This window comes from Kitasatospora sp. NPDC053308 (assembly GCF_055585785.1).
This window is the reverse complement of record NZ_JBVJJY010000026.1, coordinates 1-55,307: the sequence shown is the minus strand read 5'-3', so window position 1 is coordinate 55,307 and position 55,307 is coordinate 1. Positions and strand designations below refer to the sequence as shown.

General features: G+C 72.9%; 57 protein-coding genes (1 of these 57 running past the window's edge). 37 read left to right on the top strand and 20 right to left on the bottom strand.

The window, feature by feature from the left end:
* Window positions 1-414: the beginning of an inorganic phosphate transporter gene (locus ACZ6Y7_RS34725; RefSeq protein ID WP_465761934.1), read on the bottom strand. Its footprint begins 582 nt before the window's first position; 414 of the gene's 996 nt are visible here — the first part of the coding sequence; it begins with the start codon at window positions 412-414; the stop codon falls past the left edge of the window.
* A gap of 5 nt (window positions 415-419) precedes the next feature.
* Entirely contained in the window at window positions 420-1,040 is a 621-nt protein-coding gene (locus ACZ6Y7_RS34720; RefSeq protein ID WP_465761933.1) for a DUF47 domain-containing protein, read from the bottom strand.
* A 370-nt stretch (window positions 1,041-1,410) separates the two neighbouring features.
* On the opposite strand from ACZ6Y7_RS34720, the gene ACZ6Y7_RS34715 reads away from it, so the two are divergent.
* A complete protein-coding gene (locus ACZ6Y7_RS34715; RefSeq protein WP_465761932.1) occupies window positions 1,411-1,794 on the top strand; it encodes a metal-sensitive transcriptional regulator in 384 nt (127 codons plus the stop codon).
* A 50-nt stretch (window positions 1,795-1,844) separates the two neighbouring features.
* Here ACZ6Y7_RS34715 and ACZ6Y7_RS34710 read toward each other — a convergent pair whose 3' ends face one another.
* Together ACZ6Y7_RS34710 and ACZ6Y7_RS34705 are read right to left on the bottom strand one after the other, a co-directional pair.
* A complete protein-coding gene (locus ACZ6Y7_RS34710) occupies window positions 1,845-2,033 on the bottom strand; it encodes a hypothetical protein (RefSeq protein ID WP_465761931.1) in 189 nt (62 codons plus the stop codon).
* Window positions 2,034-2,229: 196 nt separating this feature from the next.
* Window positions 2,230-3,129: an SCO4651 family lipoprotein gene (locus ACZ6Y7_RS34705; RefSeq protein WP_465761930.1), complete on the bottom strand. Its 900-nt coding sequence runs from the start codon at window positions 3,127-3,129 to the stop codon at window positions 2,230-2,232.
* Between the two features lie 162 nt (window positions 3,130-3,291).
* On the opposite strand from ACZ6Y7_RS34705, the gene ACZ6Y7_RS34700 reads away from it, so the two are divergent.
* Window positions 3,292-3,483: a hypothetical protein gene (locus tag ACZ6Y7_RS34700; protein WP_465761929.1), complete on the top strand. Its 192-nt coding sequence runs from the start codon at window positions 3,292-3,294 to the stop codon at window positions 3,481-3,483.
* Window positions 3,484-3,566: 83 nt separating this feature from the next.
* On the opposite strand, the gene ACZ6Y7_RS34695 is transcribed toward ACZ6Y7_RS34700, so the two are convergent.
* Both ACZ6Y7_RS34695 and ACZ6Y7_RS34690 read right to left on the bottom strand, forming a co-directional pair.
* Window positions 3,567-4,289: a phosphatase PAP2 family protein gene (locus tag ACZ6Y7_RS34695; RefSeq protein ID WP_465761928.1), complete on the bottom strand. Its 723-nt coding sequence runs from the start codon at window positions 4,287-4,289 to the stop codon at window positions 3,567-3,569.
* 207 nt (window positions 4,290-4,496) lie between these two features.
* On the bottom strand, window positions 4,497-5,663 hold the full coding sequence (locus tag ACZ6Y7_RS34690; protein ID WP_465761927.1) for a C40 family peptidase: 1,167 nt from the start codon (window positions 5,661-5,663) through the stop codon (window positions 4,497-4,499).
* A 248-nt stretch (window positions 5,664-5,911) separates the two neighbouring features.
* On the opposite strand from ACZ6Y7_RS34690, the gene ACZ6Y7_RS34685 reads away from it, so the two are divergent.
* From ACZ6Y7_RS34685 to ACZ6Y7_RS34660, 6 genes are all read left to right on the top strand, one after another.
* Window positions 5,912-6,262 (top strand): hypothetical protein, encoded by a 351-nt coding sequence (locus ACZ6Y7_RS34685; RefSeq protein ID WP_223241718.1) that lies wholly within the window; start codon window positions 5,912-5,914, stop codon window positions 6,260-6,262.
* Between the two features lie 167 nt (window positions 6,263-6,429).
* Window positions 6,430-7,248, top strand: a complete 819-nt coding sequence (locus ACZ6Y7_RS34680) for a DUF8175 domain-containg protein (RefSeq protein ID WP_465761926.1) — start codon at window positions 6,430-6,432, stop codon at window positions 7,246-7,248.
* A 238-nt stretch (window positions 7,249-7,486) separates the two neighbouring features.
* Window positions 7,487-8,539, top strand: coding sequence for a hypothetical protein (locus ACZ6Y7_RS34675; RefSeq protein WP_465761925.1), 1,053 nt, complete (start codon window positions 7,487-7,489; stop codon window positions 8,537-8,539).
* A 7-nt stretch (window positions 8,540-8,546) separates the two neighbouring features.
* Window positions 8,547-10,121 (top strand): SCO6880 family protein, encoded by a 1,575-nt coding sequence (locus ACZ6Y7_RS34670; RefSeq protein WP_465761924.1) that lies wholly within the window; start codon window positions 8,547-8,549, stop codon window positions 10,119-10,121.
* 69 nt (window positions 10,122-10,190) lie between these two features.
* Entirely contained in the window at window positions 10,191-11,540 is a 1,350-nt protein-coding gene (locus tag ACZ6Y7_RS34665) for an ATP-binding protein (RefSeq protein ID WP_465761923.1), read from the top strand.
* 232 nt (window positions 11,541-11,772) lie between these two features.
* Window positions 11,773-13,572: a bifunctional metallophosphatase/5'-nucleotidase gene (locus ACZ6Y7_RS34660; protein WP_465761922.1), complete on the top strand. Its 1,800-nt coding sequence runs from the start codon at window positions 11,773-11,775 to the stop codon at window positions 13,570-13,572.
* Between the two features lie 135 nt (window positions 13,573-13,707).
* Here ACZ6Y7_RS34660 and ACZ6Y7_RS34655 read toward each other — a convergent pair whose 3' ends face one another.
* The 5 genes from ACZ6Y7_RS34655 to ACZ6Y7_RS34635 form a co-directional block, all read right to left on the bottom strand.
* On the bottom strand, window positions 13,708-15,222 hold the full coding sequence (locus tag ACZ6Y7_RS34655) for a HAMP domain-containing sensor histidine kinase (RefSeq protein WP_465761921.1): 1,515 nt from the start codon (window positions 15,220-15,222) through the stop codon (window positions 13,708-13,710).
* The gene (locus tag ACZ6Y7_RS34650; RefSeq protein ID WP_465761920.1) at window positions 15,219-15,989 is read right to left on the bottom strand and encodes a response regulator transcription factor; all 771 of its coding nucleotides are present in this window, start codon (window positions 15,987-15,989) and stop codon (window positions 15,219-15,221) included. The genes ACZ6Y7_RS34655 and ACZ6Y7_RS34650 overlap by 4 nt, the downstream gene beginning before the upstream one ends.
* 91 nt (window positions 15,990-16,080) lie before the next feature.
* Entirely contained in the window at window positions 16,081-17,274 is a 1,194-nt protein-coding gene (locus ACZ6Y7_RS34645; protein WP_465761919.1) for a S1C family serine protease, read from the bottom strand.
* Window positions 17,275-17,412: 138 nt separating this feature from the next.
* Window positions 17,413-18,471 (bottom strand): LacI family DNA-binding transcriptional regulator, encoded by a 1,059-nt coding sequence (locus tag ACZ6Y7_RS34640; protein ID WP_465761918.1) that lies wholly within the window; start codon window positions 18,469-18,471, stop codon window positions 17,413-17,415.
* 123 nt (window positions 18,472-18,594) lie between these two features.
* The gene (locus ACZ6Y7_RS34635) at window positions 18,595-19,326 is read right to left on the bottom strand and encodes a response regulator transcription factor (protein WP_465761917.1); all 732 of its coding nucleotides are present in this window, start codon (window positions 19,324-19,326) and stop codon (window positions 18,595-18,597) included.
* A 696-nt stretch (window positions 19,327-20,022) separates the two neighbouring features.
* On the opposite strand from ACZ6Y7_RS34635, the gene ACZ6Y7_RS34630 reads away from it, so the two are divergent.
* The 7 genes from ACZ6Y7_RS34630 (at window position 20,023) to ACZ6Y7_RS34600 (ending at window position 24,781) form a co-directional block, all read left to right on the top strand.
* Window positions 20,023-20,316 (top strand): MoaD/ThiS family protein, encoded by a 294-nt coding sequence (locus tag ACZ6Y7_RS34630; protein WP_402225390.1) that lies wholly within the window; start codon window positions 20,023-20,025, stop codon window positions 20,314-20,316.
* A 5-nt stretch (window positions 20,317-20,321) separates the two neighbouring features.
* Window positions 20,322-21,722 (top strand): hypothetical protein, encoded by a 1,401-nt coding sequence (locus tag ACZ6Y7_RS34625; protein WP_465761916.1) that lies wholly within the window; start codon window positions 20,322-20,324, stop codon window positions 21,720-21,722.
* Between the two features lie 201 nt (window positions 21,723-21,923).
* A complete protein-coding gene (locus ACZ6Y7_RS34620; protein ID WP_465761915.1) occupies window positions 21,924-22,658 on the top strand; it encodes an LmeA family phospholipid-binding protein in 735 nt (244 codons plus the stop codon).
* 298 nt (window positions 22,659-22,956) lie between these two features.
* On the top strand, window positions 22,957-23,037 hold the full coding sequence (locus tag ACZ6Y7_RS34615; RefSeq protein ID WP_353652343.1) for an Ms5788A family Cys-rich leader peptide: 81 nt from the start codon (window positions 22,957-22,959) through the stop codon (window positions 23,035-23,037).
* A 232-nt stretch (window positions 23,038-23,269) separates the two neighbouring features.
* The gene (locus tag ACZ6Y7_RS34610; protein ID WP_465761914.1) at window positions 23,270-24,106 is read left to right on the top strand and encodes a sulfurtransferase; all 837 of its coding nucleotides are present in this window, start codon (window positions 23,270-23,272) and stop codon (window positions 24,104-24,106) included.
* A gap of 39 nt (window positions 24,107-24,145) precedes the next feature.
* A complete protein-coding gene (locus tag ACZ6Y7_RS34605) occupies window positions 24,146-24,436 on the top strand; it encodes a DUF1416 domain-containing protein (protein ID WP_030288989.1) in 291 nt (96 codons plus the stop codon).
* Window positions 24,437-24,508: 72 nt separating this feature from the next.
* Window positions 24,509-24,781: a DUF3099 domain-containing protein gene (locus tag ACZ6Y7_RS34600; protein WP_402225381.1), complete on the top strand. Its 273-nt coding sequence runs from the start codon at window positions 24,509-24,511 to the stop codon at window positions 24,779-24,781.
* 31 nt (window positions 24,782-24,812) lie between these two features.
* Here ACZ6Y7_RS34600 and ACZ6Y7_RS34595 read toward each other — a convergent pair whose 3' ends face one another.
* A complete protein-coding gene (locus tag ACZ6Y7_RS34595) occupies window positions 24,813-25,175 on the bottom strand; it encodes a DsrE family protein (protein ID WP_402225378.1) in 363 nt (120 codons plus the stop codon).
* Between the two features lie 349 nt (window positions 25,176-25,524).
* On the opposite strand from ACZ6Y7_RS34595, the gene ACZ6Y7_RS34590 reads away from it, so the two are divergent.
* The 3 genes from ACZ6Y7_RS34590 to ygfZ all read left to right on the top strand — a co-directional run bounded on the left by ACZ6Y7_RS34590 (window position 25,525) and on the right by ygfZ (window position 27,654).
* The gene (locus ACZ6Y7_RS34590) at window positions 25,525-26,109 is read left to right on the top strand and encodes a heme-binding beta-barrel domain-containing protein (RefSeq protein WP_465761913.1); all 585 of its coding nucleotides are present in this window, start codon (window positions 25,525-25,527) and stop codon (window positions 26,107-26,109) included.
* Between the two features lie 98 nt (window positions 26,110-26,207).
* On the top strand, window positions 26,208-26,672 hold the full coding sequence (locus tag ACZ6Y7_RS34585) for a Fur family transcriptional regulator (protein WP_465761912.1): 465 nt from the start codon (window positions 26,208-26,210) through the stop codon (window positions 26,670-26,672).
* A gap of 19 nt (window positions 26,673-26,691) precedes the next feature.
* Window positions 26,692-27,654, top strand: coding sequence for a CAF17-like 4Fe-4S cluster assembly/insertion protein YgfZ (ygfZ, locus tag ACZ6Y7_RS34580; protein ID WP_465761942.1), 963 nt, complete (start codon window positions 26,692-26,694; stop codon window positions 27,652-27,654).
* Window positions 27,655-27,723: 69 nt separating this feature from the next.
* Here ygfZ and dtd read toward each other — a convergent pair whose 3' ends face one another.
* Window positions 27,724-28,164: a D-aminoacyl-tRNA deacylase gene (dtd, locus tag ACZ6Y7_RS34575; RefSeq protein WP_465761911.1), complete on the bottom strand. Its 441-nt coding sequence runs from the start codon at window positions 28,162-28,164 to the stop codon at window positions 27,724-27,726.
* A gap of 691 nt (window positions 28,165-28,855) precedes the next feature.
* Between dtd and ACZ6Y7_RS34570 the strand changes: the two genes are divergently transcribed.
* The 3 genes from ACZ6Y7_RS34570 to ACZ6Y7_RS34560 all read left to right on the top strand — a co-directional run bounded on the left by ACZ6Y7_RS34570 (window position 28,856) and on the right by ACZ6Y7_RS34560 (window position 30,821).
* Complete coding sequence (locus ACZ6Y7_RS34570) at window positions 28,856-29,476, top strand: RsiG family protein (RefSeq protein WP_465761910.1); 621 nt, start codon at window positions 28,856-28,858, stop codon at window positions 29,474-29,476.
* A gap of 75 nt (window positions 29,477-29,551) precedes the next feature.
* Window positions 29,552-30,511, top strand: coding sequence for an asparaginase (locus ACZ6Y7_RS34565; protein WP_465761909.1), 960 nt, complete (start codon window positions 29,552-29,554; stop codon window positions 30,509-30,511).
* 100 nt (window positions 30,512-30,611) lie between these two features.
* Window positions 30,612-30,821: a dodecin gene (locus tag ACZ6Y7_RS34560; protein ID WP_402225363.1), complete on the top strand. Its 210-nt coding sequence runs from the start codon at window positions 30,612-30,614 to the stop codon at window positions 30,819-30,821.
* A gap of 301 nt (window positions 30,822-31,122) precedes the next feature.
* Here ACZ6Y7_RS34560 and ACZ6Y7_RS34555 read toward each other — a convergent pair whose 3' ends face one another.
* Entirely contained in the window at window positions 31,123-31,614 is a 492-nt protein-coding gene (locus ACZ6Y7_RS34555; protein WP_030059594.1) for an inorganic diphosphatase, read from the bottom strand.
* A gap of 76 nt (window positions 31,615-31,690) precedes the next feature.
* On the opposite strand from ACZ6Y7_RS34555, the gene dacB reads away from it, so the two are divergent.
* The 6 genes from dacB (at window position 31,691) to folE (ending at window position 40,176) form a co-directional block, all read left to right on the top strand.
* Complete coding sequence (dacB, locus tag ACZ6Y7_RS34550; RefSeq protein WP_465761908.1) at window positions 31,691-33,304, top strand: D-alanyl-D-alanine carboxypeptidase/D-alanyl-D-alanine endopeptidase; 1,614 nt, start codon at window positions 31,691-31,693, stop codon at window positions 33,302-33,304.
* A gap of 671 nt (window positions 33,305-33,975) precedes the next feature.
* Window positions 33,976-35,145 (top strand): zinc-dependent metalloprotease, encoded by a 1,170-nt coding sequence (locus tag ACZ6Y7_RS34545; RefSeq protein WP_465761907.1) that lies wholly within the window; start codon window positions 33,976-33,978, stop codon window positions 35,143-35,145.
* 282 nt (window positions 35,146-35,427) lie between these two features.
* Entirely contained in the window at window positions 35,428-36,555 is a 1,128-nt protein-coding gene (gene tilS, locus ACZ6Y7_RS34540; RefSeq protein ID WP_465761906.1) for a tRNA lysidine(34) synthetase TilS, read from the top strand.
* Between the two features lie 72 nt (window positions 36,556-36,627).
* Window positions 36,628-37,182 carry a hypoxanthine phosphoribosyltransferase gene (gene hpt, locus ACZ6Y7_RS34535; RefSeq protein WP_030059589.1) on the top strand — a complete coding sequence of 185 codons (555 nt, stop codon included), beginning with the start codon at window positions 36,628-36,630 and terminating at the stop codon, window positions 37,180-37,182.
* Window positions 37,183-37,408: 226 nt separating this feature from the next.
* Complete coding sequence (gene ftsH, locus ACZ6Y7_RS34530; protein WP_465761905.1) at window positions 37,409-39,463, top strand: ATP-dependent zinc metalloprotease FtsH; 2,055 nt, start codon at window positions 37,409-37,411, stop codon at window positions 39,461-39,463.
* 107 nt (window positions 39,464-39,570) lie between these two features.
* Window positions 39,571-40,176, top strand: coding sequence for a GTP cyclohydrolase I FolE (folE, locus tag ACZ6Y7_RS34525; protein ID WP_465761904.1), 606 nt, complete (start codon window positions 39,571-39,573; stop codon window positions 40,174-40,176).
* Window positions 40,177-40,185: 9 nt separating this feature from the next.
* Here folE and ACZ6Y7_RS34520 read toward each other — a convergent pair whose 3' ends face one another.
* Together ACZ6Y7_RS34520 and ACZ6Y7_RS34515 are read right to left on the bottom strand one after the other, a co-directional pair.
* Complete coding sequence (locus ACZ6Y7_RS34520) at window positions 40,186-40,974, bottom strand: ferritin-like domain-containing protein (protein ID WP_465761903.1); 789 nt, start codon at window positions 40,972-40,974, stop codon at window positions 40,186-40,188.
* A gap of 118 nt (window positions 40,975-41,092) precedes the next feature.
* Entirely contained in the window at window positions 41,093-42,247 is a 1,155-nt protein-coding gene (locus tag ACZ6Y7_RS34515; protein WP_465761902.1) for an alpha/beta hydrolase, read from the bottom strand.
* A 379-nt stretch (window positions 42,248-42,626) separates the two neighbouring features.
* On the opposite strand from ACZ6Y7_RS34515, the gene ACZ6Y7_RS34510 reads away from it, so the two are divergent.
* From ACZ6Y7_RS34510 to ACZ6Y7_RS34480, 7 genes are all read left to right on the top strand, one after another.
* Entirely contained in the window at window positions 42,627-44,468 is a 1,842-nt protein-coding gene (locus tag ACZ6Y7_RS34510) for a phosphatidylglycerol lysyltransferase domain-containing protein (protein ID WP_465761901.1), read from the top strand.
* 60 nt (window positions 44,469-44,528) lie between these two features.
* Window positions 44,529-45,410, top strand: a complete 882-nt coding sequence (folP, locus tag ACZ6Y7_RS34505; RefSeq protein ID WP_465761900.1) for a dihydropteroate synthase — start codon at window positions 44,529-44,531, stop codon at window positions 45,408-45,410.
* Between the two features lie 28 nt (window positions 45,411-45,438).
* On the top strand, window positions 45,439-45,918 hold the full coding sequence (locus ACZ6Y7_RS34500; RefSeq protein ID WP_465761899.1) for a nuclear transport factor 2 family protein: 480 nt from the start codon (window positions 45,439-45,441) through the stop codon (window positions 45,916-45,918).
* 247 nt (window positions 45,919-46,165) lie between these two features.
* The gene (gene folB / locus ACZ6Y7_RS34495; RefSeq protein ID WP_030059580.1) at window positions 46,166-46,525 is read left to right on the top strand and encodes a dihydroneopterin aldolase; all 360 of its coding nucleotides are present in this window, start codon (window positions 46,166-46,168) and stop codon (window positions 46,523-46,525) included.
* Window positions 46,526-46,565: 40 nt separating this feature from the next.
* The gene (folK, locus tag ACZ6Y7_RS34490) at window positions 46,566-47,165 is read left to right on the top strand and encodes a 2-amino-4-hydroxy-6-hydroxymethyldihydropteridine diphosphokinase (protein ID WP_465761898.1); all 600 of its coding nucleotides are present in this window, start codon (window positions 46,566-46,568) and stop codon (window positions 47,163-47,165) included.
* Between the two features lie 265 nt (window positions 47,166-47,430).
* Window positions 47,431-47,919, top strand: coding sequence for a DUF3180 domain-containing protein (locus ACZ6Y7_RS34485; protein WP_465761897.1), 489 nt, complete (start codon window positions 47,431-47,433; stop codon window positions 47,917-47,919).
* Between the two features lie 122 nt (window positions 47,920-48,041).
* Complete coding sequence (locus ACZ6Y7_RS34480; protein WP_465761896.1) at window positions 48,042-49,208, top strand: hypothetical protein; 1,167 nt, start codon at window positions 48,042-48,044, stop codon at window positions 49,206-49,208.
* 93 nt (window positions 49,209-49,301) lie between these two features.
* Here the strand turns inward: ACZ6Y7_RS34480 and ACZ6Y7_RS34475 are convergent, their stop codons facing one another.
* Together ACZ6Y7_RS34475 and ACZ6Y7_RS34470 are read right to left on the bottom strand one after the other, a co-directional pair.
* Complete coding sequence (locus tag ACZ6Y7_RS34475) at window positions 49,302-49,877, bottom strand: TerD family protein (protein WP_465761895.1); 576 nt, start codon at window positions 49,875-49,877, stop codon at window positions 49,302-49,304.
* Between the two features lie 148 nt (window positions 49,878-50,025).
* Entirely contained in the window at window positions 50,026-50,523 is a 498-nt protein-coding gene (locus ACZ6Y7_RS34470) for a hypothetical protein (RefSeq protein WP_465761894.1), read from the bottom strand.
* A 119-nt stretch (window positions 50,524-50,642) separates the two neighbouring features.
* On the opposite strand from ACZ6Y7_RS34470, the gene arfB reads away from it, so the two are divergent.
* Complete coding sequence (arfB, locus tag ACZ6Y7_RS34465; RefSeq protein ID WP_465761893.1) at window positions 50,643-51,077, top strand: alternative ribosome rescue aminoacyl-tRNA hydrolase ArfB; 435 nt, start codon at window positions 50,643-50,645, stop codon at window positions 51,075-51,077.
* Between the two features lies 1 nt (window position 51,078).
* Here the strand turns inward: arfB and ACZ6Y7_RS34460 are convergent, their stop codons facing one another.
* On the bottom strand, window positions 51,079-51,615 hold the full coding sequence (locus ACZ6Y7_RS34460; RefSeq protein WP_465761892.1) for a flavin reductase family protein: 537 nt from the start codon (window positions 51,613-51,615) through the stop codon (window positions 51,079-51,081).
* A 362-nt stretch (window positions 51,616-51,977) separates the two neighbouring features.
* Here ACZ6Y7_RS34460 and ACZ6Y7_RS34455 point away from each other — a divergent pair, with 362 nt between their 5' ends.
* Both ACZ6Y7_RS34455 and ACZ6Y7_RS34450 read left to right on the top strand, forming a co-directional pair.
* A complete protein-coding gene (locus ACZ6Y7_RS34455; protein WP_465761891.1) occupies window positions 51,978-53,768 on the top strand; it encodes a GGDEF domain-containing protein in 1,791 nt (596 codons plus the stop codon).
* A 189-nt stretch (window positions 53,769-53,957) separates the two neighbouring features.
* Window positions 53,958-54,959, top strand: coding sequence for a carbohydrate-binding protein (locus tag ACZ6Y7_RS34450; RefSeq protein ID WP_465761890.1), 1,002 nt, complete (start codon window positions 53,958-53,960; stop codon window positions 54,957-54,959).
* Between the two features lie 99 nt (window positions 54,960-55,058).
* Here ACZ6Y7_RS34450 and ACZ6Y7_RS34445 read toward each other — a convergent pair.
* On the bottom strand, window positions 55,059-55,307 hold a 249-nt coding region (locus ACZ6Y7_RS34445), incomplete at its 5' end, for an amidohydrolase family protein (RefSeq protein WP_465761889.1).

Sequence of the window (55,307 nt, the reverse complement as noted above, 5' to 3'; positions counted from 1 at the left end):
GATCATCGGTACGACGATCTTGTCGACGACCCCGCTCCAGATGACCTCGGTGCCGCCGGCCAGCGCCGCGCCCACCATGCCGCCGAACAGCGCGTGCGAGGAGGAGGACGGCAGGCCGAAGTACCAGGTGACCAGGTTCCAGGCGATCGCGCCGACCAGGGCGGCGAACAGGATCGCCATGCCCTGGTTGCCGCTCGGGGTCTCGATGATCCCCTTGGAGACGGTGTGCGCCACGCCGCTGCCGAGGAAGGCGCCGGCCAGGTTCATCACGGCGGCCATCGCGAGCGCGGCCCGGGGGGTGAGCGCCCGGGTCGAGACCGAGGTGGCGATCGCGTTCGCCGAGTCGTGGAAGCCGTTGGTGTAGGTGAAGAAGAACGCAACGCCGATGACGGCGATGAGTGCAGCCGTGTCCACGAGGGTCAGGACTCCTTGACGGCGATGGTCTCCACCGTGTTGGCGACGTGCTCGAACGCGTCCGCCGCCTCCTCCAGGACGTCCACGATCTGCTTGAGCTTGAGGACCTCGATGGCGTCGTACTGACCGGAGAACAGGTGGGCGAGCAGCTTGCGGTGGATCTGGTCGGCCTGGTTCTCCAGCCGGTTGACCTCGATCCAGTACTCGGTGAGGTTCGTCATGCTCCGCAGGTTCGGCATCGCCGCCGCGGTGAGCTCGGCGGCCCGGGCCAGCACCTCGATCTGCTGCTCGATCCCCTTGGGCAGGGTCTGGATGTCATAGAGGACGACGAGGTCGACGGCCTCCTCCATGAAGTCCATGATGTCGTCCAGCGACGAGGCGAGGCTGTAGATGTCCTCGCGGTCGAAGGGCGTGATGAAGGACGAGTTCAGCTGGTGGAAGACGGCATGGGTGGTGTCGTCCCCGGCGTGCTCGGCGGCGCGCATGCGCTCGACGATCTCCGCGCGGGCCGACACGTCTGATCCCAGCAGCTCCAGCAGGAGCTTCGATCCGACGACGAGGTTCTCCGCCGCGGCGGCGAACATGTCGTAGAAGCTCGTCTCCTTCGGGGTCAGGCTAAAACGCACGGAAATCTCCGATGTGCGGGGTAGGGACTGAACGATGCTAGGTGCAACGAAGCGCAATCACGCAAACGGGGGCCCGGGAACGGAGCCGGACCCTCCCCTTCCGTTCGGGTGTCGCACCGGCTGACCCGGACCGGACCGCCACCTGCGGATCCGAGCCCCCAGTCTGACGGAACCTCGTCCGGATCGCCCCCCTCCTGCGGAGCGCGGACCGGGGCGCCGCTCAGACGGGTGAACCCGCACCGGCGCCCCGCCCGGCCCGGACCGGCGCGCGGCACATGCCGCCTCGGCCGTCGGAACACCACGCGGTGCCGAGGTGTTGGACACTGGTGGCCGACGCAGCCACCAGGCACTCCACACGAAGGCGGGGCCGATGACCACGACGCAAGCGCGCACCGAGCCGGATCACGCGCAGGAGGCGGACCCGCACGCCGGCCACGCCGCACCCGCGGCCGGGCCCCAGGGCGGCCACGGCCCGCACGGCTACAGCGCCCAGAAGGACGCCCACCTCAAGCGGCTGCGCCGGATCGAGGGCCAGATCCGCGGCCTGCAGCGCATGGTCGACGAGGACGTCTACTGCATCGACGTGCTCACCCAGGTGTCGGCCAGCACCAAGGCGCTGCAGTCCTTCGCGCTCTCCCTGCTGGAGGAGCACCTGCGGCACTGCGTCGCCGCGGCCGCCGAGCAGGGCGGCGCCGAGCTGGACGCCAAGGTGGCCGAGGCCACCGCCGCGATCAGCCGCCTCCTGCGCAGCTGAGCCCCCGGCCGGCCCGGCAGGGCCCGACCGGCCGACCCGCCGGACAGGGCCTAGTCCTCGGCCCCGGGCTCGGCGGGCCCGGGATCGGCCCGGTCGAGCAGCACCTCGTCGATCCGTTCGGTCGGCAGCCGGTCGCCGGAGCTGGCGGTCGCGGCGATCATCAGCTCACCGGCCAGCTCGATCTCGTCGAGGGCCGCGTCGTCATGGCCGCCGCTGCGGCCGCCCGTGGACGACACCACCTGCACCACCCCTTCAGTGCCTCGCCAGCCCGGGCGGCAGCCACCCGACGTCCAGCCTAGGCACTCCGGGGCCCGTCCACATGGCACGGACGGGCCATCTCGGCGCCCCCGAAACGGGTGGCCATCGCTCCCCGGACGGCCACCCGCTGCGGCGGAACCCCGTCTCGCCCCGGCGCCGGAGCGCTTCCCCGGCGGCCTACTTGGGGCTCTCCGTGGGCTTCATCTGGTAGATGTCCGAGGCCGAGGGTTCGGCCGCCTCGACCGGCTTCCCGAAGTCCGAGAGCGAGGTGGTCGAGGTCACCTTCACCTGGTCCTTGGGCTCCTTCGACCCGGCCACCCCGGCGAAGGTGAACACCTCCACCACCTTGTGCAGCCGGCCCTGGTCGTCCAGCCAGGCGTCGTACGGGACCTCCTTGACGGTGAAGGTCTGACCGCCCATCCGCAGGCCGTCCCCGCCCCGGCCGCCGGTCGCGTCGGCCGCCTTCGCCAGGTCCAGGGTGCCGCGGTAGTGGTGCAGCGCGACCCCGTCGACGGTCTCGGTGCCGACCGCCTCCGCCTTCTGCGCCCCGCGCAGCGCCCCCGCCGCCGAGGCCGGATCGGTCGCGCCGCTGCTGACCAGGTTGCCGTCCGGCAGCTGGCGCACGTCCAGCTTGACCCACTTGCCCTCGGGCACCTTGGCGCCGCTGTTCTGCAGGTAGACGGTGCCGGGCAGGACCACCTCGACGATCTTCCCGGTGGTCGCCGCGCCCGGCGGCACCTGGACCTCCAGCCGGCCGATCCGCTTCACGTAGTCGTAGCCGCCGGTGCCGCTGAAGGCGGCCTTCTTCTCGGCGGACTCGGTGACCAGCTCGGTGGCGGTGTGCGCGGAGCCGGTGCGGCCGGTGATGTCGGCGGCGTTGCGCACCGCCGTCAGCGGGTCCGCGGCGAGCTGGTCGGGGGCGTTCGACTGCTGGTCCGAGGAGCCGCCGCCGGAGCCGCCCGAGCACCCGGCCGCGCTCGCCGCCAGTGCGGCGGCGAGCAGGGCGGCCCCGGCCGCCGAGCGCAGGTGCGGACCCGGGCGGCGCGCTGGCCGCCCGGTGCGCTGCTGGTCGGTCATCTTCATCCTCGCGACAACCCCCTCGGGCCCGACTGCCCTGCCGGGAAACCACCGGGTGGGCAGAGCTCTTTCCGGGAAAACGAGTTGGCGCGCCAAGGGTTACGGGTGCCCGCCGATCGGCGGACTTCGCGCGGCGGACGGCCGCGCGTTACGGTGAACCACGTGCACAGTGAGCTGCCGGTCCCACCCGGCACCGTCCGGATGCCCGAGCACCGCCTCGCGATCGACGAGCGCGGTTCCTTCGCCCACGCGAGCTGCAGCTGCGGCTGGTTCGCCCCGGCCCGCCGCTCCCGAGACCTCGCCCGTCGCGAGGGGGCCGACCACCTCACCGCGAGCGGCGTCGACCCGGACTGACCTCTGCCCCGGCCCGTCGCCCGCCCGCCGTGCAGTCGGGCCGCCTGGGCCGCCTGGGCCCGCCGGTCCGGTCGCGGTGCGGCTCAGGCCGCCAGGTCGGACTCCGGCGGCTGCTCCCCGCTCCGGACCGCCCCTCGCCCGCGCCGACGGCCGCGCGGACCGGCCGCGCTCCCGCCCGCGCCACCGCTCCCCGACGCCCGGATCAGCGGGGCGACGGCCGTCCGGCCCAGCGCGTGGCAGAACGGCACCAGGACCGCCATCGCGATCGGCGCCAGCAGCAGCACCACGGCGACAGCCAGCGCGAAGCCGCCGATCACGTCGGTCGGGTAGTGCACGCCCATGAACATCCGGCAGAAGCCCTGCAGCAGGGCCAGCCCGCCGGCGATCCAGCCGAGCCGACGGTTCACCAGGAACAGCGCCACCGCGACGCCCATCGTCATGGTCGAGTGGTCACTGACGAAGGAGTGCGTGCCCGCCTTGCCGTCCACCAGGACCAGCAGCCCGGGATGGTCGACGAACGGGCGCGGGCGGTTGACGATCGCGGCGATCGGCAGGTTGGCCAGCTCGGCGATGGCCACCGACAGCGGCACCCAGAGCAGCCCGGCGACCGCCACCGGCGCGTCCGGACGGCGTCTGGCCTGCAACCAGGCCACCAGGCCGAGCAGGCCCAGGCCGATCAGGATGCCGTACTCGCCGATCCACGAGACCAGGTGGTCCAGCCACTGCGGGGAGCGCTTGGCCAGGCCGTTGACGGCGTAGAGCAGGCCGAGGTCGGGGTTGGTCGTGTCGGCAAGCGGCGTCGACACGCCGCACCTCCTTCTGGTCCTTCTGGTCCGCTACAGCTGTTCGTTCCCGCCGGGGCCCGCCCGGCGCGGAATGCTGACGAGGGGCCACCGGAACAAACGTCATTTCCGGGGCACAGCGTTCCACGGAAACGCGCAGTTATGGAAACTTGACTCAGCGTCCACACTGCGCACACAGGTCACGGGAGCCCCATCCGTACCCCCCCCCGTCTACCGGCCAGCCCCGGCGGGAGCCGGCCCGGTGGGCGCGGGCGGGGCCGCCGCCGCGGGCCGGGCGGGCGCCGCCGTCGCGCCCGCCTGGGCGCCTCCCTGGAGGCCGGCGGAGGTCGTCGGGGCCGTCGAACCGGGCCGGCTCGGGGCGTTGACCGCACCGTCGTTGTTCCGGCTCGGCAGCGCCTGGGCGCCGTCCGACGTCACCCGGGTCGCGCCGATGTACTCCCTGGTGTCGATCTTGTCGTAGCGGATCACCGCGCCGGTGTGCGGCGCGTTGATCATGTAGCCGCCGCCGACGTAGATCCCGACGTGGTGGATGCTCCGGGGGTCGCTCAGATCCGTCGCCCAGAACACCAGGTCGCCCGGCCGCAACTGATCGCGCGACGGGTGCGGGCCGGCGTACCACTGGTCGTTCGCGACCCGGGGCAGCGTGATGCCCACGCTGGCGTACGCGGCCTGGGTCAGGCCCGAGCAGTCGAACCGCCCGTTCTGCGAGGGCAGGCCCTCACCGCCCCACAGGTACGGCGTGCCCAGCTTCGTCTGCGCGAAGTAGATCGCCCCCGCCGACTGCGCCGACACCTCCAACGGCGCCGTCGGCGCGGTGAAGCTGCGGGCCATCGCCTGGATGCTCCGCACGTAGCCCTGGGTCTCCTTGTACGGCGGGATGCCCCGGTTGCTCGTCACCGCGTACGGGCCGGCGTTGTAGGCGGCCAGCATGTTGGCCTGCGGGTCGCCCGGCACGTTCGCGACGTCCTTGGCGAGCGCGCAGTCGTACACCGCCGCCGAGGCGATCGCGTCGTACGGGTCCCAGACGTCCTTCCGGCCGTCACCGTTCGCGTCCGTTCCGTACGTCGCCCAGGTGCCCGGCATGAACTGCGCCATTCCCTGCGCGCCGACACCCGAGCGCGCCTTGGGGTCGAATCCGCTTTCCTGGTACAGCTGCGCCGCGAGCATCGGCGGAGAGATCGCGGGGCACAGCGCGCCCCACTTCTGGATCGCCTCCTGGTAGGCCGCGGGGACCGTTCCGGGCGAGAGGGCGGAACGATTCGCCGACTGTTGCGGCGTCCCACTCGCCGCATAAGTCCCCATCGTCACCAGCCCGATGAACCCGAACGCAACAACTCCCGCAGCGACGGCGGCCGTCCCGGCCTTCCGGAGTACCATCAGCACCATCCCGACGATTCGTCAGTCGAAGTGTTCCGGAAGGCGTTGCTCACCGCAATCATCCGAGATACAAGGAGTGAGCGCTATCCTTCGTACGGTGGACATCCTCGCGTACGTGTCCGATGCCTCACGACCAATCCGCGAGAAGTAGCCAAGTCGACATCAGATCTGGCCAAGAATAGGCACCGACCCTTCGCGCGGGCGGGGTCCGGGCCCTTGAATTTGCCTGATCGGGCGGTGAGATGGAAATGAACCTGAGCAGCGTGCACACCTATGCGGTCGGCCACCTGGCCGAGGACCCTCCCAAGAAGCCGAATATCGACACCATCATCGGCGGGATCGCCCCGGACTGGGGCCCGTTCGCGAGCCTCGGGTCGGAGGCCCGGGTCATGGTCGAGGTCATCATGGCCGTCGCCATCCTCGTCTGCCTCGGCCTCGCCGTCTGGGGCGCGGCCAAGCAGCGGATCGGTGCGACCGCCATGCGGGACAGCTTCGGAGCCGAACAGGGCAAGGGACTGATCGTCGCCGGCCTGACCGGCGTGTTCATCATCGGATCACTCGGCACTCTGTTCACCATTGTCTACGGCATGGCGATCTGACGATCGGACAGCAGTAGTCCGGCCCGTCCGAGGTCCGGTCCCCGCCCGGACCGCCATCGGTGGCCGGTCCGTCAGCAGTTCACCCCGTACCCCGCCCTCCGTCCGCGCCCGCCCCCGGGCGGAGGGTCCCCGGAGCCGCCCCGGCTCCCCGCACCAGGAGGGCCGCCGTGCCGTTGTCCGACGACCAGCCGCACACCCGTACGCGGCTACCGGTCGGGGAACAGCCCTCCTCGCCGCCGAGCCTGCGTCAGTCCCGGCCGCTGCGGACCCTGCTGACCGTCCTCGTCGTGGTCACCCTCCTCGTCGTCGCCATCGCCATCGCCAACCGAGGCAAGCCCGACCCCGGCAGCGGCAACGGCGGCTCCGCCGACCACGCCGCCCCCGGCACCACCTCCGGCGCCGGCCCCGGCCCCAGCGGCGACCAGCCCGTCGGCACCACCGTCAACGGCATCGCGTCCGGCTTCCCGCACAGCGACCAGGGCGCCCAGTCCGCCGCCGCCAACTACGCGGTGGCGATCGGCTCCGCGGACATGTTCCGCACAGACAGCCGCCACACCATCGTCGCCACCATCGCCGACCCGGGCGCCGCGGCCACCCTGCAGACCCGACTGGACCAGGGCTTCGGCGGCGACACCGTCGCCCGCTACGGCCTCGACGCCCAGGGCCGCGCGCCGAAGGGCCTCACCTTCGTCAGCCGCACCGTGCCGGTCGGCACCAAGTCGACGGGCTACACCGAGAGCGACGCCAAGGTCGAAGTGTGGTGCACGGGCCTCACCGGCCTCGCCGGCGAACGCTCCGTCCAGCCGGTGACCACCAACTGGTTCACCCTCACGCTCTCGCTGCACTGGACGGGCGGCGACTGGAAGCTCGCCGACTTCACCAGCAGGCAGGGCCCCGCACCGATGACGGCAGACCAGCAGGCCGCCACCGCCGAGGAGATCACCGGCGCCGTCCAGCAGTTCGGGGGGTTCCGCTATGCCCGTTGACCAGACCTCGCACCGATCCACCGCACGTCGGGTGGGAACGCTGGCCGGCGCGCTCCTCACCCTGCAGGTGACGGCGTTGCTGGCCGCCCAGCGCGTGTTCGCCGATCCGTCGCCGACACCGACGCCGAGTGGAACGTCCACCGCCAACTGCCCTGACCTCCCGATCTCAGGGAACGGCATTCTCTGTGTCGACAAGCCCGGAGGTGGTTCGTTCCCCGGGTCGAGCACCGTCGGCGGCGTGACCGATCCGCTGGGGTCGTTGGCGAAGAGTTGTGCGCAGGCGGCGGCGTGGGTGGTGCGGAACCTGTCGGGGGCGATCGACGGGACGACGCAGGTGGACTTCACCAACGCGTCGTTCCTGCAGCAGTACGCCGTGGTGTTCGCCGTGTCGACGGTGATCACGCTGGTGCTGTGGCTGCTGGCGGTGACGAAGCGGGCGGTGCGGGGGGCGCCGCTGACGACGGCGTTCTCGGAGGCGATCGGCTTCCTGTGGCTGACGGTGGTGGCGTCCGCGTTCACGCCGTTGATCCTGTACACCGTGGTGAGCGTGACGGACGGGCTGACCAAGGCGATCGCGGTCGGGACGAAGACGGACACCGGGTCGTACCTGGGCGGGTTCGCGGACACGTTGGAGAAGGGGAACGTCGGCGGCGGCCCGCTGATCCTGGTGCTGGTGTCGCTGGTCGCGGTGCTGGCGGCGGCGGTGCTCTGGATCGAGCTGCTGATCCGCGCGGCGATGCTGTACGTGGGCGCGCTGCTGGGGACGGCGGTGTACGCGGGGCTGGTCGACAAGCAGCTGTGGAAGCACGTGCGCCGGTGGGCTGGCGTGATGCTGGCGGTGGACCTGGCGAAGCCGATCATCGTGATCATCCTGGGCCTGGCGGGTGCGGTGGCGACCGGGGCCGGGGCGAGTGACGACTTCGCCCGGGTGCTGTCGGGGCTGGCGATCCTGTTCCTGTCGATCTTCGCCAGTGCCGCGATCTACCGCTTCGTGCCGGGCTTCGGCGACGAGATCCTGAACATGCGCCAGGCCCGGGCCAACGCGGTGCAGGCGGGTTCGGCGATGATCAACGGCACCGCGAACCTGATGAAGCAGGGCATCACCACCCACGGCGACCGCGGGGCGGCGGCGGGCGGGGGCGGCGGCGGTGGTGGTGCGGGCGGCGGCTCGGTCGCGCCGGGCATCGCCGCGCACGCCGGCCGGACGCCGGCTCCGCCGCCCCAGGCCGGGCCGCTGCCGCAGGCCGCTCCGGTTCCGATCCGCGACAGCAATCCAGCGAAGGGAGGGTGACGGGTAAGTGAGCAGCGAACCGCTCGGCCAGTACGGCGCCCAGTACGCCCAGCCGTACGTGCACCAGCGCCGCACCTACCTGATCGGCAAGGCCCGCCCGAACGCGCCGATCGGCCGGAACCGGGAGTCCGGCGAGATCATGCTGATCATCTTCGGGGCTTTCCTCGGGATGCTCTGGGGCCTGCTGATGCCGGTCCTGCCGTTGCGGATCGGCGGTCTGGTCGGTCTGCCGGCGCTCGCCATCGCGGCGGTGTACGTGCCGTACCGCAAGCGGACGTTCTACAAGTGGGTGGAGATCAACCGCACCTACCGCCGGACGGTCCGCAGTGGGCGGGCGGTGTGGCGTTCGGACGTGATGGACGCGGGCACCCGGATGGACGGCCGGGAGGTGGAGGTCGGTCCGCCCCCCGGGGTGGGGCGGCTGCGCTGGCTGACCGCGCCGTTCGGGCCGGACGAGGTCGGGGTGCTGATGCACCTGGAGCGGCGGACGGTGACGGCCGCGATCGAGATCGAGGGCCCGGGCGTCGGGCTGCGCGACTCGGAGGACCAGGAGGCGCTGGTCGACCGGTTCGGGACGCTGCTGAAGCACGTCGCCAACGGGGACGGTTTCGTGACCCGGCTGCAGATCCTCGCCCGTACGCTGCCGGCCGACCCGGACGCGCACGCCAAGGACGTGGAGCGGCGCGGCGACCGCGACGCGCCGCGTTGGCTGCAGGACTCGTACGACCAGCTGCAGTCCATGGTGTCGACCTCTTCCGAGCAGCACCGGGCGTACCTGGTGGCCTGCATGCACTACACCCGCGACCTGGCCGCCGAGGCGCACGCGATGGGCCGCACGGCCAACGGCCGGCGGGCCCGGGACGACGAGGGGCTGGCGGCCGTGATGGCGCGCGAGCTGACCGACATCTGCGCCCGACTGGCCGAGGCGGACATCCGGGTGCGCCAGCCGCTGGGGCAGGCCCGGCTCTCCTCGCTGCTGCACTCGATGTACGACCCGGACCACCCGATCGACCACATCCAGGCGATGTCCCGGCGCAACGCCTGGCCGGCCGAGCTGGACGCGACCCACCCGCAGTACCTGCAGGCGAAGACCCGGGAGTCGGCGACCCGCGAGCCGTGGTGCCACGCGACCGCGTGGATCAAGGAGTGGCCGCTCACCCCGGTGGGCGTCAACTTCCTGGCGCCGCTGCTGGTGCACACCCCGGACGTGATCCGGACGGTCGCGGTGACGATGGACCTGGAGCCCACCGACGTCGCGATCGAGCGGATGCTGACCGAGAAGACCAACGACGAGGCGGAGGCCAGCCGCGCCGCCAAGATGAACCGGACGGTCGACCCGCGCGACCTGGCCCACACCGGCCGGGTGGACCAGCGCGGCGACGACCTGGCCTCCGGCGCGGCCGGGGTGAACCTGGTCGGCTACATCACGGTGTCCTCGCGCAACCCGGACGCGCTGGCCCGCGACAAGCGGACCATCCGGGCCTCGGCCGGCAAGAGCTACCTCAAGCTGGAGTGGTGTGACCGCGAGCACCACCGGGCCTTCGTCAACACCCTTCCGTTCGCCACCGGCATCCGCCGCTGACGGCGGCGCCGACACCTTCGCGGATCCCCGCCCCCGTCCGACCGTTCCGCCGACTCAGGGAGGCCGTCCATGGCGCTCGGCAGACTCACCGACGCGTTCACCAGCCTGATGTTCGGCAAGGTGGAGACCACCCGCCTGCCGGTGCGCACCTCCACCGGCCAGGCGCAGGCGGTCTACCTGCCCACCGCCGCCCCGGGGCTGGGCGACTCGGGCGTGATCATCGGCCGTGAGGTGTACAGCGGCAAGGGGTACGTCTACGACCCTTTCCAGCTGTACGGGCAGCAGCTTCCGGCGCCGCACTGGCTGGTGCTCGGCGAGTCCGGCAACGGCAAGTCGGCGCTGGAGAAGACGTACGTGCTGCGGCAGTTGAGGTTCCGGGACCGGCAGGTCGTGGTGCTCGACGCGCAAGGCGAGGACGGCGTCGGAGAGTGGAACCTGATCGCCGACGCGCTGGGCATAAAGTCCATCCGGCTGGACCCGATGGCCGCCCGGGACGGCGGGGTGAAGCTCAATCCGCTGGACCCGGCGATCACCCAGACCGGTCAGCTCTCCCTGCTGCGCACCATCATCGAGGTGGCGATGGGGCGCGGGCTGGAGGAGCGGGCCGGCTTCGCGCTGAAGGCGGCGCACGCGCACGTGGTGGCCTCGGTGACCGACCGGCAGCCGGTGCTGGACGACATCATCGACACCCTGCGCAACCCCGACCTGTCCTCGGTGGAGTCGCTGGGCGTGGCGGTGGACGAGGTGCAGTCCTGGGGCCTGGACGTGGCGCTGGTGCTGGACCGGCTGGTCGACGGTGACCTGCGCGGCATGTTCGACGGGCCGACCACCAAGGGCATCGACCTGGATGCGCCGCTGATCGTCTTCGACCTCTCGCACATCGACCGCAACTCGATCGCGATGCCGATCCTGATGGCGATCGTCGGGGTGTGGCTGGAGCACACCTGGATCCGGCCGGACCGCAAGAAGCGCATCTTCCTGGTAGAGGAGGCGTGGCACATCATCAACAGCCCCTTCGTGGCACAGCTGTTCCAGCGGCTGCTGAAGTTCGGCCGCCGGCTCGGGCTCTCCTTCGTGGCGGTGGTGCACCACCTGTCGGACGTGGTGGACGGTGCGGCGGCCAAGGAGGCGTCGGCGATCCTGAAGATGGCCTCCACCCGGACGATCTACATGCAGAAGGCCGAGGAGGCGCGGGCGACCGGCCGGGTGCTGGGTCTGCCGCGGTGGGCGGTGGAGATCATCCCCACACTTTCGCCGGGCATCGCGGTCTGGGACGTCAACGGCAACGTCCAGGTGGTCAAGCACATCATCACCGACACCGAGCGGCCGCTGGTGTACACCGACCGCGCGATGACCGAGGACGCGGTGGCCGAACGGGTACGGGCGGAGCGGCAGTTGGCCGCCGAGCCGGGGGTCTGACGGAGGCTTCCCGGCGGGCGGCGGACGGGCCGTCCGGGACCGGCTTCCGTGCGGTCCGCGCAGTCCCGCACCCCGCGGAGGGCGACGGTTCGTCAGTAGGTAATCCTCTCGTTACGTTCGACGTCCTGACAGCTACGCGCGTTGACCCTAGGCTGCACTCGCACAAACACATGCCCGAACGCCGGTGCTGTCCACCGCCGGCGCTCCTCCGAGGTGCAGGGGAACCCACTTCATGCTCACCGTCAGGTCCCGACGGACGGCCCTCGCCGTCGTCGCCGCCGCCGGTCTGCTCGGCACGGTGGTCGTGCCGACGGCCGCCCAGGCCGCCGACGCCAACGCCAAGCGTCACAAGACCGTCAACCTCCAGCTGCTGGCGATCAACGACTTCCACGGCAACCTGGAGCCCCCGGCGGGCTCGTCCGGCACGATCAAGGAGATCGACCCGGCCACCGGCAAGGAGGTCGCCACCCCGGCCGGCGGCATCGAGTACCTGGCCACCGAACTGCGCAAGGCCCGGATACCGGCCGACGACTCGATCACCGTCGCGGCCGGCGACATCGTCGGCGCCAGCCCGCTCACCTCGGCGCTCTTCCACGACGAGCCGACCATCGAGGCGATGGACAAGCTCGGCCTGGACGTCACCTCGGTGGGCAACCACGAGTTCGACGAGGGCGCGCAGGAGCTGCTGCGCATGCAGGAGGGCGGCTGCCACCCGACCGACGGCTGCTACGAGCCCGGCCGCACCTTCAAGGGCGCCAACTTCAACTACCTGTCGGCGAACGTCACCGACGAGAAGACCGGCAAGCCGCTGCTGGCCCCGTACTGGATCACCAAGTCCCAGGGCGTGAAGATCGGCTTCATCGGCGTCACCCTGGAGGGCACGCCGAACATCGTGACCGCCGAGGGCGTCAAGGGCCTCAAGTTCACCAACGAGGTCACCACGATCAACAAGTACGCCGCCGAGCTCAAGGCCAAGGGCGTCAACTCGATCGTCGCGCTGATCCACGAGGGCGGTTACCCGGCCAGCAGCGTCTACAACTACGACTGCGGCGCCGCCGGCCAGGGCATCTCCGGCCCGATCGTCGACATCGCCAAGAAGATCGACCCGGCGGTCGGCGCCATCGTCACCGGCCACACCCACAACGCGTACGCCTGCAGCATCCCGGACCCCAACGGCGTCCCGCGCTCGGTGACCAGTGCCGCCTCCTTCGGCCGGCTCTTCACCCAGATCGACATGAAGCTGGACAAGACCACCGGCGAGATCGTGCGTCCCTCGGTGAAGGCCGAGAACCACGTGGTGCGCCGCACGGTCGAGAAGGCGTCCGACATGACGGCGCTGGTCGAGCACTACCAGAAGCTGGCCGCCCCGATCGCCAACCGTCCGGTCGGCTACATCGCCGCGGACATCAACGGGCGCGGCAGCAGCGACCTGGAGAAGCCGCTCGGTGACCTGATCGCCGACGCGCAGCTGGCCGGGCTCTCCCCGGCCGACAAGGGCGGGGCGCAGGTCGCCTTCATGAACCCCGGCGGCATCCGCTCCGACCTGGTCTACAAGGCCTCGGGCAGCGAGGGCGACGGGGTGGTGACCTACGGCGAGGCGTTCACCGTCCAGCCGTTCACCAACATGATGCAGGTCAAGACGCTGACCGGCGCCCAGCTGGTCCAGCTGCTCCAGCAGCAGGTGAGCGGTGTCAACACCGCGGCGCCGAAGGTGCTCCAGGTGTCCTCGAACCTGCACTACACCCTGGACATGCGCAAGGCCGGCGCGGACCGGCTGCTCGTCGACTCGATCCGCCTGAACGGCGCGCCGATCGACCAGGCGGCCACGTACCGCGTCGCGGCCAACGAGTTCCTGGCCGGTGGCGGCGACGGCTTCCCGGCCTTCGCGGCCGGCACCGACAAGCTCGTCGGCGCCTCCGACCTGGACGTCTTCACCGCCTACCTGGGTGCCCACAGCTCGGCGAGCGCGCCGCTGAAGGCCCCGGCGCAGGACCGCATCAAGGTCATCGGCCCGGGCAGCGACATCGACTGACCGTGAGCCGGCCGGGGCCCTGGGCCCCGCGGTACGGGCGGGGCGCTGTCGGGGCGCCCCGCCCGTCCTGTTTCCGCCCGGCCCCGGCCTGGCCCGCCCCACCCCGCCGGGACGTGACGGAGTGCGGCGGGGGCGTCATTCCGGGGCGGGCCCGCCGGGCAGCCGTACGGTGGCGAGCGCGCCCGGGCCGCCGTCCGCGGCCGGGCCGAGCGTGACCTCGCCGCCGGCCTCCCGGACGCTCTGCGCGACGATCGACAGCCCGAGGCCGGAGCCGGGCAGCTGGCGCGAGGACGGCGAGCGCCAGAAGCGGTCGAAGACGTACTGGAGCTCGTCCGGCGGGATGCCGGGGCCGTGGTCGCGGACGGTCAGCACGCCCTGCCGCAGGCGGACTTCGATGGTGCCGCCGGGCGGGCTGTACTTGACCGCGTTGTCCAGCAGGTTGATCACCGCCCGTTCCAGACCGGCCGCGTCTCCGTGCACGTACCAGGGGTCGGCGCTCGTCTCGAAGACCAGTCCCGGGCCGCGCAGCTTCGCCCGCTCGACGGCGCGTCCGGTGATCTCGTGCAGGGCCACGACGGCGAGATTCGGGCCGCTCTTGGGGGAGTCCGGGCGGGAGAGCTGGAGCAGGTCGCCGATCAGGACGGTGAGTTCCTGCATCTGCGCCTTCATGTTGCCCAGCAGCTTGGTCCTGGTCGCCGGGGGGAGCGGGCGGCCGGTGTCGTTGCTGCGGATCAGCAGGTCGACATTGGTGCGCAGCGAGGTGAGCGGGGTGCGGAGCTCGTGGCCGGCGTCGGCGATCAGTCGCGTCTGCCGCTCGCGGGAGTTGGCGAGGGCGGTGCTCATCGAGTTGAAGGAGGTGGACAGCCGGGCGATCTCGTCGTCCCCGTGGACCGGGATGGTGGTGCCGACCTCCTCGGTGCGGGCGATGTGCTCGACGGCGTCGGTGAGTTGGTCGACCGGCTTGAGGGAGGAGTGGGCGACCAGGCGGCCGGCGGCGGCGGCGAGCAGGATGCCGCCGACGGAGACGGCGCCGAGCAGGATGGCGAGGCCCTGGAGGGAGTGCTCGACCGGGGCGGTCGGCGCGGCGACCATGACCAGGACCGGCGGGTAGCCGGGGGTGGCGTTCGGGTACCAGGCCAGACGCACCATGGCGGGCGATCCGTCGGTGTACTGGCCGTCACGGGTGACCGGCTTGGCCTTGGGGAGGGCGAACACCTTGGCGTCGCTCTGCTCGATGACGATCGCGTGCTTGGCGCCGGGCGGCAGACAGACGTGCGAGAGGTCGGAGGAGACGTTCTGGGTGTCCCGCAGGGGCGGACTGCCCATCTCCGTGGGCGGACGGCTGCCCCGGGGCGTGGCCAGGGACGACGCGAGTGCTTCCTGCGGGGTGTTGCCGCAGGGGAAGTTGCCGTTCCTCGGCAGCGGCTCCGGCTCGGCGCTCACCAGGTCGGTGCGGACCTGGTTGTAGAGCTGCTTCTCCACGATGAACCAGCACGCCAGCGCGGACAGCGCGATGGCCACCGCCACCGCCGCCGCGCTGAGGAAGGTGAGGCGGCTGCGCAGGGACCGCGAGCGGAACCAGTGGGCGAGGCGCCGCCGGCGGCTCCGGGTGCGGGGCGGGGCCAGGGGTGGAGGGGGTACGGCGGTCACGCGTGGGTGCCGGCGGCCGGGCGCAGGGCGTAGCCGACGCCGCGTACGGTCTGGATCAGGCGGGGCATGCCGCCCTGCTCGGTCTTGCGGCGCAGGTACATCACGTACACGTCGAGGGAGTTCGAGGACGGCTCGAAGTCGAAGCCCCAGACCGCCTTGAGGATCTGTTCGCGGGTGAGGACCTGGCGGGGGTGCGAGAGGAACATCTCCAGCAGCATGAACTCGGTGCGGGTGAGTTCGATCGGCTTGCCGGCCCGGGTGACCTCGCGGGTGGCGGTGTTCATCCGCAGGTCGGCGAAGGAGAGGACCTCGGTCTCGTCCTCGGCGGCGGCCCGGGCGGCGGCCTCGGCGGCGAGGGCGTTGCGGCGCAGCAGGGCGCGGACCCGGGCGAGCAGTTCGTCGAGTTCGAAGGGCTTGGCGAGGTAGTCGTCGGCGCCGACGTCGAGGCCGGTGACGCGGTCGCCGACGGCGTCGCGGGCGGTGAGCATCAGCACCGGGACGGTGTCGCCGCGCGAGCGCATCCGGCGGACGGCGGTGAGGCCGTCCATCCGGGGCATCATGATGTCCAGCAGGACGAGGTCGGGCCGGTCGCGTTCGACGGATTCCAGGGCTTCGTAGCCGTCGGTGGCGGTGGCGACCTCGTAGCCCTCGAAGGCGAGGCTGCTCTCCAGGGCGTCCCGGAGGGCGGGTTCGTCGTCGACCACGAGGAGCCGGGCGGAGGGGTGGCCGGGCTCGGCGGGGGTGCGGTCGTCGGCGGACGGGGTCATGGGCGGCTGCCCTTTCTCGTCGGGTGGAGGGCCTGCTGGGTCTGCTGGGAGCCATTGTCCGTCGTGCGGGCGGTGCCCGGACGGGTTCGGCCTACACGTTCTGGCCGGCTTCGAGCTTCGGCAGGACCTGCTTGATGGAGTCGATCGGGATGGCGAAGCCGAGGCCGACGCTGCCGGCCGTGCCGCCGCCGGCGGTGGAGCTGGTGCCATTCGGGGCGTACATGGCCGAGTTGATGCCGATGACCTGGCCGTTGGCGTTGATCAGCGGGCCGCCGGAGTTGCCGGGGTTGAGGGCGGCGTCGGTCTGGAAGGCCTTGTAGGTCGTGGTGGTGCCGCTGCCGGACTGGGGCTGGCCGCCGCGCAGGCCGGGCAGGGTGGGGAAGCCGAAGCCGCCGTTGCCGCTGGTGCTGCCCTCGTCGAGCTGGACGGTGACGTCGCGGTTCTCGGCGCTGATGATGCCGGAGGTGACGGTGCCGGTGAGGCCGTCCGGGTTGCCGATGGCGACGACCGGGTCGCCGACGGCCACGGTGGAGGAGTCGCCGAGGACGGCGGGGGTGAGGTTCTTGGCGCCGGTGGCGGTGATGACGGCGACGTCGAGGGACTTGTCGGTGCCGGTGACGTCGGCCTGCGCGGTGGAGCCGTCCTTGAAGGTGACGGTGATCCTGCCGCCGGCGGCCGCGCTGTCGATCACGTGGTAGTTGGTGAGGATCCGGCCGTCCTTGTCCAGGACGACGCCGGTGCCGGTGGCGGTGCCGTTGCCGGTCTTGACGGTGATCTGGACGACGCTGGGCGAGACGGCGGCGGCGATGGCCGCCACGTCGGCGCTGCCGTCGCTGCGGGCGGAGACCGGGCTGGCGACGGTGCCGACCCGGGTGTCGCCGGACTGCCGGTCGGCGGCGACCAGGCCGCCGGTGACCCCGCCCAGGACGGCGGCGACCGCCGCGACGGCCGTCACCAGGGCGAGCCGGCCGCGCAGCAGGCCGCGCCGGGCCCGGCTGCCGCGACCGCCGTGGCCCTCGGGGCCCTCGGGGGAGCCGGGGCCGATGAGGGTGGGCGGCTCGGGCGGCATGGGCGGGGGAGGCGGCGGTCCGTCGAAGCCGCCGCCGGAGTGGTCCTCGCGGTGGGCGTACCCGGCGGGGCCGGTGTTGCCCGCGGTGCTGCCCGTGGTGCTGTCGAGCACGGTGCCCTCGATCACCCGGGGCTGGTACGGGCCGTACGGGTCCTGGCTCGGGTCCCGGTACGGGTGCTGGTACGGGTCGCCGGCGTGCTGCTGCTGTTCGCTCATGCCGACCAAGCTCCGCCCGGCGGATGAGGACGGGATGAGAACCGGCTCAGAACGGGAAGAGAAGCCCGTTGGGTTCTCATAAAGCCTGGTCAGGCGGCCTGCGGAGCGGAGCGGGGGGTTCCTGTTCCGCTCCTCGCGCTACTCCGCCGAGGCCCGGCCGGGGGCCGCGCCGTCGCAGCCGCAGGAGCGGCGGATGACCAGGCGGGACGGGAACTTGCGGACCCGCTCGGTGTCCGAGCCGGGCACCATCAGCGAGTCGTCCAGGACCAGGTCCACGGCGGCGCGGGCCATCGCGTCGCGGTCGGAGGCGACGGTGGTCAGCGGCGGGTCGGCGAGCGCGGCCTCCGGGACGTCGTCGAAGCCGGCCACCGCGAGGTCCTCCGGGACGCGCAGGCCGACCTCGCGGGCCGCCCGCAGCACGCCGATGGCCTGGTCGTCGGTGGAGCAGAAGATCGCCTGCGGCCGGTCGGGGGAGCGCAGCACGTCGAGGGCGACCTCGTAGGCGCCGTAGCGGTGGAAGGGCGCGTCGATCAGGTGCGGTTCGGTGGGGACGCCGTGCGCGTCCATGGCGCGCTGCCAGCCCTCGACGTGGTCGATGACCGGGTCGCCGGGCGCGGGGGACTCCACCGGGCCGCCGAAGCAGGCGACGTACGGGTGTCCGTGCACCTCCAGCAGGTGGCGCACGACGGCCTCGGCTCCGCCCACGTCGTCGGTGACCACCGCGACGTCGTCGATCGCCTCGGGGCGGCGGTGCAGCAGGACCACCTTGGCGCCCTCCATCGCGGCGAACTCCTCCGCGGCGCGCTGCGAGGGGCCCTGGCTGACCAGGATCAGGCCGGAGACGCGCATCCCGAGGAAGGCGCGGACGTAGTGGACCTCGCGGTCGTCCACGTAGTCGGAGTTGCCGATCAGCACGAGCTTGCCGCGCTCGGAGGCGGCCCGTTCGACGGCGTGCGCCATCTCGGCGAAGAACGGCTGGCGGGCGTCCGGGACGACCATGCCGATCAGGTTGGTCCGACGGGAGGCCATCGCCTGGGCGACGCTGTTCGGCCGGTAGCCGAGCTGCTCGATCGCCGCGAGGACCTTCTCCCGGGTCGCGGGCGCGACCGGTCGCGGCCCGTTGTTGATGACGTAGCTGACGACCGCGGTCGAGGTCCCAGCCAGTCGGGCTACATCGTCGCGCGTCACTTTGGCCACGGGGGGAGTCTACGCGTGTGGTCTGCGGGGTGGCAGTGGGAGCGGGGGCCGCCGTCGGGTGGACGGCGGGCGACCGCGGGATGAACCGGACAAGCCGGGCGGGGGACGGCCCGCCCGGCCGGGTCAGGACTCCAACGAGCCGGCGGGGTGCTGCGCGAGGTCCGGGCGCTCGCCCTTCTCGGGCTTCTCGGGGACGACGAAGCGGTACCCGACGTTGCGCACCGTGCCGATCAGCTGCTCGTGCTCCACGCCGAGCTTGGCGCGCAGCCGCCGGACGTGGACGTCCACCGTCCGGGTGCCGCCGAAGTAGTCGTAGCCCCAGACCTCCTGCAGCAGCTGCGCCCGGGTGAAGACCCGGCCGGGGTGCTGGGCGAGGTACTTGAGCAGCTCGAACTCCTTGAAGGTGAGATCGAGCGCCCGGCCCTTGAGCTTCGCGGAGTAGGTGGCCTCGTCGACCGAGAGGTCGCCGTTGCGGATCTCCATCGGACTGTCGTCGGTGACGACCTGGAGCCGGCCGAGCGCGAGCCGCAGCCGGGCCTCGACCTCGGCCGGACCGGCGGTGTCCAGCAGGACGTCGTCGATGCCCCACTCGGCGGTCACGGCGGCCAGGCCGCCTTCGGTGACCACCAGGATCAGCGGGCAGCCGATGCCGGTGGAGCGCAGCAGCTGGCAGAGGCTGCGGATCTGCGGCAGGTCGCGTCGGCCGTCGACCAGGATGACGTCCGCGCTGGGGGTGTCCACCAGGGCCGAGCCCTCGGCGGGCGCCACCCGGACGTTGTGCAGCAGCAGGCCGAGGGCGGGCAGTACCTCGGCCGAGGGCTGCAGTGCGTTGGTGAGGAGGAGCAGAGAACTCATACCCGGTGGTCCCCTTTCCGGGTCGTCGCGGTCGCTTCACGGCTGCCGCCACAGCCGAATGGCGCACGTGCTGAGGGGGAGGAGAGGACACCGGGTGCCTGGGGCGTACCGGGGGAGCGGACGGCGCGCAGGGCGCGACGGCTGACCCGCCGGGGGTCCCGCAACCCCTGGCGCACCGTTTCCGTCCTGCTCATCACCGCGTGGCCCATCACCGCGAACCCTCCGGTCTGGTCCGGCACCGGGCGGCGGCCCGGCGCCGGTGGCGACGTCCCGGCCGGCCGGCACGTCGTTGTGCCGCGTCGGACGGGCCGGTTCCTGCGGTGCGCCGGGGGTGGGCCGACGAATCGCACGAACGTCCGTACTGGCGTCCTGAAAGCACAAAAGGACCCGGGGGCGACTCTGCCCGGATCCCTCTTGGACGTCGAGGATAGCCGACCCGCTCGCCCACCGGGAGTGTTCGAATCCGGCGCTTCGCCCTTTTCGGACGCGCGCCGGGTGAGTCTGGACACAACGTCGAGCGCCGCACCGGGTCGGCCGGGCCGGGGCGATTGCCGGTCGTGGTGGCGGACACGCCATCATGGGACGCACATCGGCGGCGCAGCGCGGGTCCATCGTTCGGGTGGTCGGGCGGCCGCCCCGGTGGCGAGCCGGACCGGGGTCCCGGGGCCGGCGAGGACGACGAGAAGGGGTGGCCCGATGAGCGCGACCACCGAGCCCGCGAGCGGCGCCCGGGTGCGCGGGACGATCCGCTACTGGGCGGCGGCGAAGTCCGAGGCCGGGCTGGCCGAGGAGCCCTACGAGGCGGCGACCCTCGCGGAGGCGCTGGCGGACGCCAAGGCGCGGCACGCCGACAAGCCGAAGCTCGTCCGGCTGCTCGGGCACAGCTCGTACCTGGTCGACGGCGCCCAGGTGGGCGCCCGGGACCACGCGACCGTCGCCCTGACCGAGGGCGGGACGGTCGAGGTCCTCCCGCCGTTCGCGGGAGGCTGAGCGGCGTGACGGACATGAACGACCCGAACCGCGGCGGCTACGGCGAGTGGCCGCAGCAGCCCCAGGCCCCGCAGGGCCCGCCCGCTCAGCCGGGGTATCCGCAGCACGCGCGGCATCCGCAGCACGCCCAGCCTCCGCAGCACGCGCAGTACCCGCCGCAACGGCAGCCGCCGTCGCCGCCGTACGGCTACCCGGTGGACGACGCGGCGGCGACCACGGTGCTGCCGCCGGTGCCGGCCTTCGACGACCCGGCCGCGACCGCGCTGCTGCCGCCCGTGCCGGCGATGGACGAGGCGGCGACGACCCTGCTGCCGCCGGTGGTGGTCTCCGGAGCGATGCCCTCCGCTGCGCCCGCCCCGTCGGGGCAGTACCCCGGGCAGGTCCGGGCGCCTCAGCAGCCGCCGGGCCGGTCGCCGCAGCAGCAGGCGCAGGCCGAGCCCCAGGGGCAGCCCCGGGCCCGCGCCCGGCACGCCGCCCCGGCTCCGCAGCCGGAGGCCGCTCAGCAGGCGGCGGCCCTCGACCAGCCGACCATGACGCTCAAGCGCCCGGCCGCCCCCGGCCCGGTGGGCCGGCCCGGTCAGCCGGGCCAGGTGGGCCAGGTGGGCCAGCCCGGTCGGCCGGGTCCGGGGTTCGCCCCGGCCGTGCCGCCCTTCGCGGCGGCCGCGGCCCAGCCCGCACCGCCCGCCGCCCCGAGCGGGCGGACCGGCTCGCCGATCGTCGACCCGGGGCTGCAGCCGGCCCTGATCACGGCCGGCACGGCCGCGCTGCTGGCCGGCGGTGCCGCGCTCGGGCAGGTGGCGCTGGCCCTGGTGGTCGCGCTGCTCCAGCTGCTGACGGCGGCCGGCTGGTTCCGGCTGAACGGCATGTGGCCGGCCCGCCAGGGGATCCTGCTCGCCGCGCTGGCCGGTTTCACGGCGGACGCGGCGGTGCTGCTGGCGGACTCCGACGGCGGCGTGGCGGCCGTGGTGGGCACCCTGGGCGGGTTCTTCCTGCTGGTCCTGGTGCTGCAGACGTTCCGTCCGTCGGACCCGAAGGAGCGGTTCTACGCGCTGACCGTGCTGGGCTCGGCCACCGTGGTGACGGCGCTGTGCACCACGCTGCTGCTGGCCGACTGGGTGCCGGCCGGAGTGGGCGCGGTCGCGCTGGCCACCCTGCTGGCCGCGGCGCCGCTGCCCGGCCCGAAGCAGCTGGGCCCGGTCCTGGGCCTGGTGGCGGCCGTCGCGCTGGGCCTGGCGGTGGGTGCCCCGGTGGCGCTGGGCGCGCTCGCGGGGCTGGGGGCGCTGGTCGGCCGCAGGGTCGCGGCGTACGACTTCCCGTCCCGCTTCGTGCACATGACGGCGGGTGTGGCGCTGCCGCTGGCGGTGGCCGCCCCGCTGATCTGGATCGCCACCGACCTGCTGGCCTGACCGCCGGGGGCGGAGGCCTCCCTTCCCGTACGACGTCCCGCCCCGGAACCATGCTCCGGGGCGGGACGTCGTACGGTCGTGCGGGAGCGGCCCGGTCCGCGCGCCGCCAGGGGACGACGAGCGGCAGCGGACGGCAGCCACGGCAACGACAGCGACAGCGGCAGCGAACGAGCACAGCGACCGGCGACGACGGGGGACACGATGCGCGGATGGCTGAAGGCGACGATCGGCCTGGTGGTGGTCTCCGGCCTCCTGGTGGGCGCCGACCGGATCGCGGTCGGCGTCGCCGAGGACGAGGCCGCCGACCGGATCGTCAAGAGCGGCCGGATGAGCCAGCGGCCCGACGTCTCGATCGAGGGCTTCCCGTTCCTCACCCAGGTGCTGTCGATGAAGCTGGACGACGTCCGGATCTCGGCCGACGGCCTGACCGTCGGCGACGGCAACCGGCAGGTGGCGCTGCACTCGTTCAAGGCCAAGCTCGCCGGCGTCGAGGTGGGCGACAGCATGAACAGCGCCACGGTGGACAGCGGTACCGGCAGCGGTGTGATCTCCTACCCGGACCTCGCGCAGCTGCTGCCGCCGGCCTCCCAGCTGCTGAAGGGCACCAAGCTGCCGGTGGGCGGCAACACCCGGCTGAGCCTGTCCTACGGCGGGCCGGGCAAGGTCAAGGCCTCGCTGGGCCCGGTCGCGATCGGCGAGGGCACCGTGCACAACGACGGGAACACCGTCACGGTGGACGGCTTCCGGCTGACCTCCCTGGCGGGCATGCTGGCCGGGGCCGCCAACCAGCAGATCGAGCCGTTGAGCTTCACCCTCGACTCGCTGCCGGCCGGGCTGAAGCTGGCCGCCAAGCAGGGCGACCAGGACGGGGTGACACCGCTGCCGGAGGGCCTCCAGCTGACCTTCGACGGCAAGGGCGTCAAGCTCCTGGGCTGAGCCGCGCCCGCCGAAGTCCGCCGAAGCCCGGCGGACGCACCGCCGAGCACCGCCGACGCACCGCCGAAGCCTGGCGGAAACCCGGCCGGGGCTCCGCTGAAACGTTCCGCTCCGCGAGACGCGCTGTCCAGCGCCGACCGCGGAGCGGTGTCGTTTCCGGCCCTTGTGCGCCGCCCGGGGCGGGCTCGGCCGGGCCCGGTGGTCCCGCGCGGGGTCGAATCCCGCCATTCGACTGTTTCGATCTCGATATTCGATACGCTGATGACAGCGGGCCGCCGGTGTCCCTAGCATCGTCGGCATGAAGCGACAGACGGATCTCACGAAGCGGCGGGCGGTCGACCTGTGCCGCGTGTCCGCCTGTCTGTGTCGAATGCGCTGACTCGGCGTCCTGGCAGGGCAATTGACGCCCCCCGCCGACCTCCCCGGCGACCGTTCCCGCCCGTGTGCGTGGACCGGCGCCGATGCACTCCGCAGTCCCCGCCCGGCCCCACCGGCCCGCCTCTCCCGTCCCAGTATTCGGACGGAGTTTCGGACCGCTCCGCCCGGGCGACCCTGCAGCACCCTCCTGAGCAGCACCTTCCGCCCACCGCCCTCGGATGGAGAACACCACCATGAGCCGCAGCGACGTCCTGGTCGACGCCGACTGGGTCCAGGCCCACCTGGACGACCCGAAGGTCGTCATCGTCGAGGTCGACGAGGACACCTCCGCCTACGACAAGAACCACATCCGCAACGCCGTCCGGATCGACTGGAAGCAGGACCTCCAGGACCCGGTCCGCCGCGACTTCATCGACCAGGCGGGCTTCGAGGCGCTGCTCAGCGCCAAGGGCATCGCCAACGACGACACCGTCGTCCTGTACGGCGGCAACAACAACTGGTTCGCCTCGTACGCCTACTGGTACTTCAAGCTGTACGGCCACGGCGACGTCCGCCTGCTGGACGGCGGCCGCAAGAAGTGGGAGCTGGACTCCCGCGACCTGGTCGCCGAGGTGCCGGTCCGCCCCGCCACCGAGTACAAGGCCCAGGCCGCCGACTCCTCGATCCGCGCCTTCCGCGACGACGTGATCGCGGCCATCGGCAACCTCAACCTGGTCGACGTCCGCTCGCCCGACGAGTTCTCCGGCAAGCTGCTCGCCCCGGCCCACCTCCCCCAGGAGCAGTCGCAGCGCCCCGGCCACGTGCCGAGCGCCCGCAACATCCCGTGGGCGAAGAACGCCAACGACGACGGCACCTTCAAGAGCGACGACGAGCTCAAGGCGCTGTACGAGGCCGAGGGCATCGATCTGGCGAAGGACACCATCGCCTACTGCCGTATCGGCGAGCGCTCGGCGCTCACCTGGTTCGTGCTGCACGAGCTGCTCGGTCAGGAGAACGTCAAGAACTACGACGGCTCGTGGACCGAGTACGGCAGCCTCGTCGGCGTGCCGATCGAGCTCGGCAGCAACTGAGCCCCGGCTCGACCCGTAAGTCAGAAGGGAAGTACAGACATGTGCGGTGCGAAGGCCGGCGGCCCGGACCTGGCAGGAGTTGACGTGGCGAACGAGACGATCATCCAGGGTTCGGTGACCCGCGACGGAGAGCCGGTCAACGGCTACGTCCGGCTGCTGGACGAGAACAACGAGTTCACGGCCGAGGTGCCCACCTCGGCGACCGGCCAGTTCCGGTTCTTCGCCCGTCCGGGCAAGTGGACCCTGCGCGCGCTGGTGCCGGGCCAGACCGTGGACCGTCAGGTGGTGGCCTCCCAGGGCACCGCCGTCGAGGTCGCGATCGCGGTCTGACCGGTGCGGACCGGAGTGTGACACCCCCGAGGGCCCCTGCCGCGCAGGGGCCCTCGGCCGTACCGTGGAGGGGTGCAGGGAAGGCGGCGGCGTCGCTACTACTTCGCCATGATGGGCGTGTGCCTGGGCCTGTTCGTCCTGGCCTGGGGCGTGGTGCGGTTCTTCTCGGTCGGCGCGGCGATCGGCATGTGCGTGGTCGCGATGGTGATCCCGCCGGCCGCGGCCGTGTTCGCGAACAAGCGGGACCCGGACGACGACTGGTGGAACGACCCGCGCTGGGACGACCCGAAGTGGGACGAGCCCGGCCACGACCGGGACCGCCCCGACCACGAGCAGCGGCCGTAGCCCGCGGGCGCCGACGGCCCCACCGCGGACGTCAGTAGACGAGCGCCTGGACGCCGTCCGCCATGATCTCGCTGACGAAGACCTGCGCGCCCGCGATCCGGACGCCCTCGACGGTGTCCTTCTGCTCGATCCCGCGCCGGGCCGCGCACTGGGTGCACAGCGTCACCGAGCCGGACGCCAGGATCGAGTCCAGCAGGTCCGGCAGCGGCGCCGCGTGCGGCAGTTCGAACTCGGCCGCCCGGCCCGGCAGCGCGAACCAGGAGGACTCCCCGGTCAGCCAGAGCGAGACCTCGATCCCACTGGCGACCGCCACCGCCGCCACCGTGAACGCCTGCGAGCACCGCTCCGGCGCGTCCGCCCCTGCGGTGACCTTGATGACCAGTTTCTTCGACATGGCGCCACCTTAGAGGTCGCGTCGGCCCCGCCGTCCGTCATCCCGGGAACCCGTGGGCAAAGCTTGGGCGGCGCGGTGGCCGCGGCGGAAAACCGCGACGTGGTGGGGCTCACCGCGACCGCTCGGAGCCCGACGGATAGAGTGACCGGAGCAAAATCCACCACACTGTCGCCGCCTGGGAGCCCCCCGTGTCCGGTCTGGAAATGTTCTTCGACGGTCTGCTGGCCCTGATGGCCGTGCTGATCACCTGGTTCGCCATCTTCTCGGTGATGAAGCTGTACCAGGGCCAGCGCTGAGCCTGCCGTACGGTTGAGGCAGCCCCACACCGACGACGACAGCGACCAGGAACATGATCGAGATCCCCTCTGACCTCCACAAGGACGTCGTGCCGCTCGCCTTCCTCCTCGGCACCTGGGAGGGCGCGGGCGTCTACGACTTCCCGGGCACGGAGAAGTGCAACTTCGGCCAGGAGATCGTGATCCGCCACGACGGCCGCCCCTTCCTGGAGTTCCGCTCCCGCACCTGGGTGCTGAACGGCGAGGGTGAGAAGGTCCGTCCGCTGGAGAACGAGCACGCGTTCTGGCGCATCACGAGCAACACCGACGGCACCTCCGGCGTCCGCGGGATCGAGATCTCCTCCGTCCGCGACGACGGCACGGTCGAGATCTGGTACGGCGAGCTGGCCGACGGCAAGCCCCAGGTCGACGTCTCCACCGACGCGGTGGCGCGGATCGAGGGCTCGCCGGAGTACTCCGGCGGCAAGCGGCTGTACGGCTTCGTCAACGGCGAGCTGCTCTGGGTCGGCGAGAAGGCCGCCCCGAACGTGCCGCTGCGCCCGTACATGTCCGCGCAGCTGAAGAAGGTGCTCAGCCCGGCGCAGCTGATCAAGGACATCAACGACCTGCCGGACGACGGCATCGCCTTCTTCAAGTAGGCGCTTCAAGTAGGCGCAGTCCGCGCAAGGGTGGGGACCGGTCCACGACCGGTCCCTACACTTGCCTCAGGACCCCCGACCTTGGCAGGGACAGACCCGTGGCGGACACCGGCACCACCGACTGGCAGCTCTCCGGCGACTGGAAGAGCGACCTGCGCGAGCGCGGATACCGCCTCACGCCGCAGCGGCAGCTCGTGCTGGAGGCCGTCGACGCGCTCGACCACGCCACTCCGGACGACATCCTCTGCCACGTCCGCCGGACGGCCAGCGGCATCAACATCTCCACCGTCTACCGGACCCTGGAGCTGCTGGAGGAGCTGGGCCTGGTCTCGCACGCCCACCTCGGCCACGGCGCCCCGACCTACCACCTGGCCGGCCGCCACCACCACCTGCACCTGGTCTGCCGGGACTGCGAGAAGGTCACCGAGACCGGGACCGAGATCGCCCAGCCGCTGATCGACAGCCTGCGCGCGCAGCACGGCTTCGACACCGACCTCAAGCACTTCGCCATCTTCGGCCGCTGCGCCGACTGCACCGCCAAGCTCGCCGACGACCGGCCGTAAGCTGGCCGGTATGACCGGTGTGAAGAGCCCGCTGCTTGCCCTGCCCGGAGCCGTCCCCGCCGAGGGGGCCGACGAGGGCGTCGCCGCCCACTACGGCGACCTCTTCCGGGAGCAACGCCACCTCGCGCGGGGCACCGGCTTCGTCGACCTCTCGCACCGCGGGGTGGTCACCGTCACCGGCGCGGACCGCCTCGCCTGGCTGCACCTGCTGCTCACCCAGCACGTCAGCGAACTGCCCGCGCAGCAGGCCACCGAGGCGCTGGTGCTCTCCCCGAACGGGCACGTCGAGCACGCGCTCTACCTGGTGGACGACGGCACCACCACCTGGGCGCACGTCGAGCCGGGCACCCAGCAGGCGCTGGTCGGCTACCTGGAGAGCATGAAGTTCTTCTACCGGGTGGAGGTCGCCGACGCGACCGCCGAGTACGCCGTGGTCCACCTGCCGGCCGGCTCCGCCGCCTCCGCCGAGGGCGCCGCCGCCGTCCGCGAACTCCCGTACGGGCGCGACCTGTTCGTGCCGCGCGGCGAGCTGGAGAGGCTCACCGCCGGGTACGGGCCGGCGGCCGGCGTCTGGGCGTACGAGGCGCTGCGGATCGAGGGCCACCGGCCCCGGCTCGGCTTCGAGACCGATCACCGGACCATCCCGCACGAGGTGGACTGGCTGCGCACCGCCGTCCACCTGCAGAAGGGCTGCTACCGCGGCCAGGAGACCGTCGCCCGGGTGCACAACCTGGGCCGCCCGCCGCGCCGGCTGGTCTTCCTGCACCTGGACGGCACCGAGGAGACGCTGCCGCCGCACGGCACCGAGGTGCGGTCGGCCACCGAACCGGACGGGCGGGCGCTGGGCTTCGTGACCTCCTCGGCCCGGCACCACGAGCTGGGGCCGATCGCGCTGGCGATCGTCAAGCGGAACGTCCCGGTGGACGCGGTGCTGCTGGCCGGGACGGTGCCGGGCACCCAGGACGTGATCGTCCCGCAGTAGGCCCGGTCCTCCGGCCTCCGGGTGCTTCGGGTCCGGGCGGGCCCCGGGGCGTTCCGGACTCCGGGTGCTTCAGACCTCGACGAGGACGGTGAACGGGCCGTCGTTCACCAGCGCCACCCGCATGTCGGCGCCGAACCGGCCCGTCTCCACCTTGGCGCCCAGCGCGCGCAGCCGGGCGACCACCTCGTCCACCAGCGGTTCGGCGACCGGGCCCGGGGCGGCGGCGTTCCAGGTGGGGCGGCGGCCCTTGCGGGCGTCGCCGTAGAGCGTGAACTGGCTGATCACCAGCAGGGGTGCGCCGAGGTCGGAGCAGGACTGCTCCACGCCCTCCTCGTTCGCCGGCAGCAGCCGCAGGGTCCACAGCTTGCGGGCCAGTTGGGCGGCCTTGGCCTCGGTGTCGTCGTGCGTGACGCCGACCAGGACGCAGAGCCCGGGCCCCTCGATCGCACCGACGGTCTCACCGGCCACGGTCACCCGGGCCTCGGTCACTCGCTGCACCACTGCTCGCATGCCGCCATTGTGCCGGAGCGCCGGACCGCTGACGGAGGGCCCCGGGCGGGGGCGCCCGGCGGTCGGCCGCCGGGGCGGCCCGCCGCGGTGCCGCGCTCTCTGGCGGCCCGCGCCCCCTATCGCGGCCGTGCGCCCCGCCGCGCGCGTGCCGGAGGTCGCCCCAGCCCGTCCTCGTCGCCGCCTCCCTCGGGCCCCGCGCGCCCCTCGCGCGTTCCGTCCGATGCGCCGCGTCCCCCACATGCGTCACAGGGGTTGTCCCAGGGCGCACGGGAGGGGCGTGCACGAGGGTGGCGCACGCCGTGATGTGGGCGCCTGCGCTGGTTCGGGCGCCACTCTTCCTGCGGAAAGGGCTCGTCATATCAGCCACCCCCGTTCGCCAGGGGGCCGTTCGGGTGCACGGGCGGTGCGCCCGCGCCGGGCGGGGTGGCACGCTGGGGGACCGTACGAAGGTCCGGGGCGCCATGAGGTCCGCCGCGCCGGGCCGGGTTCGACCGGGCGGTCGAGCCGGTGGGTCAGGTGTTCCGGTGGTGTTCACCCCTTCGGGTGTTCGCGGCCGGGGAGCGCAACCTCCGGGGGGCTCCCGGGCGTGCCGACGGACGGAACGCCGAGCCCGTCGGGGGACGGGCCGGACCGGCGGCAGGGACGGGGTGCCGCGAGCGGGCGGGATCGGACGACGGCAGGTGGTTGGGTGATGGACGCGAGCAGCGCGGCGCGGGACCGGTCCAGGCAGGGGGCGCAGGCCCCCGGGAGCCCGGGCGGACCGGTGGCGGCCGTGGAGGACGAGCCCGATCTGGAGCGGCTGGGCCTGGACCAGCTGCGGGTGCTGCGCCGGGAGACGCTGGAGCAGGAGGCCGACCTGTCCTACCTGCGGCGGCTGCTGCACGGGCGGATGGACATCCTGCGCGCCGAGCTGGACCGGCGCCCCGGCGTGGGCCCGGTCCGCTCGGCCGGCGTGTCCGGCCCCGACCCGTCCCCCGGCGACCTGCTGGACCGGCTGCCGGCCATCCTCAGCGACGCGCCCTCCACGGTGCGCCGTTCGGCCCGGCACGTCACGCTCGGGCCGCCGCGCACCCGGGAGTCCCGGCTGGAAGCGGACGCGTTGATGGGCGACGTCCAGCTGGCCGATCTGGCCGCGCACCCGGCCGAGGAGCTGCTGGCCGCCCTGGAGCGGCTGCGGGCGCACGAGCGGGAGGTGTCCGGACGGCGCCAGCGGCTGCTGCGCACGGCCGACGGTTGCAACGCCGAGATCACCCGCAGGTACCGTGATGGGGAAGCACGGGTCGACGACCTGCTCGCAGGGGGGCCGCTCTGACCGGGTGAGTCGCCGCGGGCGGGTTCGGCCCGGGCTCGCTCCCGGTCCACCCTCGCCCCGGAAGGCACCATCCGCATGCCCCAGCTCGCCACCGCGCCCGTTCTCGCCGAGGTCATACGATCCGGCTTCGTCGAGGGTCGCCACCACGGGTCCCTGGTGCTGCTCGCCGCCGACGGCTCGGTCGAACTCGCGCTGGGGGACCCGGGCGCGCCGGTCTTCCCGCGGTCGACCGCCAAGCCCTTCCAGGCGGTGGCGACGCTGCGGGCCGGGCTGGAGCTGGGGGGCGAGCTGCTGGCGCTGGCGGCCTCCAGCCACTCAGCAGAATCGTTTCACCTGGCCGGTGTGCGGACCATCCTCGAGTCCGCCGGACTCGACGAGTCCGCCCTGCGCACCCCGGCCGACCTGCCGCTGGACGAGACCGAGGCGGAACTGCTGCTCGCCGCCGGCGGCCACCGCGCCCCGATCCTGATGGACTGCTCCGGCAAGCACGCCGGCTGGCTGGCCGCCTGCGTGGCCAACGGCTGGGACACCGCGAGCTACCTCGACCCCGCCCACCCCATCCAGCGGCTGGCCCGCGAGGCCCTGGAGGAGGGCACCGGCGAGACCTCCGCGCACACCGGTGTGGACGGCTGCGGCGCCCCGCTGCTGACCGTCACACTGACCGGCCTGGCCCGCGGGTACCGCAGCCTGGTGCTGGCCGCCGAGGGCTCCGCGCCGCGCCGGGTGGCCGACGCGATGCGCGCCCACCCCGAGTACGTGGCCGGCACCCGTCGGGCCGACACCTGGCTGATGCGGGCGATCCCGGGCGCGCTGTCCAAGATGGGCGCCGAAGCCGTCCAGGTCGTGGCGCTGCCGGACGGCCGCGCGCTGGCCTTCAAGATCGACGACGGCGCCGAGCGCGCCCGCGGACCGGTGCTGGCGGCCGCGTTGCGCCGACTCGGGGTGACCGGGGCGGACGAGACCGTGGAGCGGATCGGCGAGGCCCCGCTGTACGGCGGCGGCGTCCCGGTCGGGCAGGTCCGGGCGGCGTTCTGAGCCCGCGTCGCGCACCCCGGTGGCCGTCCGCCGGGGTGCGGGCGGCGCGGGGGCGGTGCACGGTGGACCGGGGGCCGTCGCACAGCTGAGGGAGTCCGCCATGACCGACCACGTGTACCGGGTGACCGAGATCGTCGGGTCCTCGACCGAGAGCGTCGACGCCGCGATCCGCAACGGGGTGGAGCGGGCCGCCCGGACGCTGCGCAACCTCGACTGGTTCGAGGTCTCGCAGGTCCGGGGCCATCTGGAGGACGGCCGGATCAAGCACTTCCAGGTCTGCATGAAGGTCGGCTTCCGGCTGGAGGACTGACCGGCGGGATCCGCGGGCTCACCGGAGCCCGCGGGCTGACCGGATCCCCGGGGCGCGGCCGCCCCGGTCCGGCCGCGCCCCGGGACGGCCCGGTCCTCCGACGGCTCACCGGCACGCGGGCGCCTCCCCGTGGAGCCGACGGGCTGTCGGCAACACGCGCCGTGGCGCGGATGCGGCCTGCGGCCCGTTCCGTCCCCGGACACGACAGAGGCCGGGGTCCGCGGACGAATCCGCGGACCCCGGCCCCAGGCTGTCCCGACCTACCTCGAACTGCCTGATCGAACGAGATCGGAACGACGGCTCAGTGGCCGCCCTGCTCCGCCAGGCGCTTGATCGACGCGGTGACCTCGGCCTCGGCCTCGGCGCGGCCGACCCAGTTGGCACCCTCGACGGACTTGCCGGGCTCCAGGTCCTTGTAGACCTCGAAGAAGTGCTGGATCTCCAGGCGGTCGAACTCCGACACGTGGTGGATGTCGCGCAGGTGCTCCCAGCGCGGGTCCGTCGCCGGGACGCAGAGCAGCTTGTCGTCGCCGCCGGCCTCGTCGGTCATGTGGAACATGCCGATCGCGCGGCACTTGATGAGGCAGCCCGGGAAGGTCGGCTCGTCCAGGATGACCAGGGCGTCCAGCGGGTCGCCGTCCTCGCCGAGCGTGCCCTCGACGTAGCCGTAGTCGGCCGGGTAGCGGGTCGAGGTGAAGAGCATCCGGTCGAGCCGCAGACGGCCGGTCTCGTGGTCGACCTCGTACTTGTTACGAGAGCCCTTCGGGATTTCGATAAGGACGTCGAACTCCAACGGTTCCTCCAAGGTAGGGACTGACAGAATCCAAGTGTCTCCTACGGGAGTGAGTGCTCGGGAAAGGGGCCCGTCGGTGGGCACAGGGGGAGGGGCGGCTCGCCGCCGCAGGGGGACGGCCGCGGGGCTGTTCGGAGCGGCGCTGTTGGTCGCCGGGACGGTCCTGGTCTCGGGCGGTGCGTACGCGCAGCCCGCGCCGACCCCGGGCGGGCACAGCGCCGGGCAGGGCGAGGACGAGGACCACGACAGCCAGGGCGGGCACGACGGTAAGAAGGGCGACCGCGGGAAGGCCACCGCCAAGCCCCGGCCGGGTGACATTCCGGGCCCCACGCCCACCCGTCGTTCCGGGCTGCCCGCCGGCTCGCCCAGCGCCGGCGGCGCCCCGGCCACCGGGCGCCCGGCCCCCGCCCCGGCCGCCGTCCTGGCCGCCGCCGAGGCCGGCCCGGCGGCCGCCCTCCCCACTGCTGCGGGCCTCCAGCAGGCGCTCGCCGCCGCCGTCGCCGACCGCAACCTCGGCGAGGTCACCTTCGCCGTCTCGGACGCCGCCGGCGGCCAACTCCTGTACGGCTCCGGGGAGAACACGCCGGCCACCCCCGCCTCCACCACCAAGCTCGCCACCTCGATCGCGGCGCTGTCGCTGATCCCCGGGGACACCCGGCTGAGCACCAAGGTGGTCCGCGGCGCGGCCCCGGGCACGATCACCCTGGTCGGCGGCGGCGACCCGACGCTCACCGCGCTCCCGGCCGACCAGGTGCAGATCGGCGGGCAGCCCGCCGACCCCGACACCGCCCCCGCCTCCCTGGACGCGCTCGCCCGGCAGACCGCCGCCGCCCTCGCCGCGGCCGGCACCACCACCGTCACCCTCGACTACGACCTCTCGCTGTACGAGGGCGGCCCGCAGCACAAGAACCACGACGGGCAGAACATCGCCCTGGTCGTCCCGCTGATGGTGGACGAGGCCAAGGTGGACCCGAAGAGCCGCGAGGACGCCCCGGCCCGCGTCGCCGACCCGGCCGGCGCGGCCGCCGAGGCCTTCGCCGCCCTGCTCAAGGCCCAGGGCGTCACCGTGGAGGGCCGGCCCAGGCCCGCGGCGGCCCCCGCCGCCGTCGACGCACCCGTCCTCGGCCGGGTCGAGTCGCCGACGGTCGCCCGGTTGGTCGAGCGCCTGCTGACCACCTCCGACAACCAGCTCGCCGAGGCGATCGCCCGTCAGGCCGCCCTCGCCGCCCACCAGCCGGCGAGCTTCGAAGGGGCGGCCGCCGCCGTCACCCAGGAGCTCAGCCGGCTCGGAGTGCCGATGGCCGACGTGGTCCTCAACGACGGCAGCGGCCTGCACCCGGGCAACGCGATCCCGCCCGCCGTCCTGGTCCGCCTGCTGTCCCTGGCCGCCTCCGACCAGCACCCCGCCCTGCGCCCGGTGCTCACCGGCCTCCCGGTCGCCGGCTTCACCGGCACCCTCGGCAAGCGCTACGGCTCCGGCTCGGGCGCCGCCGACGCGGCCGGCCTGATCCGCGCCAAGACCGGCACCCTCACCGGCGTCAGCACCCTCGCCGGCACCGTCGTCGACGCCGACGGCCGCCTCCTCGCCTTCGCCGTGATGACCCGTCCGCCCGCCACGGTCAACGTCGACACCGCCCGCGCCGCCCTGGACCGGATCGCCGCCCGCCTCGCCACCTGCGGCTGCCACTGACTGACCCCCCAGACCCCTCCACCCCCGCCCTCCCGCGCCCGAGCGGCGCACAGCACGCGGCCCCGCCGGCGGTCCGCCCGCCCGGGCAGGGAGGAGCGGAAACGGCGGTGGCCGCAGCCGGACCGACCGGGAGGGCGTCCGGACACCCTCCGCCGGCCCCGGCGCCACCTTCGCGTCCCCTCCTGCGCGGGCCGCTCCGCCTGCCGGCGGCCTGCTGGTCGACTCAGCCGTCCGTCCTCGCCCCGCCGCCCTTCCGTGCCCGAGCGGCCGGAGCGCTCCAGGAGGCTCGCCGGCGATGACTCGGGCGGTACGTCCCGTCCCCTTCCGTGCGGGGGTACTCCGGTGCTCCGGGGGTTGCCCTGGTCAGCCGTCGGTTCGCCCGTTCGTCCTCGCCGCGCCGCCCTCCCGCCCGGGCGGCGCGGAGTGCTCCGGGAGGGCCTGCCGTCGTCGACCCGGACGCCACGTCCACCCCTTCCGCGCGGGGCCACGCGCCCCTCCGCCGACGCTGCCGCCCGGGTGGCAGCGGTCGGTCACCGTCCCGGTGTCGGAGGCGAGCCGGCGTACCGGCCGGTTCCGCTCCGGTGCCGGGAGGCCGGGCCGCGGGAGGTCCGGAGAGGAGCGTTCGCGCCGGGTGGCTGCCGTTGGTGGTGGGGAGCACGTACGGTGAGGGCATGACGAGCGCGAGTGGCGGTGCTGACATGGTCGACTGGAACCTCGCGGTCGCAACCGCGACCAGACTGGTGCGGCCGGGGCCGGAGGTGAGCCGGGCGGAGGCGGCGGCGGTGGTCGCCGAGCTGCGCCGGCACGCCCTGGAGGCGGAGGAGCACGTACGGGCGTTCACCGGCATGCAGTCGTCGAGTCTGGCCCGGGCCACGGCGACCCCGGTGCTGGTGGTGGACCGCCCCGGCTGGGTGCGGGCCAACGTGGCGGGCTTCCGGACGGTTGTCCAGCCACTGGTGGAGAAGCTGCAGGCGCGGCGCGCGAACAGCGCGACGGCCGGGGTGTTCGGCGCGGTGGGGGAGAAGGCGACCGGCATCGAGGTCGGTGCGCTGCTGGCGTTCCTGGCGACCAAGGTGCTGGGCCAGTACGAGACCTTCGCCCCGGCGGAGCCCTCGCTGGAGGCCCCGGACAGCCCGGCGGCGCTGTTCGACAAGCCGCGGTTGGGGCCCGAGGGCCCAGGGCCCGGCCGGCTGCTGCTGGTGGCGCCGAACATCGTGCACGTCGAGCGGGAGCTGGACGTCGACCCGTCGGACTTCCGGCTCTGGGTCTGTCTGCACGAGGAGACGCACCGCACGCAGTTCACCGCGGTGCCGTGGCTGCGCGATCACATCCAGTCCGAGGTGCAGTCCTTCCTCTCCGAGACGGACGTCGACCCGGGTGCGCTGCTGGAGCGCCTGCGGGACGCGGCCGGTTCGCTCGGCGGGCTGCCGGGTGTCGGCGGGCGGGAGGGTTCCTCCTCGAACCTGCTGGAGATCGTCCAGTCGCCCGCGCAGCGGGAGATCCTCGGCCGGCTGACGGCGGTGATGTCGCTGCTGGAGGGCCACGCGGACGTGGTGATGGACGGCGTGGGACCGGCCGTGGTGCCGACGGTCGCGGAGATCCGGGAGAAGTTCCAGCAGCGCCGGGACCGCGGCGCGAACCGGCTGGACCTGCTGCTGCGCCGGCTGCTGGGCATGGACGCCAAGCTGCGGCAGTACCAGGACGGCGCGGTGTTCGTGCGCGGGGTGGTGGAGCAGGTCGGCATGGAGGGGTTCAACCGGGTGTGGACCTCGCCGAACACGCTGCCGACCAAGGAGGAGATCCACGACCCGGCCGCCTGGGTGGCGCGGGTGGCCCGCTGAGTGCACCGAGGGTGACGCTCGCGCCGCGAGCCGGGCGGCAAGCGGCGCGGGGCGGTCAAACCCGCTCGTACGAGTGGTCCAATCGGGCAGATGCCAAGTGAAGAAGCGTTTCTTCATTCACCCGAACGTGGGACGGTGGTCGTACCGGTGGCGCGGGTGGCGTAGCGGGTCGCTCCTTTCTGCCACCATCTGTGAGCGCCCGGTAACAGGGTGCTCACAGTCGGTGCGCGGCCCCCGCCGCCCGCCGCAGTCCTGTCCCCCTCCGTCGAGGAGTCGTCCGCCGTGGGCCCTCACCCCGCCGTCGCCGCGATACGCCTGGCCGTTCGCCGCACGCTCACCGACCTCGCCGCCGAGGCCGGTTCCACCTTCACCGCGCCGGTGCGCGGTCCCCGCGAGCGCCCGGCCGGGGCGCCGCTTGTGGGTGCCGCCGTCGGCACCACCCTGATCGGCAACGCCGCCCGCCACCCCTCCGGTCTGCCCCGCACCCCGGCCGCGCCCGGCTCGCCGCTCGTCCTGGTCGCCGTCAGCGGCGGCGCGGACTCCATGGCACTGGCCATCGCCGCCGCCTTCGAGGCCCCCAAGATCGGCCTGCGGGTCGGCGCCGTCACCGTCGACCACGGCCTGCAGCCCGGCTCCGCCGAGCGCGCCGAGCAGGTGGCCGAACGGCTGCGCTCGCTCGGCCTCGACCCGGTCGAGGCGATCCCGGTGCGGGTCGGCCGGACCGGCGGCCCGGAGGCGGCCGCGCGGGACGCCCGTTACGCGGCCCTGGACGAGGCCGCCGACCGCCACGGCGCGATCGCCGTCCTGCTCGGCCACACCCGGGACGACCAGGCCGAGACCGTGCTGCTGGGCCTGGCCCGTGGTTCGGGCGCCCGTTCGCTGGCCGGGATGCCGGCCCAGAAGGGCCGCTACCGTCGCCCTTTGCTGGAGCTGGACCGGGCCGCCACCCGGCAGGCCTGCTCCGCCCAGTCGATCCCGGTCTGGGACGACCCGCACAACTGTGATCCCGCCTACACCCGCTCCCGGGTCCGCCACGAGGTGCTGCCGGTGCTGGAGAAGCACCTGGGCGGCGGCGTGGTGGAGGCGCTGGCCCGGACGGCCCGGCTGTTCCGCGACGACGCGGACGCCCTCGACCAGTGGGCCTCTTTGGCCGAACGCGACCTCCGTACGGGCGAGGGCGCCCTGGACGCCGTGAAACTGGCCGAACTCCCGCCGGCCGTGCGCCGCCGGGTGCTGCGGCGGGCCGCGCTGCGCGCGGGCTGCCCGGCCGGGGACCTCTTCGCCCGGCACCTGGAGACGATCGACCTGCTGGTCACCGGTTGGCGCGGTCAGGGGCCGCTGCACCTACCCGGGGGCGTCGAGGCCACCCGACGGTGTGGCACGCTGGTCTTTCGGCGGCAGGGCGACTGACGGGCGGAGGCATGCCCCGGGGGAGCCGGCCGCCGGCCACACAGACCCCGAACGTTTGAGGACGTATCCCCGGTGGACCAGAACGACATGGGCGCTGACCTCGCGAAGGTGCTCATCAGCAAGGACGAGATCGACGCCAAGCTCCTGGAGCTGGCCGAGCGCATCGACCGGGACTACGCAGGCAAGGACCTGCTGATCGTCGGCGTCCTCAAGGGGGCCGTGATGGTCATGGCCGACCTCGCCCGGGCCCTGCACTCGCAGGTCACCATGGACTGGATGGCCGTCTCCTCGTACGGGATGGGCACCAAGTCCTCCGGTGTGGTGCGGATCCTGAAGGACCTGGACACCGACATCGCCGGCCGTGACGTCCTGATCGTCGAGGACATCATCGACTCCGGTCTGACGCTGTCCTGGCTGCTGGGCAACCTGGGCTCGCGCGGCCCGGCCTCGCTGGAGGTCTGCACCCTGCTCCGCAAGCCGGACGCGGCCAAGGTCGAGATCGACGTGAAGTACGTCGGTTTCGACATCCCCAACGAGTTCGTGGTCGGCTACGGCCTGGACTACGCGGAGAAGCTGCGTAACCTCCCCTTCATCGGCACCCTCGCCCCGCACGTCTACGGCGGCTGAGGGCCCCGTTCGGGCTACGGGCGGGAACAGTAGGTTGTTCCCGCCCGTTGGACCGGGGGACAAAGAACCGAAGCCGTGTCGCCGTGCTCCCGCCATGGGCGGGTCCGACTGCGGTACGGTCCAATAAACCGCTCTTCACATGAGCACCGACCGGATGCGCCGCGGCCCAACAGCCACCCGGCGCCGTTGAGTGGCAGGAGGGACGGGGCGGCAACGCCCCGCATGGATGGACGTCAAGCGATACTTCCGTGCGCCGATCATGTGGATCGTGCTGGCCGTCCTCGCCGTCATCGTACTGATGCAGGTCGTTTCGGACTCGAACGGCTACAAGACGGTGGACACCGGTCAGGTCGTTGCCGCGATCGATGCGCACAACGTCAAGTCGGCGCAGATCACCACCGGTGACTCGAACACGATCAAGATCCAGCTGAAGGACGGCGCAACGCTGCCCAGCGCCGGTACGGGCAAGGCCCCGTCCGGCAGCAAGTTCCAGGCCTCGTACATCGGCGACCAGGGCGTCGCGATCGCCGACAAGCTGCAGGCCCAGGTCAACGACAAGGACAACAGCACGCTCGCCGAGGGCTACACCGTCAGCCCGGAGAAGCAGAGCACCTTCGTCAGCCTGCTGCTGTCGATGCTGCCGATCGTGATCATCGTCCTGGTCTTCCTGTTCCTGATGAACCAGATGCAGGGCGGCGGCTCCCGCGTCATGCAGTTCGGCAAGTCCAAGGCCAAGCTGCTGACCAAGGACACCCCGAAGACCACCTTCGCCGACGTCGCCGGCGCGGACGAGGCGGTCGAGGAGCTCCACGAGATCAAGGAGTTCCTGCAGGAGCCGGCCAAGTTCCAGGCTGTCGGCGCCAAGATCCCGAAGGGCGTGCTGCTCTACGGCCCGCCCGGTACCGGCAAGACCCTGCTGGCCCGCGCCGTCGCGGGTGAGGCCGGGGTGCCGTTCTACTCGATCTCCGGCTCGGACTTCGTCGAGATGTTCGTCGGTGTCGGCGCCAGTCGCGTCCGCGACCTCTTCGAGCAGGCCAAGGCGAACGCCCCGGCGATCGTCTTCGTCGACGAGATCGACGCCGTCGGCCGGCACCGCGGTGCGGGCCTCGGCGGCGGCCACGACGAGCGCGAGCAGACCCTCAACCAGCTGCTGGTCGAGATGGACGGCTTCGACGTCAAGGGCGGCGTGATCCTGATCGCCGCGACCAACCGTCCGGACATCCTGGACCCGGCGCTGCTGCGCCCGGGTCGCTTCGACCGCCAGATCGCGGTGGAGCGCCCCGACCTCCAGGGCCGGCTGGACATCCTCAAGGTCCACCAGAAGGGCAAGCCGATCGCGCCCGACGTCGACATGTCGGCCGTCGCCAAGCGCACCCCCGGCTTCACCGGCGCCGACCTCTCGAACGTCCTCAACGAGGCCGCGCTGCTGACCGCCCGCTCGGACAAGAAGCTGATCGACAACTCCATCCTGGACGAGGCGATCGACCGCGTCGTGGCCGGTCCGCAGAAGCGCACGCGGATCATGTCCGACAAGGAGAAGAAGATCACCGCGTACCACGAGGGCGGTCACGCCCTGGTCGCGGCGGCCTGCCAGTACAGCGACCCGGTGCACAAGATCACGATCCTGTCCCGCGGTCGGGCCCTCGGCTACACCATGGTGCTGCCGGACGAGGACAAGTACTCCACCACCCGCAACGAGATGCTCGACCAGCTGGCCTACATGCTGGGCGGGCGCGCGGCGGAGGAGCTGGTCTTCCACGACCCGACCACCGGCGCCTCGAACGACATCGAGAAGGCCACCGCCACGGCGCGGGCCATGGTCACCCAGTACGGCATGACCGAGCGCCTGGGTGCGATCAAGTTCGGCACCGACAACTCGGAGCCGTTCCTGGGCCGCGAGATGGGCCACCAGCGCGACTACTCGGAAGAGGTCGCCGCGCTGGTGGACGAAGAGGTCAAGAAGCTCATCGAGAGCGCGCACAACGAGGCCTGGGAGATCCTGGTCGAGAACCGCGACGTGCTCGACAACCTCGTGCTGGAGCTCCTGGAGAAGGAGACCCTGAACAAGGAGCAGATCGCCGAGATCTTCGCCCCGGTCGTCAAGCGCCCGGCCCGGCCGGCCTGGACGGGCTCCACCCGTCGCACGCCGTCCACCCGGCCGCCGGTGCAGTCCCCGAAGGAGCTGGCGCTCACCAACGGCGCCGCTGCCGGGGACACCGCTCCGGCGGACATCGTGAAGCTCCCGCCGAGGCCGTCCGCCGAGCCGCCCGTCGAGGGCTGACCCCCGGATCCGTAGGGAATGGCTGCCGCGTCACCAGGGTTTGTACCCTGGAGGCGCGGCATCCGTGCTGTTCAGCCAGAGTCTTCCCACATGTAAGCGAGGCCCGCATGATCGACCCGGTGACGCTCGACGGTCCGCCCACCGTCGGGACCTTCGACCAGAAGCGGGCCGAGAACGCCATCCGCGAGCTGCTGCTCGCCGTGGGGGAGGACCCGGACCGCGAGGGCCTGCTGGAGACCCCCGCCCGGGTGGCGCGGGCCTACAAGGAGATATTCGCGGGCCTCTGGCAGGAGCCCGAGGACGTCCTCACCACCACCTTCGACCTCGGCCACGACGAGATGGTGCTGGTCAAGGACATCGAGCTGACCTCGGTCTGCGAGCACCACCTGGTGCCGTTCCGGGGCGTGGCCCACGTCGGCTACATCCCGTCCACCAGCGGCAAGATCACCGGGCTGTCCAAGCTCGCCCGGCTGGTCGACGTCTACGCCCGCCGCCCGCAGGTGCAGGAACGGCTCACCAGCCAGGTGGCCGACGCGCTGATGCGGATCCTGGAGCCGCGCGGCGCGATCGTCGTGGTCGAGTGCGAGCACATGTGCATGTCGATGCGCGGCATCCGCAAGCCCGGGGCCAAGACCATCACCTCGTGCGTGCGCGGCCAGCTGCGCGACCCGGCCACCCGGGCCGAGGCGATGAGCCTGATCATCGGGCGCTGACGGCAGGACTCAGGGCACCTCGGGCTCCGCGTGCGGCGCGGCCGGGGTGCCCAGCGCGTTGCGGCGCTCGGGCATCCGCAGCGTGACCATCCGGCGCCAGCCGAAGGCGCGGTCGTACAGGTAGAGCGCGTGCACCCCGAGGGTGACCACGGCCAGCTGCCAGCGCGGCCAGCGCAGGATCCGGGCCATCCGGGCGGTGACCGCCAGACCGACGTCCCGGTGGGTGCGGATCTCGCCGCGGGCGCTGGTCTCCAGGGCGTGCCGGATGTACGGGCCGTGGCCCTCGGCCCGCAGCCGCAGCAGTTCCTCGTGGCAGTACGCGAGGTGGTTGTCCTCGTCGGCGGAGATCATCCGCATCGCCCGGACGAGGTCCGGGTTGTGCTCGTACGCCTTGACCAGCTGGCGCATCTGCTCGGCCGCCCGCTGCTCGGTGACCCGGCTGTGCGCGAGGTAGGTGATGATCTCGCGCTCGGTCAGCGGGACGTCGCTGTTCAGCCGCTCGTGCGAGAGCCCGACGCCCTGGCGCTCCAGCAGCATGCAGTAGTCCGCGTCGTCCGGGACCGGCACCTTGGGCAGGCCGCGCTTGTTCAGCAGCTGGGTGAAGATCCGGCCGTGCTTGCGCTCGTCGGCGCCGTGCCGGGCGATCTTCGGGGCGAGGACCGGGTCCCGGGTGAGCGCGGTGATCCGCTCGTTCTCCCAGCCGCCCTGGTCCTCGCCGCCCGCCGCGATGCTGCAGAACAGCTGGTACGCCTGGTCGTTCCGGTAGATCTCGTCGAAGAGCGATCGGGTGCTCAGCAAGGCGCCTCCTGCGCGGATCCGTGCCGGCGCCCGCCGGGAGGGGCGGGCGGACGGCCGCGATACGTTCCCCCGGGTCGTCCGCCGGTCGGGCCGACCGGCGGGTAATCACCCGCTCGCGCTAGCCGAGGTGCGCGCCCAGCCATTCGAGCGAGGCGGGAAGCTCCTTCGTCCAGCTGTCGATGTTGTGCCCGCCGTCGTCCAGGTACAGCGAGTCGACTTTGAACTGGGGGTTCGTCGCCGCGACCTGGGTGGCCTGCTCGACGAACTGGACGGTCTGCGGGTAGTCCGACTCCTTGCGGGTGGAGACCACCAGCAGGTTGAGCGCCGGGACCGGCATGTTCTGCAGCCGCCAGCCGAGGTCGTGCTGCTGGGCCAGGGCCTTGTCGCCGCCGAAGAGGTCGCCGCCGGTGTAGCCGTCCTGGCGCACGGTGAAGTCGCCGTGCAGGCTGGTCGCGCTGCCGAAGACGTTCGGGAAGCGCATCGCCAGGCGCAGCGCGCAGCTGCCCCCCGTGGAGTAGCCGAAGGTGGCCCAGGAGCCCGCCGTGCGGCCGACCCGGTAGGTGGAGAGGACGGCCTCCGGCACGTCCTTGGCGAACCAGGCCTCGGTGCGCGGCCCGCCGGGGACGTCCACGCACTCGGTGTCGCGGGACGGGACCACCCCGGGGCGGACCATCACCAGGACGGTCGGCGGCATCTTGCCGGCGCGCTGCAGTTCGAGCGCGGTCTGGGGCAGCGACAGGTCCTTGACCAGGTTCAGCGCCGTTCCCGGGTAGCCGGCGATGGCCAGCAGGACGGGGAAGCGGACCAGGGCGAACTTCGGGTCGAAGTACTCGGGCGGCAGATAGACGAACATCTGGTCGGAGAAACCCGTCTCCTTCCCGCTGACCTGGACCGACTCGACCTTGCCGACCTCCTCGGGCGTGCCCTTCGGCAGATTGGGGACGGTCTCCAGGCCGCCCTCGTTGGTCGGCTGGATCAGCGCGTCGGCGACCGGGGTGCCGCCCTTGTGGTTCTCGTTGCTGGCCAGCGCGAGCTTGGCGCCGCTGGTGCCGAGCAGGTCGTCCCAGGAGGTGTAGAACCCGAAGGAGTTGTTCACCGAGAGCGCGAGCACCGCCACGATGGAGGCTTGAACGACCGTCAGCAGGCCGATCCGGCCGAGCACCGGCAGCGGTCGCTGCTTCGCCAGGCGGGGCCAGATCCACACGGTGGTGACCAGGGCGGCCGCGCCGAGTGCGAGCAGCGAGTTCACGAGTGCGTCGCTGGTCAGTTCCATGCCGTCGGCCTTCCGGTGGGACACTGTCGGTGCAGGCTTCATCGTCTGGCGGGCCGTCAGGCCGGGCCACCGCAGCTAGGCTGTCCGGGCGCCCCGGCGGAGGCCGGGAGGGCGGGACGAATCACAGGCAACCGGCGCCCTAGAATGCGGCGTCCACCGTACGTAACGCGTCCCGGAGGGTTTCGCCGCGCCACGCTGCGGTGGCCCCTCGGCTCCCACCGCCGGCTCAACCCGCAGCGCGTCCACGGACCCGGTTTACCGACCGTTTCCGGGTCCTTGGTATGCGCATTGCCTGATGAAGGAATAGGCATGAAGCTCCATCACGCGTCCTCCCCCGGAGTGACCGGACACCGCACCGCAGCCCCTACGCTGAGCTTCCATGAGCGTTCCCGTGTCCGTTGAGCCGAGCCCCGAGCAGCCGCCGCGCCGTCGCCGCGGCCTGCAGACGCTGCGCAGCCAGGTGGCCGCCGTTCCGAGGGCCTGGCTCCCGGGCGCGGTCGGCTACGCCTGTCTGCTGATCGGGCTGGTGGACATCGCCAGCGCGGTGTTCCCCAAGCTCCGGCACACCAAGATGCACACCGTCGCCGGGCAGCTGCCGGGCGGCACCACCAGCCTGGCCGCGGTGGGCACGCTGATGGTCGGCATCCTGCTGGTGCCGCTCGCCCACGCGCTGCGCCGGCGCAAGCGGCGGGCCTGGCGCGTGGTCTGCGTGCTGCTGCCGGTCAGCGCCGCCCTGCACCTCATCCGCTGGCACCAGATCGGCCCCGCGGTCGTCTCGCTGGCCGTCCTCGCCGTGATGCTGGTCCACCGGCGCGAGTTCTACGCCAAGGCGGACCCGCGCACCCGCTGGCGGGCGGTGGTCAACCTGGTCGTCATGGGCGTCCTCAGCGTGCTGCTCGGCCTGCTGATCGTGAGCACCCGGACCAAGTACGAGATCGGCCACCCGGGCCTGACCGCGCGGCTGGAGCACGTCGGGTACGGGCTCTTCGGCTTCGAGGGCCCGATCCGCTACACCAACATCCGGATGTCCGACCTGGTCGCCTACCTGCTCGGCGGCCTGGGTCTGCTGACCGCCTTCACCACCGCCTACCTGGCGCTGCGCCCGGGCAAGCCCAAGCCCGAGCTCACCGCGGAGGACGAGGAGAAGGTCCGCGAGCTGCTGGCGCGGCACGGCGAGCGCGACTCGCTCGGCTACTTCGCGCTGCGCCGCGACAAGAGCGTGCTGTTCTCGCCCTCCGGCAAGGCCGCGATCTCCTACCGGGTGGTCTCCGGCGTGATGCTGGCCTCCGGCGACCCGGTCGGGGACGTCGAGGCCTGGCCGGGCGCGATCAAGGTGTTCATGGCCGAGGCCCGCGAGCACGCCTGGGTGCCAGCCGTGATGGGCTGCAGCGAGGTCGGCGGCGAGGTCTGGACCCGCGAGGCCGGCCTGGACGCGCTGGAGCTGGGCGACGAGGCGATCGTCGACACCGCCGCCTTCTCGCTCTCCGGCCGGGCCATGCGCAACGTCCGCCAGATGGTCAAGCGCATCGAGCGCAACGGCTACTCCTGCAAGGTGCGCCGGGTCTCCGAGCTCACCGTCGAGGAGAAGTACCGGATCGCCGACGCGGCCGCCCGCTGGCGCGGCACGGACACCGAGCGGGGCTTCTCGATGGCGCTGGGCCGCTTCGGCGACCCGCTGGACGACGACTGCGTGGTCGTCACCGCGCACAAGGAGCCCGAGGAGGGCGAGAGCGGCGACGACCTCAAGGCCGTGCTGCACTTCGTGCCCTGGGGGCCGGACGGCATCTCCCTGGAGCTCATGCGCCGCGACCGCGCCGCCGACCCGGGCCTGAACGAGCTGCTCATCGTCGCGGCCCTGCAGGCGGTGCCCGCGATGGGCGTGCGCCGGGTGTCGCTCAACTTCGCGATGTTCCGCTCGGCCCTCGCCCGCGGCGAGCGGATCGGCGCCGGACCGGTGCTGCGGGCCTGGCGCGGACTGCTGGTGTTCCTGTCGCGGTGGTTCCAGATCGAGTCGCTGTACAAGTTCAACGCCAAGTTCCAGCCCGAGTGGGAGCCGCGCTTCCTGGTCTTCCCGAACACCCGGGACCTGCCGCGGATCGGCTTCGCCGCGATGCAGGCGGAGGCCTTCATCACCCTCGGCATGCCGCGCTTCGGCCGCAAGCGCCAGCGCGAGGGTCTGATGCCGGTCCCGTCGACCCGTGAGGTCACCGAGGCCGCCTGAGGCACTCCCGTACCGTCCGGGGCCCCCGCCGAGAATCCTCGGCGGGGGCCCCGTTCGATAATGGGGGACATGAGCAATTCGCCGTCGTTCCCCCTTCCGGCCGGTCTGCCGCGGCTGGAACGTTGCGCAGTGATGGGCGTGGTCAACGTCACGCCCGACTCCTTCTCGGACGGCGGGCTCTGGCACGACCCCGCCAAGGCGATCGCGCACGGGCTCGCGCTGCGCGCTCGCGGCGCCGACCTGGTGGACGTCGGCGGCGAGTCCACCCGGCCCGGCTCGCAGCGGGTGCCCGAGGAGGAGGAGATGCGCCGGGTGATCCCGGTGGTGCGCGAGCTCGCCGACGCCGGGGTGACGGTCTCCGTGGACACCATGCGCGCCTCGGTCGCCGAGCGCGCCGTCGAGGCCGGCGCGGTGGTCGTCAACGACGTCTCCGGCGGGCTGGCCGACCCGGCGATGGCCCGTGTGGTCGCCGAAACCGGCGCGCCGTTCGTGGTGATGCACTGGCGCGGGCAGTCCGCCGACATGGACGCACTGGCCGTCTACGACGACGTGGTGCGGGACGTGGTCGCCGAGCTGACCGACCGGGTGGAGGCGCTGCTGGCCGCCGGGGTCAAGGAGGACCAGCTGATCCTCGACCCGGGGCTCGGCTTCGCCAAGACCCCCGCGCACAACTGGGCGCTGCTCGGCCGGCTGGACGCGCTCACCGGGCTCGGCCGTCCCGTCCTGGTGGCCGCTTCGCGCAAGCGGTTCCTGGGTACGCTGCTCGCCGACCCGGCAACCGGGGAACTGCGCCCGGCCCGGGAGCGCGACGACGCGACGGCCGCGGTCTCGGTGCTGTCGGCCCGGGCCGGAGCCTGGGCGGTGCGGGTGCACGACGTTTCGGGGACGGCGGACGCCGTCCGGGTGGTCGCGGCCTGGCAGCGCGCGGCGCGGCTGGGGTAAGGGAGGGTTTGTGACAGGTGACGGCAGGTTGAGCGGCGGTACGGCCGGGCGGGCTCGCGCGGCGGACCTGGAGGCCGTGCTGGCGGCGAACCGGGCGCTCTACGAGGCGCTGGAACGGGGGGACCTGGAGGCGGTCGAGGACGCCTGGCTGGGCGCCGCGGACGCCGACGACAAGGGCGGCGTGGTCTGCGTGCACCCCGGCTGGCCGGTGCTGCGCGGCCGGGCGCAGGTGACCCGCTCGTACATGTTGATCATGATGAACACGGAGTACATCCAGTTCTTCCTGACCGATGTCGAGGCCGAGGTCCACGGCGATGTGGCCCTTGTCACGTGCACCGAGAACATCCTGTCCGGCGGCGAGGCGGAGGAGGAGGGCGAACTCGGACCGCTGGTCGGCGGAAAGGTGGTGTCGACGAATCTGTTCCGCCGTACCCCGGCCGGGTGGAAGCTCTGGTCGCACCACGGTTCACCCGTTCTGACCAGCGGCGACGAGGACGACGAGGACTGATTCCGGCCGGAATGCGAACACGGTGCCGGCAGGCCGCCCGGGAATTCCCGAGTGGTCATCCGACGTTCACGTCAATCGCCGATCCGGCGCGCGTGGCCGCGTTTCCTGCCGGGTAGGACGGTCAGGCGTTGTCCGTGCTCGCGGGTAGATTCGAAACGGAGTGGCGGGCGTGCTGCCCGCCTTCGCCCTGCCCGTCCATGCCTGTTTCCGGGCGGGGCCCGTCCGACTGGGAGCAGTGATTCGTTTGCTGGACCGCGTCACCCTGCGGGGGCTGCGAGCCCGGGGCCACCACGGCGTCTTCGAGCGCGAGCGCGTCGAGGGCCAGACCTTCGTGGTGGACCTGGTGCTGTACCTGGACACCCGCCCCGCCGCGTCCGGCGACGACCTCACCCGCACGGCGCACTACGGCATCGTGGCCGAGGAGGTCACCGCGATCATCGCCGGGGAGCCGGTCGACCTGATCGAGACCCTGGCCCAGCGGATCGCGGACCAGTGCCTCAAGCACGAAGCGGTCGAGGAGGTCGAGGTGACCGTGCACAAGCCGGACGCCCCGATCACCGTGCCGTTCGACGACGTGACCGTGACCATCCACCGGGGCCGCGCATGACCGCCGCCGCGCGCCCGGTTCCCGAGGTAGAGGACTTTCGATGAGCACCAGCGACCCGACCACCACGCCGAACGCGTTCGACCTGGAGAGCCGGGTGGATTCCGCCGACACCACGCTGCACGGCCAGCGCTGCGCGGTGATCGCGCTCGGCAGCAACCTGGGCAACCGGCTGGACACCCTGCAGGGCGCGGTGGACGCGCTCGCGGACACGCCGGGGCTGAAGATCAAGGCCGTCTCCGCGGTCTACGAGACCGAGGCCGTCGGCGGCCCCGAGGAGCAGCCGAACTACTACAACGCGGTCGTCGTGCTGCGCACCTCGCTGCCCCCGCGGGACCTGCTGGAGCGCGGCAACGCGATCGAGGACGCCTTCGGCCGGGTGCGGACCGTCCACTGGGGGCCGCGCACCCTGGACGTCGACATCCTGGCGTACGAGGGCGAGCTCAGTGACGACCCGCAGCTGCTGCTGCCGCACCCGCGCTCGCACGAGCGGGCGTTCGTGCTGGCCCCCTGGCTGGACGCCCAGCCGGAGGCCGAGGTGCCCGGACACGGGCGGGTCGACGCGCTGCTGGAGGCGCTCGGCGGGGCGGACGCGCAGGGCGTGAAGCGCCGCGAGGACATCCGGCTGACGCTGCCGGAGTAGGCCGGGGCGGGCTGCTGCGTCCTGGAGGGCCCTCGCCCCGCGTCGAAGGGGCGCACCGGTAGCGGGCCGGTAGCGGGCCGGGAGCGCCCCGGGGGCGAGCGGGCGAGTGAGGGCCGGGGAACTCGGTCGGTGGCCCGGCCGTACCAGTAGGTGTCCGCCGTTCGCGCGGGTGTCCGCCCGGCCGGGCCCGGTACGGTGGCCTGGCGCCGCCGCGTCGGGTCACCGCGCGGCCGTTCTGGTGTACCCCGGGAAGGACCTCCTCCGAGTGAAGCTGCTTCGCCTCCGTCTGCTGATCGGCATCACCGCCGCCACGACGGCGCTGTCCTGGGCCGGCTCGAAGCTGTGGGCCTCCCTGGACACGCTGCCGGCCGTGCCGGGCGCGGCGCCGGTGGTGCTGGCGGCGGTGGCGGTGATCCTGCTGGCGACCGCGCTGTCGCTGCGGTCCCGGCTGAAGGCGGTGCGCGAGCGGCAGCCCGGCGCGAAGGGGGTCGACCCGCTGCTGGCGGCCCGGGCGGTGGTGCTGGGGCAGGCCAGCGCGCTGGTCTCGGCGGTGGTCACCGGCATCTACGCGGGCGCGGGGATCTACCTGCTGGGGGAACTGGACGTGTCGGCCCGCAAGGACCAGGCCGTCACGGCGGGGTTCGCGGTGCTGGCGGGGGCCGCGGTGATCGCCGCGGCGCTCTGGGTCCAGCACGTCTGCAGGTTGCCCGAGGACCACGACGGTCCGAGCGGCCCGGCGGCCTCCCACCGCTGAGCAGGACGTTTTCCGCGATCTCGGGGGAGAACCCGGGCGCGTGCGGTGGAAACCTCCCCCTGTCAAGGGCGGAAGGGGACCCTGGGCTGACAGCGCCCCAATTCGCACGCTAGTTTCTTGGCATGTCTCGCGGACGCCACCGTCATTCCTCCGTCCTCGGCCGGGTCCTTCCCCCCACCGCCGCCGGCGTACTGCTGGTAGCCGCTCTGGCCGCGCTGCTTTTCAGTCAGGACACCATCCTGGTGCGCTCGGTGGGCATCGCGGCGGTGATCGCGACGCTCGGCTTCGCCCTGTTGCTGCGTCAGCGGGACAAGGCGGCCCGTGCGGCGGCCGAGATGTCCGCGGCGCAGCGGCTGAGGGCCGAGGAGCGGTTCGAGGAACAGCTGGCGGAGGCCGAGTACGCGGCCGAGGTCGCCGAGGAGCGGGCCACCCGCTTCGGGCGGCGGCTGACCGCCGAGAAGTCGCGGCTGGCGAAGGCCGAGACCGAGATCGCCCGGCTGCTGCGGGAGCGGGCCGTGGCGGTGGCCGAGCAGGCGCTCAAGGAGGCCGAGGCGGCCCAGCGGGCGCTCGCCGCGACCCGGCCCAAGTACCCGGCCAGCCCGGCCGCGTTCGTGCGCGCGGCGGCCGTGCTGCGGCTGCTGGAGCGCCGTGCGGCGGAGCAGGAGGCGCAGCGGGCGCGGACGGCGGGCGCGGAGGTCGCGCTGCGGGCGCACGCCGCCCCGGCGGCCCAGGCCGCGCCGACGCCCGCACCCGCCCCGGTGGCGGTTCCCGCACCGGTGGCGCCCGCGGTGCCCACGCCGGTGCCGGTGGCGACGTCCCCGGTGCCGCCCGCGCCCGTGCGGCCGGCGCTGACGGCGACGGTCGGTCAGCTCGGCGGGGTGCCGACCGGGTCGGACGTACCGGCCACGGCGCCGATGCCGGTCGAGCGGCAGCGGCCGCGGTCGGCGCAGTCCGGACAGGCGCGCGGGCAGGGCTTCAGCTTCTTCGGTCGCAGCGCGGGCGGGGCGGCCCGGCCGGCGGCCCCGGCGCCGGCGGTGGGCAGCGTCGCCGAGCTGGCGGAGCGGACCGACCTGGCGGACGTGGTGGGCGACGAGGCGGTGGCCGCGAAGGCCCAGGCCGAGGCCCTGGCGGCGGAGCCGGCCGCGGTGCGGGACGGCGTGCGGGAGCCGCAGCCGGCCGAGCGGTCGCGGCAGGACGAGGCGCGGCCGGGCGGGCCGACCGTGGTGGACCTGACCCCGGAGGACGAGACCGAGCTGATCCAGCTGCCGCAGCTGCGCGCCTCGCGCTGAGCCGGTGGCACGAACGCCGCGGCGCGGGAAGTCGGAGGGACCGGCTTCCCGCGCCGCGGCGTCGTCAGGGGCGCCCGGGTGGCGCCGGGCGCGTCAGATCTGGACGCCGAAGTCCTGGGCGATGCCCGCCAGGCCGGAGGCGTAGCCCTGGCCGACGGCGCGGAACTTCCACTCGCCGCCGTTGCGGTAGAGCTCGCCGAAGATCATCGCGGTCTCGGTGGCGGCGTCCTCGGAGAGGTCGTAGCGGGCGATCTCGGCGCCGCCGGCGGCGTTCACCACGCGGATGTAGGCGTTGCGGACCTGGCCGAAGTTCTGGCCGCGGGCGACGCCGTCGTAGATGGTGACCGGGAAGGTGATCTTGACGGCCTCGGCCGGCAGGCCGGCCAGGTTGATCTTGATCGACTCGTCGTCGCCCGCGCCCTCGCCGGTGCGGTTGTCACCGGTGTGCACGACGGTGCCGTCGGGCGTGCTGGTGTTGTTGAAGAAGACGAAGTGGGCGTTGGACAGCACCTTGCCGTCCGCGTTCAGGACGATCGCGCTGGCGTCGAGGTCGAATTCGGCGCCGGTCGTGGTGCGGACGTCCCAGCCCAGGCCGACGGTGACCGCGGACAGACCGGGGGCCTCCTTGGTCAGCGAGACGTTGCCACCCTTGGAGAGGCTCACTGGCATGGCGATTGCAGTCCCTTCGTTCGCTTCGTGCGCTTTTCCCCCGGACAACGCCATACTCGGGCAGCTTGGTTCCGCAGGGTCCGTGAATTCTTCGCGCGCGCGAATTCCGGGGCAAAGTCCGGGCAAAGGCGATGGTCGCGAGGGCGGCTCAGATCCGGCGGAACCGGCCCTGCAGCGTCCAGATGTTCGGATTGTCAGCCAGGTCGGGGTGCATGTCGAACAGGTCGGCGAGGGTGTCCTGGAGGAAGTCCCGGGCCTCGCGCCGCAGGTCCCCGTGGCGGACCACGGCCGGCGGCTCGTCCGGCAGCCAGGTGGCGGTGATCTCGACCCAGTTGAAGCGGCGGGCGAAGCGCAGCAGCTCGGTGTTCTGGGTGAAGTCGAGGTCGGCGGTCTGCACCCGGGCGGCCCGGCCGCCGTCCGGGTCGCGGTCCAGCTGCTCGGCGATGTCGCACAGCGCCCAGGCGAAGTCGAGCACCGGCACCCAGCCCCAGGCGGTGGACAGCTCCGAGTCGTCGGCGTCCAGGTAGACGTCGCCGCAGAACAGGTCGTACCGCAGGGCGTGCACGGACGCGGTGCGGTAGTCCGTCTGCGGGGGGTCGGGGAAGCGGTTGGAGAGGGAGTAGCCGAGCTCGATCACGTACGCCATTGTCGGGGCTGGGGGCCTGCGGGCGTAACCGGGTGCGGGGGCGCGGACGGTCCCGGCCCCCAGGAGGGCGGGCGGAATATCCGGGTGACCGCGGGGGGCGGGCGCGGGATGATGGGCGCATGCCCGAGCCCATCCGCGTACGGGGGTCGGTGGTCGTCCCCGACGCCGAGCTCGTCTGGCGCTTCTCGCGTTCCTCCGGCCCCGGTGGCCAGCACGTCAACACCTCCGACTCCAAGGTCGAGCTGCGCTTCGACCTGGCCTCCAGCAAGGCGCTGCCCGAGGTGTGGCGCGGGCGTGCCCTGGAGCGGCTGTCCGGGCGGCTGGTGGACGGCCGGGTCCTGGTGGTCCAGGCCTCGGAGTACCGCTCGCAGTGGCGCAACCGGGAGGCTGCCGCGGCCAGGCTGTCGGCGCTGCTGACCGAGGCGTGCGCGCCGCCGCCGAAGTCCCGGCGGGCGACCAAGCCGAGCCGGGGGATGGTCGAGCGCCGGCTGTTCGCCAAGAAGCACCGCTCCGAGGTGAAGCAGGGCCGCCGGGCGCCGCGGGGCGGGGAGTAGCTCAGCCCAGGGCGCGGTAGCCGCCGCGGAAGTACAGCAGCGGCCGCCCGCCCGGATCGGGCACCGCGGCCTCCAGGACGCGGCCGAGGAGCAGGGTGTGGTCGCCCGCCGGTATCCGCTGTTCGGTGCGGCACTCGACGGTCGCCAGGGCGCCCTCGATCAGCGGGGCGCCGGTGCGCGGGCCGCGGTGGTGCGGGGTGTCGGCGAACAGCAGCCGGTCGCTGAGCCGGCCCTTCATGGCGAAGCGGGAGCCGATGGTCTTCTGCGCCTCGGTGAGCACCGAGACCGCCCAGGTGTCGGCCCGCGAGAGCACCTCGTCCATCCGCGAGTCCTCGCGCACCGAGATCAGCACCAGCGGCGGTTCCAGCGACACCGAGAGGAAGGACGTGGCGGTCATGCCGACGTCCTCGCCGTCCTCGGGGTCGTGGACGGTCACCAGGCTGACGCCGGCGGCGAGCTGGGAGAGTGCTGCCCGGAACTCGTCGGGCGTGGCGTGGGGGGCAGCTTCGGGCTGCGGGGACGGGTACACGTACCGCACGGTAGTCGTCACCCGCGGGAAACGGCATCGGGCCTTGGTCGTAGGACCGGCGGCGTGCCCCGGGGGTTGCGCACGGTGACCGGACTCACTCCCGGGGGTGAAACGCGCGGACCGGCGGACGCAGTCGGCTTCAGCCGGTGGCCGCTGCGGTCGACCAAGGGAAATGTTCCGATAGCGCTTTATGTCCCGCTATGGGGTAGATGAACTGATAAAGGGCGCATTAGTCCTGTGTGATTTAAGTCACAAGTGGTGGCCTATTGCTGACCGAGCGTGCCGAACGCTGTGCTCCCTGTGATTCAGTTCTTCTGGCAATCGGACGATAACCAATCAAGAACTATCCGAAGCAGCCGGGGAGCCCCCGCATGGAAGCCGAGTCGGAGCCGTACGTCCGTCTCGCGACCCTCCGCACCTTGCACCGGGTCGTGGCGGACCTCAACGCTGCCCGCAGCCTCGCCGGGACGCTGCAGGCCGTCGTCGAGGGCGCGGTGCACGGGCTCGGATTCGACGCCGCCGCGGTCAGCCTGGTCCGTCCGGACGGTGACCTCGTGGTGGCGGCCGTGTGGGAGCTGGAGGAGAGCCCCATGGGAGGCCCCTCCGTGCTGCTCGGCCAGGTCGGCTCCCGGGAGTCCTGGGACCGGCTGCTCGGCGTCAGCGACCACTGGGGCACCCTGCGCTTCCTGCCGTACGACCGCGGCTGGGCCGTCGCCAGCGACATCCCGCGCTGGATCGGGGACAGCCCGCTGCCCGTCTACGCCAACGACTGGCACCCCGCCGACGGGCTGCTCGCCCCGATGTACAGCGCCGGCGGCGACCTGCTCGGAGTGCTCTCGGTGGACCGCCCGCGCAGCGGCAAGCGGCCCGGGGCCTGGACCCGCGAGGCGCTGGAGATGTTCTCCCTGCAGGCCTCGATCGCGATCGGCAACGCCAGACTGCGGGCCGAGATGCAGCGCGCGCTGGCCCGCCTGGAGAAGGAACAGCAGGCGCTGCGGGCCAGCGAGGAGAGCTTCCGCCAGGCCTTCGAGTACGCGCCCAGCGGGATGGCCATCACCGAACTCCACGGCGCCGGGCGCGGCCAGCTGACCCGGGTCAACGACGCGCTCTGTCGACTGCTCGGCCGCCCCCGCGCCGTGCTGCGCCAGCAGAGCTTCGCCGACCTCGTCCACCCCGACGACCGGGCCCTGCTGGAGCGCACCAGCGCCGAGAGCGGCCGGGCGGAACTGCGGCTCTCCCGCCGGGACGGCGGCTACCAGTGGGTCTGCCTGCGGAACTCGATCGTGGCGGACGCGGCCGAGGGGCCCAGCTTCCTGCTCACCCACGTCGAGGACATCGAGGACCGCAAGCGGCACGAGTTCCAGCTCGCCCACCGGGCCAGCCACGACGCCCTCACCGGTCTGCCGAACGGCGCCGAGCTGAAGGCCCGGCTGGCCCGTCGGCTCTGCGCCCAGCCGCAGCCGGTCGGCGCCGCCGCCGGCCCGGCCGAGGCGGGCTACCCCCCGCCGTACGGCTACCCGGCCGACTCCTACAGCGCCCACGCGGCCCACGACGGGCTGGAGGGCGCGGACCCGTACGCCGCGGCGGTGCACGGCTACGGGCTGCCCGAGGGCGGGCCGCCGCCCGGCCTCGGCCCGGGCTTCGGGGAGCACGTGCACGCGGTGGTCCCGGCCGACCACGGACCGGGCGGTGACACCTGGTCCGCGCCGTTCCGCTCCGGGGGCGCGGCCGCGCCGGACAAGGGGCTCGCGGTGCTCTTCTGCGACCTGGACGGCTTCAAGTCGATCAACGACCGGTTCGGCCACAACGCGGGCGACGCGGTGCTGGTCGAGGTCGCCCGGCGGCTCAGCCAGGCCGTCCGGGACGGCGACACGGTGGCCCGGCTCGGCGGCGACGAGTTCGTGGTGCTCGCCGACGGCATCGGCCGCGAGGAGGCTAAGGACCTCGCCCACCGGCTGCGCAACGCGATCATCCCGCCGATGCGGATCGACGGCCGCGCCATGCGGGTCGGGGTGAGCCTCGGGATCGGCTGGGCCGGTTGCGGGATGAGCATCGAGGAGGTGCTGCAGACCGCGGACGAGCGGATGTACGACGAGAAGCGCGCGCGGGGTGGCGCGGTGCGCGGCGCGCGTGGGGAGCGCTCGCACCGGCGCGCGGGCTGATACCGGACGCGGACGCACGACATCGCGCCCCTGTCCGCGCGGGCGCGGTCGGACTCGGGCTACCCGTGAGTTGTCAAGGGTTCTTTTCCGGCTGTCCGGTGCGACAGGTAGGGTGCCCGGGACGACAGCGTCCATGATCTGCGCCGCCCGCAGCCCGGCGGCGCGCACCGGATGGGGGAACAGACCACCGTGACGACCGCCGGCAGCAACGGAATGCCCGAGGGCCAGGGGGGCGGTGCCCCGCAGGACGACGACCCGTTCGGCTACCTCTACCGCCCGGCCGACGGCTCCACCGGGCAGCAGGCCGAGCCGCAGCAGGGGGTCCCCCGGACGTCGTACAACCGGCCGATGGAGGTCGGGCGCGCCCAGTACGGGTACGGCTACCCGCCGCGGGCGCAGCAGCCGCAGCAGCCGTACGGCCAGCAGGGGGTGCCGCCCCAGGCGTACCCGGGCGGGCAGCCGCAGGCCCCGTACGGTCAGCCCGGCGTGCCGCAGCAGGCGGAGTACGGCGCCGCGCCCGCCCAGCAGACCCGCTACGCCGAGCACTCCCGGCCGCAGCCGGGGGAGGAGCCCCGCAGCAGTGGCCGGAGCAAGGGCGCGGTGATCGGCGCGGTCGCCGTGGTCGCGGCCATCGCGATCGGCGCCGGCATAGCGCTGTCCACCGGCGACCCGGACGGCGACAAGAACGCCAAGGGCGGCACCGCCACCACCGCCGCGCCCGCCCCCACCACGCCGGGGCCGACCGCCTCCACCGGGACCGCGGCCCCCTCGGCCAGCGCCACCGCGATCTCCGGCCCGTCGACCGTGGACGCCGGCCAGCTGCAGGGCCAGAACGCGCCCGCCGGCAACGGCATCAAGGGCGCCAGGTCGGCGGACGGCGGGTACCTGACCCTCCAGCCGGGCGGTTCGGTGACCTGGTCCGGGGAGATCGCCACAGCCGGGACGTACAAGCTGACCGTGCACTACAACTACGGGGGCGCGGACCTCAAGGGCGCGGTCGTGGTGAACGGCAAGGACTGGCCGAGCGGGCTGACCTACAAGGTCTACGGGCCGCCGCCGAAGGACCAGGCTTCCTCCTGGTACAACACCTGGATACTGCCGCAGTTCCAGGCCGGGCCGAACTCGGTGACCTTCACGGTGCCCTCCGGCTCGGTCCTGATCGACCAGATCACCATCGAGCCGAGCAGCTGAGGCGCTCCTGACGCACCACGGCCGCCCTTCCCTTCGGGGGGAGGGCGGCCGTCGTCGTACGGGGTGGACGGGGGCGTCCGGCGGCGGGGCGCGGGACGGTCAGGCGGGCTTCACGGTGGTGAACGTGTCGCCGCCGAGGACCCAGCGGCCCCGGCGCATGACGGCGACCAGGTCGTAGGTGGTGGAGTCGAGGACGACGAGGTCGGCGAGCTTGCCGGCTTCGAGGGTGCCGAGGGAGTCGCCGAGGCCGAGCAGGCGGGCGGGGGTGGTGGAGAGGGATTCCACGGCCTGGTTGAGGGTCAGGTGGTTGACCGTCACCGAGCGCTTGAACGCCACGTCCAGGGTGAG

What these genes read in the sequence shown, in the direction of transcription:
- ACZ6Y7_RS34715 (WP_465761932.1), top strand. Translation starts at nt 1,411, where the DNA reads ATGACCACGACGCAAGCGCGCACCGAGCCGGATCACGCGCAGGAGGCG.
- ACZ6Y7_RS34705 (WP_465761930.1), bottom strand. Translation starts at nt 3,129, where the DNA reads ATGACCGACCAGCAGCGCACCGGGCGGCCAGCGCGCCGCCCGGGTCCG.
- ACZ6Y7_RS34690 (WP_465761927.1), bottom strand. Translation starts at nt 5,663, where the DNA reads ATGGTACTCCGGAAGGCCGGGACGGCCGCCGTCGCTGCGGGAGTTGTT.
- ACZ6Y7_RS34685 (WP_223241718.1), top strand. Translation starts at nt 5,912, where the DNA reads ATGAACCTGAGCAGCGTGCACACCTATGCGGTCGGCCACCTGGCCGAG.
- ACZ6Y7_RS34665 (WP_465761923.1), top strand. Translation starts at nt 10,191, where the DNA reads ATGGCGCTCGGCAGACTCACCGACGCGTTCACCAGCCTGATGTTCGGC.
- ACZ6Y7_RS34660 (WP_465761922.1), top strand. Translation starts at nt 11,773, where the DNA reads ATGCTCACCGTCAGGTCCCGACGGACGGCCCTCGCCGTCGTCGCCGCC.
- ACZ6Y7_RS34650 (WP_465761920.1), bottom strand. Translation starts at nt 15,989, where the DNA reads ATGACCCCGTCCGCCGACGACCGCACCCCCGCCGAGCCCGGCCACCCC.
- ACZ6Y7_RS34645 (WP_465761919.1), bottom strand. Translation starts at nt 17,274, where the DNA reads ATGAGCGAACAGCAGCAGCACGCCGGCGACCCGTACCAGCACCCGTAC.
- ACZ6Y7_RS34635 (WP_465761917.1), bottom strand. Translation starts at nt 19,326, where the DNA reads ATGAGTTCTCTGCTCCTCCTCACCAACGCACTGCAGCCCTCGGCCGAG.
- ACZ6Y7_RS34630 (WP_402225390.1), top strand. Translation starts at nt 20,023, where the DNA reads ATGAGCGCGACCACCGAGCCCGCGAGCGGCGCCCGGGTGCGCGGGACG.
- ACZ6Y7_RS34620 (WP_465761915.1), top strand. Translation starts at nt 21,924, where the DNA reads ATGCGCGGATGGCTGAAGGCGACGATCGGCCTGGTGGTGGTCTCCGGC.
- ACZ6Y7_RS34615 (WP_353652343.1), top strand. Translation starts at nt 22,957, where the DNA reads ATGAAGCGACAGACGGATCTCACGAAGCGGCGGGCGGTCGACCTGTGC.
- ACZ6Y7_RS34610 (WP_465761914.1), top strand. Translation starts at nt 23,270, where the DNA reads ATGAGCCGCAGCGACGTCCTGGTCGACGCCGACTGGGTCCAGGCCCAC.
- ACZ6Y7_RS34605 (WP_030288989.1), top strand. Translation starts at nt 24,146, where the DNA reads ATGTGCGGTGCGAAGGCCGGCGGCCCGGACCTGGCAGGAGTTGACGTG.
- ACZ6Y7_RS34595 (WP_402225378.1), bottom strand. Translation starts at nt 25,175, where the DNA reads ATGTCGAAGAAACTGGTCATCAAGGTCACCGCAGGGGCGGACGCGCCG.
- ACZ6Y7_RS34590 (WP_465761913.1), top strand. Translation starts at nt 25,525, where the DNA reads ATGATCGAGATCCCCTCTGACCTCCACAAGGACGTCGTGCCGCTCGCC.
- dtd (WP_465761911.1), bottom strand. Translation starts at nt 28,164, where the DNA reads ATGCGAGCAGTGGTGCAGCGAGTGACCGAGGCCCGGGTGACCGTGGCC.
- ACZ6Y7_RS34570 (WP_465761910.1), top strand. Translation starts at nt 28,856, where the DNA reads ATGGACGCGAGCAGCGCGGCGCGGGACCGGTCCAGGCAGGGGGCGCAG.
- ACZ6Y7_RS34565 (WP_465761909.1), top strand. Translation starts at nt 29,552, where the DNA reads ATGCCCCAGCTCGCCACCGCGCCCGTTCTCGCCGAGGTCATACGATCC.
- ACZ6Y7_RS34560 (WP_402225363.1), top strand. Translation starts at nt 30,612, where the DNA reads ATGACCGACCACGTGTACCGGGTGACCGAGATCGTCGGGTCCTCGACC.
- ACZ6Y7_RS34545 (WP_465761907.1), top strand. Translation starts at nt 33,976, where the DNA reads ATGACGAGCGCGAGTGGCGGTGCTGACATGGTCGACTGGAACCTCGCG.
- ftsH (WP_465761905.1), top strand. Translation starts at nt 37,409, where the DNA reads ATGGACGTCAAGCGATACTTCCGTGCGCCGATCATGTGGATCGTGCTG.
- folE (WP_465761904.1), top strand. Translation starts at nt 39,571, where the DNA reads ATGATCGACCCGGTGACGCTCGACGGTCCGCCCACCGTCGGGACCTTC.
- ACZ6Y7_RS34515 (WP_465761902.1), bottom strand. Translation starts at nt 42,247, where the DNA reads ATGGAACTGACCAGCGACGCACTCGTGAACTCGCTGCTCGCACTCGGC.
- ACZ6Y7_RS34510 (WP_465761901.1), top strand. Translation starts at nt 42,627, where the DNA reads ATGAGCGTTCCCGTGTCCGTTGAGCCGAGCCCCGAGCAGCCGCCGCGC.
- folP (WP_465761900.1), top strand. Translation starts at nt 44,529, where the DNA reads ATGGGGGACATGAGCAATTCGCCGTCGTTCCCCCTTCCGGCCGGTCTG.
- folK (WP_465761898.1), top strand. Translation starts at nt 46,566, where the DNA reads ATGAGCACCAGCGACCCGACCACCACGCCGAACGCGTTCGACCTGGAG.
- ACZ6Y7_RS34480 (WP_465761896.1), top strand. Translation starts at nt 48,042, where the DNA reads ATGTCTCGCGGACGCCACCGTCATTCCTCCGTCCTCGGCCGGGTCCTT.
- ACZ6Y7_RS34475 (WP_465761895.1), bottom strand. Translation starts at nt 49,877, where the DNA reads ATGCCAGTGAGCCTCTCCAAGGGTGGCAACGTCTCGCTGACCAAGGAG.
- ACZ6Y7_RS34470 (WP_465761894.1), bottom strand. Translation starts at nt 50,523, where the DNA reads ATGGCGTACGTGATCGAGCTCGGCTACTCCCTCTCCAACCGCTTCCCC.
- arfB (WP_465761893.1), top strand. Translation starts at nt 50,643, where the DNA reads ATGCCCGAGCCCATCCGCGTACGGGGGTCGGTGGTCGTCCCCGACGCC.
- ACZ6Y7_RS34455 (WP_465761891.1), top strand. Translation starts at nt 51,978, where the DNA reads ATGGAAGCCGAGTCGGAGCCGTACGTCCGTCTCGCGACCCTCCGCACC.